Consider the following 55,901-nt stretch of genomic DNA (forward strand, 5'->3'; position numbering starts at 1 on the left):
AGCAGGGCGGGCCCCTGGCGCAGATCGTCGCCGTACGCGGAGTAGTCAGTCAGCTGGACGTCGTAGTAGCCGCTGCGCAGCAGTCCGTACGGATCGCCGAGCGGCACCTCGCACACCTCGACGGCGAGGGCGGGGCGGGCGGCGCGCAGCAGCTCGGCCGTCTTCAGCACGAGTTCCCCCGCCAGCGGGGTGGAGAAGCCGACGTGCAGGACGCCCTCCGAGGCACGCGCCGCGGCCACGGCGTGCGCCAGCGCGTCCTGGATGCCGCGGTAGTGCGGTTCCAGCTCCGCGCGCAGCCCGCTGCCCAGGTCGGTGAGGGCCACCCGCCGGCTCGTGCGCACGAACAGGGGCGCGCCGACGCGCCGTTCGAGCCGCTGGACGAGCTGGCTCACCCGGGCCCGGGACAGTCGCAGCCGGGCGGCGGTGCGGCCGAAGTGCAGTTCCTCGGCGAGGACGAGGAAGCAGGCGAGTTCGTTGTGGTCCACGTAGGTCTCCGGGGCCGCGGGCGGGGATCGGCGTCGATCGGTAAGCCTGGCTGAACGAACGTAGCGATCATCGCTGTTGTTCCCGCACGGCTCCCGGCGAAGGCTGGACGCACCGCCGAAACCCTTTGCTCCGGGAGGAGTTCATCGTGGTCACCACCCCCCGTGCCACGGCCGGGCCGGACGCCCGCCGCTGGGGCGTCCTGCTCGTGCTGTGCGGCGCGATCTTCCTCGAAGGCATCGACATCGCCATGCTCAACGTGGCCCTGCCGTCGATCCGTTCCGACCTCGGGATGTCCACGGGCGAGCTGCAATGGGTCATGAGCGCCTACGTCCTCGGCTACGGCGGCTTCATGCTGCTCGGCGGCCGGGCGGCCGACCTGTTCGGGCGGCGGCGGATGTTCGTGCTCTGGCTCACCGTGTTCCTGCTGTTCTCGGGGCTCGGCGGCCTGGCCGGGGAGGGCTGGACACTGATTCTCGCCCGGTTCGTCACGGGCGTCGCCGCGGCCTTCATGACCCCGGCGGGGCTGTCCCTGGTCACCACCGGCTTCGCCGAGGGCCCCGAGCGGGACAAGGCGCTGCTCGTCTACTCGGGCACCGCCGCGGGCGGTTTCACCGTCGGCCTGGTCGCCGGCGGGCTGCTGACCGCCGTGCACTGGCGGTGGGTGTTCTTCGCACCGGTCCTGCTCGCCGCCGTCATCCTGGCCGCGGCCGTCGTGTGCGTCCCCCGCCAGGCGCGCCCCGAGCGGTCCGGGCGGCGCGTGGACACGGCGGGCGCGCTCACCGTGACCGCCGCCCTGGTGCTGATCGTGCTGGGCGTCGAACGGGCCGCCCACACCGGCGCCGCCGTCACCGCGGGCACGCTGCTGGCCGGACTGGCGCTCCTCGGGGTCTTCGTCCTGATCGAACGGCGGTCCCCCGAACCCCTCGTGCGCCTCGGCCTCCTGCGCAGCGGCCCCCTGGTCCGGGCCAACCTCATGGCGCTGCTGTTCGCCGCCGCCTTCTTCGGCTTCCAGTTCCTCGTCGTGCTCTACCTCCAGGAACTGCGCGGCTGGTCCACGCTCCGGACCAGCCTGGCGATGCTGGTGGCCGGCATCGACGCGGTGCTGTCCCCGACCCTCACCCCGCGCCTCGTCAGGCGCTTCGGCAACGCCCGGGTGATCACCGGCGGCCTGCTCCTCGCGGCGCTCGCCTACGGACTGTTCCTGCCGGTGGGCGCGGACTGGACCTACGCGGCGATGTTCCCGAGCCTGCTGCTCGTCGGCCTGGCCTTCTCGCTGGCGTACGGGCCGCTGACGATCACGGCCACGGAGGGCGTCGCGGAGGACGAACAGGGAGTCGCGGGCGGGCTGCTCTACACCGCCTTCCAGTTCGGCGCCGCGCTCGGTCTGTCCGCCGTCACCGCGGTCGCCGCCCATGCCGGGGCCGGGCGCCTGGCCGGCTACCGGGCGGGGCTGCTGGTGCCGTTCGCGGCGGTCCTCGTGGCCGTCGCCGTCAGCGTCCTCGGCACCCGCACCCGCCGGGCCACCGTCTCCGCGGGAGAGCCGGAGGGGGAGCCCACGGGGAAACCGGACGCGTCCCGGGTGTAACGCGTGCGCTCCCCCACCGCGTGTAAGAGATGACGCCGGCCATGGGAGGAAAACACGGTGAGGGAAGCACCCGCGGACTACCTGGAGTTCGCCGTCGCCCGCAGCGGGCCGCTGTTCCGCACGGCCTGCCTGCTCACCGGCGACTGGCACCTCGCCGAGGACCTGGTCCAGGAGACCCTCGCCAAGATGTACCGCTCGTGGCGGCGGATCAACCGGGCGCAGTCCCCGGTGGCCTACGCCGACACCGTGCTGGTGCGCACCTTCGTCTCCCAGCGCCGGCGCCGCAGCTCCACCGAGCGGCCCAGTGACCGGATGCCCGATTCGGCCGGACCGGCGCCGGACGCCGAACTGCGGATGGCCCTGCTGGACGGGCTGGCGCGGCTGACGGCCCGGGACCGCGCGGTGCTGGTGCTGCGCTACTGGGAGGACCGCTCGGTGGAGGAGACCGCGCAGGCGCTGCGGCTGTCGCCGGGCGCCGTGCGGACCCGGAGCACGCGCGCCCTGCGCCGGCTGCGCGACGTGCTCGGCACCGAGCTGGCCGACCTGACCGCCTGACGAGCGCGGCCCGCCGGGCGCGCCGCGCCGGGGCCGACCGAAGAACGGAGACCCAGCATGTCCCGTGACGAGGACTTCGAGACCGGGCTGGCCCGCGCCCTGCGCCGGACCGCCGGCGAGTTCCCGCCCCCCTCCGCCGACCTGGTGCGGCGCTCCGTGGGCCGGGGCCGCCGCAAGCGGCTGTTCGCGGCCGCCCGCACCACCGCCGCGGCCGTCGCGGTGGTCGCCGTGGGCGGCGGAGCCCTGGCCATGGGCCCGCTCGGCGGCCACGGCGACGGCACCCCCGAGCGGCTGCGGACCGGCAGCCAGGCACCCGCCGCCGGACAGCCCCCGGCCCACCGGAGAGCGCTCGTCAGCGGCGCGGAGATGATCCGCACGCTCACCGGTCTGCTCCCGCCCGGCGGCACCGTCTCCGACACCGTCGGCCGGGACGCGGAGGCGGGCGACGCCGTCGTCTGGCCGATGGCCAAGCTCACCTACGCCACCGCGCGGGGCACCACCGCCCTCGACGTCACCCTCTCCCGGCCCACGCCCGGCATCCCGGCCGACCAGCAGGGCCAGGGCGGCTGCCTGCCGGTGCAGGTGCGCCCGTACGACCGGTGCGCCACCGAGAAGCTTCCCGGCGGGGCGGTGCTGACCACCACCGAGTCGTTCACCTACCCCAGCCGGGACACCGGCCAGAAACGCTGGTACGCCGTGCTGACCGCCGCCGACGGCACCGAGGTGACGGTGCAGGAGTTCGCCGGCGGCGGGGAGAAGGCGGCCTCCGGCGCGGCCGATCCGCTGCTGTCCCTCGACCAGCTGGCCGCCATCGCGCGCAGTCCCCGCTGGGAGAAGGCCCTCGCGGCGCTGCCCACCCCGCCCCGCGCCCCCGGCACCGGCACCGGCAGCCGGGCGGTGCCCGGGGCCCGGATGACCCGGGTGCTGAAGTCCCACCTGCCGCGCGGCGGCACCGTGACCGACCTGCACGCCGACGACGGGCTGGTCCAGCTGGTGTACGACGACGGGCACGGCCGGAACATGGTCGAGGCCGACGCCCAGTACGACATGGCCGACGCCCTGGCCGGACACATGGGCTGCGCCGGTGTGGCCGGTGACTGCCGGGCCGGGACGCTGGGCGACGGGACCCTGGTCAAGACGGTCCGGGGGCACTCGGAGAAGGGCGGCGCGGCCCAGGTGTGGCTGGTCGACGTGCTGTACCCGGACGGCCGGCGGGTGGTGGCCCGCGAGGTCAACTCCTACGCCGAGGCGGCGCCGGTGACCCGGCCCCGGCCCGCGCTCGGCCTGGAGCTGCTGCGGGAGATCGCGCTCGACAAGGGGTTCTTCAGGGACTGAGCGCCCGCGGCCGGGGGGCGGTCAGCCCGCCCAGTCGAGCAGGCGCTCGCCCGTCTCCGGCTCCCGGAGCCGGCCGAGCGACTCCTTCTCCAGCTGGCGTACGCGTTCCCGGGTCAGCCCGACCTGTTCGGCCACCTGCTGCAGGGTGCGCGGATGTCCGTCGTGCAGCCCGTAGCGCAGGCTGAGGATCATGGCCTCGCGCGGGGCCAGCACGCCCAGCGCGTCCCGGAGGTCCTCGGCCAGCGCCCGGTACTCGGCGACCTGGGGCGCCTGGAGGACGTCGGTGGCCGGGATGAGGTCGCCGACCACGGTCTCGCCGGTGTCGTCCACGGGCGTGTCCAGGCTGAGCGTGTGCCGTCCGACCCGGCGCAGCCAGGCGACCCGGTCCTCGGCGAGGCCGCTCTCCCGTGCCACCTCGTCGTCCGTCGGTTCGCGGTCGGCGCGCAGCTGGAGCCGGCGTTCGACCTTGGCCAGCTTCTGCAGCTGCTCCACGACGTGCATCGGCAGCCGGACGGTACGGGCGTGCTGGGCCAGGCCCCGCTCGATCGCCTGGCGGATCCACCAGGTGGCGTACGTGGAGAACTTGAAGCCCTTGGTGTGGTCGAACTTCTCCACGGCCCGCATCAGGCCGAGGTTGCCCTCCTGGATCAGGTCGAGCAGGGGCACACCGCGGTGGGCGTGCCGTTTGGCGATGGACACCACGAGCCGCAGATTGGCCCGGATCATGTGGTCCTTGGCGTGCCGGCCGTCCCGTACGGCCGCCTCCAGCTCGTGGCGCCGGTGCGGCGCGAGCCGGTCCGCGCCGTCCCGTTCCAGGTCCTCGGCGGCCTGCCGGCCGGCGTCGATGAGCCCGCCCAGCCGTACCTCGTCCTCGGCGTCGAGCAGGGGGGTCGCGGCGATCTGGTTCAGGTACTGGCCGAGCAGATCGGCCTCGTCGCCGGGTTCGGGGACCCGGCTGCGCGGGCGGGCGGCGCGGGCCGCGGCACGGCGGCGCTGCCGCGGGTCGGCCGTGGTGGTGCGTGCCGGACCAGGCATGGTCTCCGGCCTCCGACTCCTGTCGCTTCGGCTCTGTGCGCCAGAGCCCGGGCTTCCAGCGACGGCCGGGTACCCGCCCCGGCCCCCGGGATGCGCGCCGGGGACCGGGACGGCTCAGCGTTCCCAGGTGGCGCCGGCGAGGGCCAGCATGTGCGGGGCGGTCAGGGCGTTGCCCGGATCGGCGGCGGTGGTCAGCAGCCAGCGCGCCGCGTCGGCGGGCTCGCCGGGCGGTACGACCAGCAGTTCCCGGTGATCCCCGGTGCCGATGTCCAGGGTGATGGTGTGCGCCTCGGTGACGACGGCCGACAGGGAGACCCGGATGAACCGGCCGGGCGCCGGTACCCGGTGCGGCGCGTCGGGCCAGGCGGCGGTGTCCACGGTGACGTGCACGACCGCGCCGAGACCGGCGGCCAGGGCGCCGGCCAGGGCCGGCAGTTCCAGTTCCAGCGCGTCGCAGCGCGGCCACCAGGCCCCGTCCAGCGGACCGTGGCCGCCGTCCGGGGTCAGGGTGAGCCGGGGGAGGGGCATCCGGTAGGTGTGCGCCCCGGCCGGCGGGGGAGGGCCGGCGGGGCCTGCGTTCCTGTCCATGCGTACGATCCCGTCCCGGACGGACCCAGGCCGCCCGTCTGTGGCGTGGCGCGGTGCGGACGTCGTGGCGCGGTGCGGATCAGGCCAGCGGGTTGTCCGCCCAGGGAAGCGCGGAGGGCTCGCGGGGCTCCGCCGGGCGGGCCGCCGCGGCCTCGTGGCAGGTGAAGCCGAGCCGGGTCAGCGCCCGGCTCACCTCGGCGCCCGTGAAGTCGCGGCGGTCCTGTCCGGTGATGACCTGCCCGACCTGCTTGACCGGGTAGACCCGGCGGTCGACGGTCACGCAGAGGCCGACGGCGGGTTCGGGCGAGACGCCCTCCATCGACTGCTCGACCTCGGACTTGGTCAGGTCGAAGGGGAAACGGGCGATGACACAGCGCATGGTGCCTCCAGCGGAGCGGTCGGGGTGGGGATGAGACCGCCGAGGGCGGGGGCCGCTCGTCGGTCACGGGGTGCGGGGGTCAGCGGCTTCCCTCGGGAGCGGGCCGTCCGGACGGGGCGCGCCGGGGTCCCCGGGCCCGCCGGGACCGTCCGCCCCGGCCGCGTCCGGCGGATCCGGAGGCGCCGGCGCGCTGGGGGCGGTCGGCGGCCGGTACGGCGAGGGTGACGGGCACTCCGGAGGGCGTCCGGGCGCCGGTGATCCGGTTCAGCTCCGGCTCGCCCGGGCGCACCCGGGTGGTGCGGGCGGTGATGTCGGCGGCGGACATGAGGCGGTCCACCGCGCGCCGCTGGTGCGGCAGCACGAGGGTGACGACCGTGCCGGACTTGCCGGCCCGGGCGGTACGGCCGCCGCGGTGCAGGTAGTCCTTGTGGTCGGCGGGCGGATCGACGTTCACCACGAGGTCGATGTCGTCGATGTGCAGGCCGCGGGCGGCGACGTTGGTGGCCACCAGGACCGTGACCTTGCCGTCCTTGAACTGGGCGAGGGTGCGGGTGCGCTGCGGCTGGGACTTGCCGCCGTGCAGCGCCGAGGCCCGTACGCCGACCGACAGCAGGTGCTTGGCCAGGCGCTCCGCCGCGTGCTTGGTGTCCAGGAACATGATCACGCGGCCGTCGCGGGCGGCGATCTCGGTGGCGGTGGTGTGCTTGTCGTCGTCGTGGACGTGCAGCAGGTGGTGCTCCATCGTGGTGACCGCGCCCGCCGACGGGTCGACCGAGTGCACGACGGGGTCGTGCAGGTAACGGCGCACCAGGAGGTCGATGTTGCGGTCCAGGGTGGCCGAGAACAGCAGCCGCTGGCCGTCCGGGCGGACCTGGTCGAGCAGGGCGGTGACCTGGGGCAGGAAGCCCATGTCGGTCATCTGGTCCGCCTCGTCGAGGACGGTGACGGCGACCCGGTCCAGCCGGCAGCCGCCGCGGTCGATGAGGTCCTTGAGCCGCCCGGGGGTCGCCACCACGATCTCGGCGCCGGCGCGCAGCGCGGCCGTCTGGCGGCTGATCGACATGCCGCCGACCACGGTGACCGAGCGCAGGCGCAGCGCCCGGGCGTAGGGGGCGAGCGCGTCGGTGACCTGCTGGGCGAGTTCCCGGGTGGGGACGAGGATCAGGGCGAGCGGCTGGCGGGGCTCGGCCCGCTGTCCGGCCAGGCGGGCCAGCAGGGGGAGACCGAAGGCGAGGGTCTTGCCCGAGCCGGTGCGGCCGCGGCCCAGGACGTCCCGGCCGGCCAGCGTGTTCGGCAGGGTGGCCGCCTGGATGGGGAAGGGCGCGGTCACGCCTTCGGCGCGCAGCGCGTCCTGCAGGGGTGCGGGCAGGGCGAGTTCGGCGAAGGACTCGGCCGGCGGCAGCGCCTCGGTGAGGGTGACGGGCAGGGCGAACTCGCCGCGGGGTGCCCGACGGGCTCCCGGGTTGTTTCCCTGGGCGCCCTTTCCACGGCCATTGGTCCGCGTCGGCCGGAAAGGGGCGGAGTCGTTGCCGCTACGGCGACCGGTGCCACCGGATCCGGCGGCACCGCGGGTAGGTCGGGTGCGGTTCATGGGGAGGAACCTCCTCGATGTGCACGGCACGTGTCGAGGAATTCCTTTCGGCGGTGCGCAACCGCGGCAGAATTCACAAGAATGAGCCGAAGGGAAGGCCGAAAGGCGTGAGAGGGGCCGGACGGCGGGTAAACGGGGCGGGTCCGCGAAAGGAACGGAGCGGTCGCCCGAGGGCCGGAGCGCGGTCCGCCCGGGTGAGGCGGGCCGGGGTCCGCCGGGTAAAACGGACCGGGGCCCGCGCCCCAAGGGCGCGGGCCCCGGCCTCGCAGAACGCGTCAGCGTCAGGCGGGAACGATGTTCTCGGCCTGCGGGCCCTTCTGGCCCTGCGTGACGTCGAAGGTAACCTTCTGGCCTTCCTGAAGCTCGCGGAAGCCGGAGGTGGCGATGTTCGAGTAGTGGGCGAACACGTCGGCGCCGCCGCCGTCCTGCTCGATGAAGCCGAAGCCCTTTTCCGCGTTGAACCACTTCACGGTGCCAGATGCCATATTGAATCTCCCTAGGGGCAGTGCCGTGATCCGCACTGTGCGGATCCCGAGTCGCCGCGATGATCACCCCTTAGGGGGCCCGGAAAGTCCGGCAATCAAAACTGCAACTGTTATCACGGTAACACGGCCCGGCCCGGCACACCCAGCTTTTTTGTCATTCGGTTCCGTCGGGGGCGATGTTCTGGAGCGGCTCCGCCGGAAAATCTTTCGGTGCGCTGCGGGTAATTCTGCAGTGGCGACGACAGATATGCGCCCGGGCCCGGCGGGGTGACGCGGCGCGCGGCCTCGGCGGGGGTGGCCCGGCCGACGGGTTCGCGGGCGTGGGCGGCGGCGCGCAACTCGTGCTGGGAGAAGCGCCGGTGGCCGCTCTCCGGGCACAGGGGGGCGATCGGTCCCCCTGGTCGGGGGTGCCTGCGTCCTTGTGGTGCCGACGCGACAGATTCTCCCTGTGGGGCCCCTGGGCCGGGACACCGGGTGCCGAGCGGCGAGAGGGGGCGTGTGTCGTACCCGACCGGCGGACGTGTCCCCGCCGCGCGCCGTCCGGTGCGCCGTTCCGCGCCCCGGCCGCCGGCGTCGTCTCGGGCCCCTGAGTGGCGCTTTTCGGCCCCATGCTGTCTGTTTCCGGACGGAGCAAGATCAAACTCTTGGCAGATACACCCAATACCGCCCCACAATGCCTCCGAGCGCGAGGCTGATGTTACTGAGCGGTACGGCTGAGTACCCCACTCACGTTCACGACCTCGTGGCACCCCTGTGCCTGGCGTCCGGTCGCCGGAGTGCCGGGCTTCTCGCAGGTCACTTCGACGGTCACGGTGTCGTTCTCGGGGATCTTGATGGGGGTCACCCAGTGGTAGTCCTGGTTGCGGAAGGTCTCCAGCGCGATGGTGGTGATCTTCCGGTCCCCGAAGGTGATGGTCACCAGTCCCTCGTCGCCCTGGAAGTTGGCGATGACGAGGTCCGTGACCCCGAAGACACTCTTCTCGGGCACCGGATACGTGCCCGGCTTGGTCTGGCCGCGGGTCGTCTGCACATCGATGGTCTGCGAGATCTGCCCGCCGCCGACCCCGGTGCCGGCGTCGGCCGTCGTGCCGTCGCCGCCCGTTCCGCCCGGAGTGCCCGCGCCCTGGCCCCCGGAGCCGGTGCCGGGCGCGGTGCCCGTGCCCTTGCCCGTGCCGGGACCCGTGCCCGTGCCGGGACCGGTGCCCGGGGTCTGCCCGTCGCCGCCCTGTTCCCCGGCGGGCGTGGGCCGCGGCTGGACCGCCTCGGTGGCCGCCTCCTTCGCGGCACTGCGCACCGCGGGGCGGACCAGCATGAACCAGGCGAGCAGCAGCGCGAGCAGGGCCGCGAGCAGGGCGAGCAGCCACTTGGGGAAGACCGGTATCTGGACGAACTCGGCGTCCAGCGGCACCCGTACGGCGGCGTCGTCCCGCCGGTTCTCGTCCTGTTCGCCGGTCTCGGCGGTGTCCACGGTGAACGGCCACACCACCGGGGCGCCGAACCACACCGGCTTGCCCGTGCGGACCCTGAGGCCGGCCTCGGCCGACTCGCCGGGTTCCAGCGCCTGCCGCTCCGGGCTGAAGGCGAACGCCAGCTCCTCGCCCGCCTGTCCGGCGGTGAAGCCCACCGTCACCGGGGTGTTGCCCTGGTTGCGCACCGCCAGCCGGTACCGTCCGCGCAGCCAGCCGCGCCGCCGGCGCGGGGCCAGCTCGCTGTGCAGCTCGTGGAACGCCCCGATGTGCACGGTGGTCTCCAGCACCCGCACCGACTCGGGGTGCTCGGCCGGCAGCACGCGCACCCCGAGGGGCACTTCACCGGCCCGGACCTCCGGGGACCGCGGGGGCTCCAGCCGGATCGTCACCGTCTCCGAGGTGCCCGGGTAGAGGGAGACCCGCGCGGGCTCCACGGTGGACCAGGCGGCGCAGTCCCCGACGACCTCCAGGCTGTACGCCTCGACGATGTCGCTGTCGTTGCGCACGGTCAGGGTGGTCGTGGCGATGTCCCCCGGCTCCACGGTCACTTCCGGGATGTCGAGTCCAGGAGCGCCGGGGCTGGGAGAGGCTGCGGAAGGCGTCACGCCAGCACGCTAGACCGCGCCCGGAAGCGCCACGAGAAGCGCGAGGGCAATGCCCGGGCAGTCGTGGTGCCCGCACGGTCACCCATCAACTCCCCGAGGGCAGCGGACCGTTGACGCGGCCGTCGTCCCGGGTGCGCCGGACCACGGCGCTCGTCCCCGCCCCCACGTCCCACCGACCGGCACTCATCAGACAGGTAACCCCTCATGCTCAGCTCAAACAATGCCGGGTCGTCCGTGCCCGCCACCGAGGCGCATGGACCGGCCCCGGCCTGGTCCCCGCACCGGGCCTCTCCCGCCGACCGTCCCGACCGGGTCACCGTGGCGGTCTACGCCGCCGACCCCGTCCTGCGCCTGGGCGTCGTCCAGCAACTGCGGCAGCGCCCCGAGATCGACCTGCTCGCCGACGCCGACGCCGAAGGGGCCGCGGTGTCACTGGTGGTGGTGGACCACGTCGACGACGACGTGGCCGCGCTGCTGCACCGGCTGCGGCACAACACCGCCACCCGTACCGGCCTGGTCGTCGCCACCCTCGGTTCCGGTTCGCTGCAACGCGTCATCGAGTGCGGGGTGGCCGCGGTGCTGCGGCGCGCCGAGGCCGACCAGGACCAGCTGCTGCGGCTGGTCCTGGCCATAGCCAACGGCGAGGGCGTCCTGCCCGGCGACCTGCTCGGCAAGCTCCTCAGCCACGTGGGCAGCCTCCAGCGCTCGTCGCTCGATCCCCGCGGGCTGTCCCTGTCCACGCTGACCACCCGCGAGGCGGACATGCTGCGGATGGTGTCGGAGGGCCTGGACACCGCAGAGATCGCCCGCAAGACCTCGTACTCCGAACGGACCGTCAAGAACATCCTCCACGAGGTCATCACCCGGCTCCAGCTGCGCAACCGGGCCCACGCGGTCGGCTACGCGCTGCGCAACGGGCTGATCTGACCGGGCGGCCCGGCCGGGCAACGCGCGCTGCCCGAAAGCGCACCGCGCGTTTCCCCCGGGTATGGCCCCGCCGCCCTCCCGCACCGTGCGCGCGGGGGGACAGGGTGGCGGGGGCACACCCGGATTGCCGCACCACACTGCGAGGGGGACCTTGATGGGAACCGCTGGCCCCGGCGGGCGGTACCGCCTGGGGCGGCTCGGCGCGTCGGCGCTGCTGCTGATCCCCCTGCTCGGCGCGACCGCGGCCTCCGGCGAGAACGGCACCGCCGCCGCCTCGCCACGGGTGGCCACCACGGCCGCGGAGACCCGGATCGCGTTCGCCGGCACCCGGCACCGCAGTCTCGGCGTGCCCGCCTCCGACCCCAAGAAGAGCGCCCCGCTGTTCGCCGCCGACGGCCCGGCCCACAACGACATGCAGCCGTCCGCCCTGGGCGACCAGCTGGTCTTCGCCAGCCGCCGCGACGAGAAGGACCCGCAGATCTATCTGCGGGCCGCCGACGGTTCCGTGCGCCGTCTCACCTTCGGCATGGACGCGGCCCACCCCCGGCTGACGCCGGACGGCGCCGTGGTCTTCGACGCGGCCGCGCCCGGCGGCCCGGACGGCAAGAACCAGCGCGATCTGTGGCGGGTGGGCACCGACGGCTCCGGGCCGACCCAGCTCACCAAAACCCCCGCCGACGAGACCTACCCGACGGTCTCCCCGGACGGGAAGCACCTCGCGTACTCCAGCAACGAGGACGCGGCCGGCGCGCAGATCTACGTGCGGCCCCTGGCCGGGGGCATCCCCACCCAGGACCCTCCCACCCTGGTCACCGATTCCGAGAACGGCACGGCCACCGAACCGGTGTGGAACCCGGTGGACGACGACACCCACCGCGGCCTCATCGCGTACACCGCGACCAAGGGCGACCTGTCCCAGCTGAGGGAGACGAACGCGTTCGGCACCGCCGACGGGCCGCTGCTCGGCGGTGGCCGGGAGCAGTGGCGGGCGCACGCCCCCGCCTGGATGCCGGGCGGGGACGAGGTGCTGTTCCTCAGCCCCGAGACCACCTGCCAGTGCGAGGGCGACTACGACCACGTCTTCCGCGCCAAGCGGCACGGCACCGGGACGCCGGGACTGGTGCTGGACGAGGACCGGGAGGTCTCCTCGCCCACCTGGCTCGGCCCGCTGGACGGCGGCCGGGCGGTGGTGGAGCACATCACGGCCGAGGGCCCGCACGCGGTGACGCTCCAGGACATCCGGGCGGACGGGGCCGACCCCCGCGATCTGAACCTGCCGATCCTGAACGAGGACCCGGAGGCCGACACCAACACCGACGCGGCCAAGGACCCGCTCTTCCAGCCCCGGGCCGACTACGACCCGTGGACCGAACGGCAGAGCTACACACCGGACGGCCGCCGGATCGTGGTGACCCGTTTCCTGGGCGACCGCGGCAGCCGCGTCGAGGAGATCTGGCTGGCGGACGCCGACGGCCGGCACCCGGAGGCGCTGAAGCTCGACGGACGCGGACCGGGCGTCCGGGACACCGACCCGGCGTTCTCCCCGGACGGCAAGTACCTCGCCTTCACCCGGATCTCGCCGGGCACCGGCGGGGCCGCGCCGGCCAGCAAGGTGCTCATCGCGGAGGTCGCCTCCGGCAGGATCACCGGCACCGTCGTCGCGCCCGACGGAGAGCTCCAGGGCCAGGACGCCCAGCCCACCTGGTCCTCCGACGGCAGCATGCTGGCCTTCACCCGCAACGAGCTGGTCTACGGCGCCGGCGGCAACAAGCACATCTGGACCGTGCCCGTGCAGCACCTGGAGCAGCAGACCGACCTGAGCGAGAAGATCTGCCCGGGCACCTGCGCGGTCATCGACGACAGCCCCGCCTTCTCCCCGGACGGCCGCAGCATCGCCTTCAACCGCAAGAACGGCGGCGGCGTGGTCGACACCGGTGAGCACAACGGCATCATCGTGACCTCCGTGTCCGGCGCCGACTGCCGGGTGCTCCTGCCCGGCTCCGCCCGTGACGTGCCGAACGCCTGCCGCCGTGCACTGCCCGAGAACCCCGGGCCGTTCCAGCCCCGGGACGCCGCCTGGACGCCCGACGGCACCTCCCTGGTGCTCAGCTCCCGCCCGAGCCGGCCGGTCAACAGCCCGGAGAAGCTCAAGGTGCTGAACGTCGTGACCGGCGAGCTGACCAAGCTCACCAACGACCTGCCGGGCCGGCACAAGGAGCCCAGCGTCCAGCAGTCCGTGGACCTCGCCGTCCGGGCTCCCGGCACCGTCCCGGAGGTGACCGTCGGCCGCTCCACCACGGTCCGCGTCGAGGTGGTGAACAACGGCCCCGCCGCCTCTCCCGGCACGCGGCTGACCATCGACCCGCCCGCCGGGGTCACCGTCACCCGGATCACCCGGCCCGACGGCGCCTGCGTCCCCACGTCCCTCCAGTGCGACCTCGGCGTGGTGCCGCCCGGCACGACCGTCCCCGTGGACGTCACCCTCACCGGGGTCACCCCGGGGGACGCGCCGGTCGGCTGGTCGGTCGGCGGCGCGGTCCTCGACCCGCGGCCCAGCGACAACGCGGGCCGGACCGTGGTGCCGGTCCGCACGCCCCCGCCGCCGACCCCGACCCCCACGCCCACGCCCACCCCCACCCCGACACCGCCGCCCGCTCCCACCCCGGCCCCGACGCCGCCGCCCACCGTGCCGCCTCTGCCGCCGGTGCCGCCGCAGCCTCCGGCGCCGAAGGCCGGACCCGGCGTGCGCGCCACCGCCCAGCCGAACCCCGGCTACGTCGGCGGGCGGGTCGTGGTGACGTACACCGTCCGCAACGGCCGAGGCGCGCTGGCGACCGGGCTGCGGCTGCGCGTCGGGCTGCCCGCCGGCATCCCGGACAGCGGGCCGCCCCCGGGCTGCGACACCTCCTGGCTGTGCGCGCTGCCGGACCTCGAGCCGGGCGCGAGCACCGTCGTACGCGTGGTCCTCAGCCCCGAGAAGGCGATGACCGGCCAGGTCACCGGCGAGCTCACCACCACCGGCACGGACGCCGACCTCAGCGACAACACCGCCCGGCAGCGGCTGCGCATCCTCCAGCCGCGCATCATCGCCGTACCGGACATCGGCAAGCCCGGCTTCGTCACCTCCGTGCGCGGCAAGGACTTCCCGCCCGGTGTGCCGGTCCGGTTCACCTGGAAGCCGGGGATCACCGCGGCGGCGGCACCGACCGTGCCCAAGCCCGACGGCACGTTCATCGGGCAGCTGCTCATCCTCGCCAAGGACCAGACCGGACCGCGCGTCATCATCGCCAAGGGCCCCGGGTTCTCCCCGGTGAAGACCGACTTCCTGGTGGTCAGCGGCAGCATCCAGCCGCCCGACGAGGTGACCCGCCGGTGATCCACGAGGTCGACGAGGGGCTGCGCCGGCTGCTCGGCGAGTCCGGCCTGGAGGCGTCGGGCGTCGAGGTCGTCTTCGACGCCCCCACCCGGGACTGGGCCGCGCGCCGCAGCGCGCCGACGGTCTGCGTCTTCCTGTACGACATCCGCGAGGACGCCGCCCGGCGCGGCAGCGGCGCGGGGGAGGTGTACGACGCGGACGGGCAGCTCGTGGCGCGGCGCACCCCGCCCCGCTGGTTCGACCTGACCTACCTGGTCACGGCGTGGGCGAGCCGCCCGCAGGACGAACACCGGCTGCTGTCGCAGGTGCTCTCCAGCCTGGTGGCCGTCGACACGCTGCCCGCGCGGCTGCTCACCGGCACCCTCGCGGAACTGGGCCTGACCGTGGGCCTGGACGTCGCCGGGGCCGCCGCCGACGTACCGGCCGCCGCCGACGTGTGGTCGGCGCTCGGCGGCGAGCTGAAGGCGTCGCTGGGCGTACGGGTGCGGGCGCCGCTCGCCGGGGCGGTCACGGCCGTCGCGCCGCCGGTCACCGAGGGACTCGTCGTACGCTCCGCCGCCCGGCGCGCGGACGGCCAGGCGGACCCCGGGCGCCGGCTGCGCTACACGGAGGTGAGCGACCCGGGCCCGCAGGGTTTCGCCGGCCCCCGTGAACGGGGCCCGGCCCCCGCCCGCCGCCGCCACCGTGGAGACCGCCAGCCGTGACCCGCACGACCGGAACGACCGAGCCGCCCGAGACGATCGAACCACCCGGCCCGTCCGGCACATCCGTCATCCCCGTGACGCACCGCGCCGCTCCCGGGCCGTCCGGGGAGCCGGACGCCCGGGCCGGTGCTCTCTGGGACCGGCTGCGGGCCGTCGAGGAGCGGGTGCGAGGGGCGGTGGAGGCACGGCGGGCCGGGGACCCCGATCCCGACGATCCCTACCGGGGGCAGTACCTCACCCCGGAGGCGGCGGCCCGCATCCTGGACGAGCCGGGCGGGCTCGGCGTACCCGGTCCGGACCCCTGGCAGCCGCCGGCCGGTTCCGTACTCGCCGTGCTCGCCGCGCGGTTCGGGCTGTCCCCGCTGGACCTGGACCTGCTCCTGGTCGCGGTGGCGCCCGATCTTGACGCGCGCTTCGAGCGGCTCTACGGCTACCTCAACGACGACCTGACCCGCCGCCGGCCCACCGTCGGGCTCGCCCTGGAGCTGTGCGGGCTCGCCGGGGCGGCACCCGGTCGGTTCCGGCTCGCCCCCGGCGCCCCGCTGGTCGCGGGCGGCCTGCTGGAGGTCACCGAGCCGGACCGGCCGCCGCTGTCCCGCGTCCTGGTCGTGCCCGACCGGGTCACCGCCCACCTGCTGGGCAACGCGTGGCCCGACGCCCGGCTGGCCGGCGTGCTCGACGAGCCCCGCGAGGACCCCACCGCCGAACCCGGGCAGGTGCGCCGCGCGGCGGCCGCCGCCCGGACCGGCACCGGCCTGGTCCACCTGCGCGGCCGGGGCGACACCGGCGGCCTGGCCGTCGCGGCGCTCGGCGCTGCGGACCTGCGCCCGCTGGCGCTGGACGCGGCGGCCCTCGCCCGGCGCTCCGGGGACATCCCGGAGCTGGCCCGGGTGACCGCCCTCGAAGCCCGGCTGACCGGTGCCGGCGTGGTCCTCGGCCCGCTGGAGGCGCTGCCCGACGAGCCCGCCGAACGCACCCGCACCCTGCGGACGCTGTGCACGGCGCTGCGGGGCATCCCCCTGCTGACCCACGGCACCCCCGGCTGGGACCCGGCCTGGGCCCCCGACACCCCCGTCGTCCTGACCGTGCCGGCGCCCTCGCCCGAGCGGCAGGCCGAGCGCTGGCGGCACGCCCTGGAGCGGGCCGCCGGCGACGGCTCCGCCCCCGGCGACACCGAGGCGCTGGCCCGGGCGGTGGCCGCGCACCGCCTGGACTCCGGGCAGGTGCGCCGCGCCGCCGACGTGGCCGTGCGCACGGCCGCCCTCGCCGGCCGCCCGGTCGGCCCCGACGACCTGCGCACCGCCGTGCGCGCCCAGAACGGCGCGGGGCTGGACCGGCTGGCCCGCCGGGTGGAACCGGGGGTCGGCTGGGACGACCTGGTGCTCCCGCCGCCCACCCACCGCCGGCTGCGCGAACTCGCGCTGCGCGCCCGCCACCGCGAGCAGGTGCTCGGACAGTGGGGGATGCGGCCCGGCGGCGGGCGCGGGCGCGGGGTCATCGCGCTGTTCGCGGGCGAGTCGGGCACCGGCAAGACCATGTCCGCCGAGGTCGTCGCGGCGGACCTGGGCATGGACCTGTACGTGGTGGACCTGTCCACGGTGGTCGACAAGTACGTGGGCGAGACCGAGAAGAACCTGGAGCGCATCTTCACCGAGGCGTCGGCGGTCAACGCGGTGCTGCTGTTCGACGAGGCCGACGCGATCTTCGGCAAGCGCTCGGAGGTGAAGGACGCGCACGACCGGCACGCCAACATCGAGTCGGCGTACCTGCTCCAGCGCATGGAGTCGTTCGACGGGATCGCGGTGCTGACCACCAATCTGCGGGCCAACCTGGACGAGGCGTTCACCCGTCGGCTGGACGTGATCGCCGACTTCCCGGTGCCCGACGCGGCCCAGCGGCTCGCCCTGTGGGAACGCTGCCTGGGCGACCGGCTGCCCCGGGCCGGCGACCTGGACCTCGGGTTCTGCGCCGACCGCTTCGAACTGGCCGGCGGCTCGATCCGGGCCTGCGCGGTGACGGCGGCCTACCTCGCGGCGGAGTCCGGGACGCCGCTCACCATGCGCCAGGTGGTGACGGCGATCGCCCAGGAGTACCGCAAGCTGGGCCGCCTGGTCCTGGAGACGGAGTTCGGCCCCTACCTGGCGGAGGCCGTGGGCGCCTGAAAGGTCCGCCCACGGGTACGGAACCAGGGGGCGCGGGGAACCGCGCTCCCGTACCCGCCCCTGCGGTGAGACCCCGTACCCGCTCCGTCGGCGGCCCAGTGCACCGCCCGGGTGTCCGGGGTGTCCAGGGGCGGAGGGGCAGCGCGGGGGCAAGGGAGACGGGCCGGTGGGCGGCCGGGGCGGGCTGGGAGAGGCAGCGGCCCTGCCCCCGGTCGGGTCCGCACGTCCCTGTCCTCCCGGCGCATCCGCCCCGCAGACTCGGCCTGGACACAGGTGACCCACCCGCAAGGACCCGAAGGAGCGAGCATGCCGACGTACCTCACCCCGGGCGTGTACGTGGAGGAGGTGCAGTCCGGTGCCCGCCCGATCGAGGGGGTCGGCACCGCCGTCGCCGCGTTCGTCGGGTTCGCCGAGACGGGCCCGTTCCACACCCCGACGCTCGTCACCAGCTGGGACCAGTACACCCAGCTGTTCGGCGGCTTCACCGAGGGCACCTACCTGGCCCACTCGGTCTACGGCTACTTCGCCAACGGCGGCGGCGCCGCGTACGTGGTGCGCATCGGCGGATCCGCCGAGGACGCCTCCGCCCCGGCGGCCGAGACCGGCGGACGGCGCGAGACCCGGGCGGCCCAGCCCGCCGAGCTGGGCGGCTTCCTGGTCGCGGCCCGGCCGGGCGTCACCGGCGTGTCGGTGGAGATCGCCGACGCCGACGGCGAGAACCCGCCGGAGGACCGCTTCAAGCTCCTGGTCCGCCAGGGCGACCAGGTCGCGGAGACGTACGAGGCCTCCACCCGCAAGAACGTCAAGGGGTACCTGGTCACCCAGGCCCGCGGCTCCCGGCTGATCGAGGTCACCGAGCAGCAGGGCGCCACCCCGGCCCGGCCCGCCAACCAGACCGTGCCACTCGCCGACGCCCCGGCCGTGTCCGCCCCGGCCGGCTCCGGCGCGGTGGCCCGCCTCGACCCGGCGGAGTACGTCGGCGACGCCGCCGCCCGCACCGGGTTCGGCGGCCTGGAGACCATCGACGAGATCACCATGGTCGCGGTGCCCGACCTGATGAGCGCCTACCAGCGCGGCGACATCGACGCCGAGGGCGTGCGCACCGTGCAGCTCGCCGTGATCTCGCACTGCGAGCAGATGGGCGACCGGGTCGCGGTCCTGGACACCCCGCCCGGGCTCAACGCCCAGCAGGTGCGCACCTGGCGCAACGACGAGGCGGGCTACGACTCGCGGTACGCCACCCTCTACTACCCGTGGGTGCGGGTCTTCGACCCGGCCGCCGGACGCAACACCACCGTCCCGCCGAGCGGTCACATCGCCGGTGTGTGGGCGCGCAGCGACGCCGAGCGCGGTGTGCACAAGGCGCCCGCCAACGAGGTGATCCGCGGCGCGGTCGACCTGGAGCTGCGGCTCAGCAAGGGCGAGCAGGACCTGCTCAACCCGATCGGCGTGAACTGCGTACGGGCCTTCCCCGGCCGCGGCATCCGCATCTGGGGCGCCCGCACCCTCTCCTCCGACCCGGCCTGGCGCTACCTGAACGTGCGCCGGCTGTTCAACTACCTGGAGGAGTCGATCCTCCTGGGCACCCAGTGGGTGGTCTTCGAACCGAACGACGACCGGCTCTGGTCGAGCATCCGCCGCAACGTCACCGCGTTCCTCACCGAGGAGTGGCGCCGGGGCGCGCTGTTCGGCCGCACCGCCGACGAGGCGTTCTACGTCAAGTGCGACCGCGACAACAACCCGCAGGAGTCCATCGACCAGGGCCGGGTCGTCTGCGAGATCGGCGTGTCGCCGGTCAAGCCCGCGGAGTTCGTGGTGTTCCGGCTGGCCCAGTTCTCCGACAGCACCAGTCTCATCGACGAGTGAGACGAGCCAGACCAGTGACCCGCGGGTCAGCGAACGGAAGGTGACGGACAGTCATGGCAACGGGCGATGCTCTTTCCACCCACGTCTTCGGCGTGCAGCTCGGCGGCTACCTGGTCGAATCGATCCAGGAGATCAGCGGGCTGACCGTCGAGGAGGACGTCGTCGAGGTCAAGCAGGTCACCGCGGAGGGCAAGCAGATCATCCGCAAGCAGCCCGGTGGCCGGCAGGCGGGCGAGATCACGATCACCCGGGGACTCGACCAGAGCAGCGAGTTCACCAACTGGATCAAGGAGACCCTGAACAACGGGGCCGTCAACACCGCCCGGCAGAACCTCACCATCGAGATCAAGGACAGCGAGGGCAACACGGTCCGCCGCATCCAGCTGATGCAGGGCTGGGCCTCCAAGTGGGAGGGACCGTCCCTGAAGGCGGGCGAGTCGGCCGCGGCCACCGAGTCCGTCACCATCGTGTTCGAGGAGATCATCGTCGAATGAGGCGCCGTACCGTGACGGCGGGCAACCTGGAGGAGATCCTCCAGCTGACGACGCCCGCCCCGGCGGCCGAGCAGGCGGCGGCACCCCCCGCCGCCGCCCCGGCCGCGGCCCCGCCGCCCCGCGAGGAACCGCACGGGCTGCGCACCGAGTTCGAGTTCGTGCTGCCGCGCGGCTACGTCGACGAGGCGGGCACGGTGCACCGTGAGGGCGCGATGCGCCTGGCCACGGCCCGGGACGAACTACGGCCGCAGATCGATCTGCGGGTCAAGGAGAACCCGGCGTACCTGAGCGTGGTGCTGCTGAGCCAGGTGATCACCCGGATCGGCACCATCACCGACGTGCACGCCGGGATCGTGGAGCGGATGTACGCCACCGACGTCGCCTTCCTCCAGGACTTCTACCGCCGGGTGAACAGCGAGGGCCACACCCGGGCGGCGGTGACCTGCCCGCACTGCGAGGGCGGCTTCGAGGTCGACCTCTCGGGTGGGCGCCTGGGGGAATCGTGACGTACGCCCTTCCCCGGCTCCGGGAGGAGATCGCGTACATCGCCTATCACTTCCACTGGGCGCGCGAGGAGATCCTCGATCTGACGCATGACGAACGACGGCAGTGGGTGGCCGAGATCGCTCGTATCAACACCCGCGTGAACGAAGGCGGTTGAGCACATGGCATGGCGGGACAGGCTGCGCCGCCGGTCCGCCGGGACGGGGGGCGCGCGGGCCGCGCGGGGCGCGGAGCGCGCCGGCACCCCGGCTGCGTCCGGGCCCGGTGCCCCGGCCGCCTCCGCGCCGGACGCTCCGGCCGCTTCCGTCCCGGACGCTCCGGCCGCCTCCGTGCCCGCCGACTGGGACGGCGGCTGGCGCCGTGCCGCGCCACCGGAACTGACCGTGTCCCGCGCGCCGCTCGGCGTCAGCGACGGTCTCGCCTTCCGGTCGGGCCTCGCCGCCTGGCAGAACCCGTCCTTCGACTCCGGTCTCGCCCACGCCCTGCTGCCCACGGCCCCCACGGGCCTGGTCCACGGCGTCACCCACCGCCCGGCCGCCCCTCAGGCCGCCCGCGCCGAAGGGGGCCCGCTGCTGCTGCGTGCCCTGCGCCGGGAGGGGGGCCAGGACGAGGGCCGGGAGGCGGCGCGGCCGGGTGCGCCGGAAGCCGCCGCCCCGTCGTCCGGCCCGGTCTCCCCGGCCGTACGGCCTTCCCGCGGTTCCCGTGCCGCGGGGGCGGGACGTCCGGGTGACGCCCCGGCGAACCGTGCCCCCGCCTCCGGGGACTCCCCCGCCGTCCAGCGCGCGGCGGTTCCCGGCACCGGTCCGGTGGTGACTCCGGCCGGCCCCGGCCACCGGGCCGCCGCACCGGAGATTCCGGTGGTGCGGCGCGTGACGGCGGTGAGAGGTACGGCTGTCGGCCCGGCCGCGGCGCGGGAGCGGGCCGCCGGTACGGAAGGCGGGCAGCCGCGGGCGTCCCGTGCCTCCGGGGCCGACGCGCCCCGCCCGGCCGTCCGGCCCCGCCCGACAGCTCCCTCCCTCACCGTGGCCCGCCGCCCGGCCGGCCCCGTACGCCGCGTCCCCGCGCTGCGCCCCCGGACACCGGCTCCGACTCCGGACACGGGGACAACGGGGGCAACGGGCGTGACGGGTGCAACGGGCACGAAGACGTCGGCCGTCGCCAAGGACTCGGAGACACCCGTCAGCCCCTCCGCCACGGCCGCGCGGGCCGGGACGGGGGCGCGCCCGGCCGATTCCGCGCCGGGTACGGCGACGCGTGCGCCCCTGGGCGCGCCGCTCAGTGAACTTCCCTCGACCGCACGGCCGTTGGGCGACGACACCCCGGTCCAGCGCGCCACGTCCGGTAATGGTGCCGGTACCGGTACCGGTGCCGGTTCGGCGCCCGGCCTGGCGCTCCCGGTGGTGCAGCGCCAGGCCGACGGCACGTCCGGCACCCCGGGTGCGTCCGGCGGCGGGGCACGCGCACGGGGCGGTCTGGGCGCACCGCTGCCCGAGATGCCGCCGAGCGCCGCCGTCCCGGGTGCTCCCGGGCCCGGCGGCCGGCGTGCCCGGGTACGACCGGAGCGGGCGTCCGGAGCGCCCGGAGCCACGCCGGACCAGGGACGTACGCCGCCCACCGGGGCCGAGCCCCCCGCTCCTGGCGGCGGCTCCGACTCACCGTTGCTGGGCCAGGGTGCCGTGCAGCGGAGTGTGGCGGCGGAACCGGCCGACGGAGGCGCCCCGGAGGCCGGGGCCCGTCCCGGGAGCGGTCTGGACGCCCCGTTGGCGGAGAAGCCGGCCGTGCGGCGGAGCGTGGTGGCGGGGAACGCGCCGGAGGCCGGTGCCCGGTCCGGAAGCGGTACGGACACCCCGCCGGCGGCGGACACGAGGGCACCGGAGTCCGGCCGGCCGTCGCGCTCCGGCAGTGGTCCGGACGCGCCGCCGGCGGGGAAGCCCGCCGTACAGCGTCGTTCGGCGGCCGGCTCCGCCGAGGGGCGGGCCGCCGTCACCGGCGCGCCGGACTCCGGCAGTGGTCCGGTCGCGCCCCTGCTGGGGACGGGGGCCGTGCGGCGCGGCCTGGGGGCCGGCTCCGTCGACGGGAGCACCCCGCAGACCGGTACCCGTCCCGGGGACGGCCCCGCCACGCCGTTGGTGACACCGCCCCGGACCCCCGCGCCCCAGAGTCCGGCGGCGGGAGCGCAGGGCGCGACCCCGGCGGCGCCCGCAGGCCCGGCGGGAGACACGCGACGCCCCGGTGCGGTGCCCGGTGCCCGGCCGGATCCCGGCGGGCGCCGGCCGTCCGGCTCCGCGGGGACACCGGTCGTCGTCGCACGTGCCGTGGCCGAGGGCCCGACCGGTGCCCCGGGGGCTGCGGGCGCTCCGGGGGCTCCGGGGGCCCGGCGTCCCGGAACGGCCGGGCGGACCCCGCTCACCGTGACCCGTTCCGCGTCGGCGGCACCCCGTACCCTCTCCCTGCTCGCCGCGCGCCCGCTCACCCTGAACACCCGCCCCGTGGCAGGACCGGCGGCGCCGGCCGCGCCCCGCCCCGCCGGGCGTCCCGTGGTGCCGGTGCGCTGGCCCGGCAGCCCGGTTGTCGCGCACCACGGAAGTCCCGCCCCGCACGACGGGTCCGGCCGGCCGGCCCGGTCCGGGTCCGTCCCGGCGGTGCCGAGCGTCCAGCGGACCGCGACCGCGACCGCGGCCACCCGCCCCGGCCCGCAGGCCCCGGCCGCACCGCCTGTCGCCGGTGTGAACCCGGTTCACAGCGCAAGCACCCCGCACGTCGGCCTGCAGGGCCCGGCCGCACCGCCCGCCGCCCGTGTGAACCCGGCTCACAGCCCGATCGCACCGCACCCCGGCCAACAGCCCCCGGCCGTCCCCACCACCCCCCATGTGAACCCGGTTCACAGCGCCCCGGCCCCCGCCGCCGCTCACACCGGCGACCAGGCGGCGCCCACCGTCCAGCGCGTCCCCGTCGTCCGCCCCGCCCCGCCCCGCGCGGACTCACCCGGGCCCGGCACCTCCATCCCCTCCCTCCCTTCCGCCCCCTCCGCGTCCGCACCGGCCCCGTCCCTGCCGGTGACCGCCCCGCAGGCGCCGCCGCTCGCGGACCGTCCGGCGGGCACGGCGGGCCCCGCGCCGGTGCCGGCGGTGCCCGTCCCCGTGGTCCGGTGGCGGAGCCCGGCGCGGACCGGAGCCGCCTCGGGTGCGGCGCCCGTGGTGCAGCGCGCCGGTGATGCCGCGGCCCCGGCCACCCCGAAGCGCGGCCACCACCGCTCGGCCTCCGTGCCCGGTACGTCGTCCGCCTCGGCGTCCGGCACCGCCTCCGGCACGTCGACCGGCTCGGCTTCCGGTGCGTCGTCCGGCTCCCGGAAGAGCGCGGTCCACCGGTCCTCCGAGAACCCGCCCGATCCCGGTCTCGACCTGGACGACCTGGCGCGCCGGCTGCTCGACCCGGTGGCCCGGCTGCTCCGTGCCGAACTGCGGCGCGGCCGGGAACGTACGGGCCGGCCGCACGACGGACGCCGCTGAGACCACGGAACCGATGAGGCGACCCATGAACGACGCCACGGACAACGACGCCACGGATGAGGCTCGAGGCCACGGAACGAACGACGGACGAATGACGGACGGATGACGGACGGATGACGGACAGCATCTTCGCGACGAGCGTGTTCTTCCGGCTCGCGATCGGCGGCAACGACCTGGGCGCCTTCAACACCTGCTCCGGCATGGGCGCCGAGGTGGAGATCGAGAGCTATGCCGAGGGCGGCAACAACGGCTTCACCTGGCAGTTGCCCGGCCGCGTGACCTGGTCGAACATCACGCTCACCCGGCCGGTGACCGCCGACACGGCGAAGATCGGCCGCTGGCTGGACGAGACGCTGAAGCGGGTGGAGCCCAAGGACGGCGAGATCGTGGCGCTCAAGCCGGACCTGACCCGGATCATCAGCTGGCAGGTGTTCGGGATCGTCCCGGTGCGCTGGCAGGGGCCGTCCTTCGACCCCAGCAGCTCGGAGCCGGCCGTGGAGACCCTGGAGATCGCCCACGAGGGCCTGCGCCCGTCCTGACCCGTCCGCCCCGCCCCATGAGCATCCGCTCCCGCCCGTGCCCGTAGGAAAGGAAGTCCCGGCATGTCCCCAGCGGTCCGTTCCAGCCGGGCCAGGGCCCAGCTGACCCTGATGGAGCCCCCCGCCTCGGTCGGCGCGAAGCCCGGCGGCACGATCGCGCGGCTCAACCTCCAGTTCAACCCCTCCACCCTGGAGCTGCGCAAGACCACCGAGTGGCGGCGCACCCCGTCCCGGATGGCGGGGCAGTCGGCGCTGCCCGAGTTCGTCGGCAGCGGCCCGCGCGAGCTGAGCCTGGAGGTGTTCCTGGACGCCACCGCCACCCACGACAACTCGGTGGAGCAGGCGGTGGAGAAGCTGATGAAGGGGTGTGTGCCGACCCCGGCCAGCCTGGGCCGGAAGAAGCCGGCCAGCCCCTGGGTGCGGTTCGAGTGGGGCACCGCGCGGACCACCTCGTTCGACGGGGTGCTCTCCAGCCTCTCGGTGTCGTACACCCTCTTCGACGTCGACGGCAGGCCGCTCAGGGCCACCTGCGCGCTGTCGATCGAGGAGGCGAGCGTCGACCCGGCGGGCCAGAACCCGACGTCCGGCGCGCGTACCGCCCGCAGCACGCACACCGTGGTGGCGGGCGACAGCCTGGCGATGCTGGCCTGGCGGGAGTACGGCGACGCGACGGCCTGGCGGGTGATCGCGGAGGCGAACGGAATCGACGACCCGATGGCGCTCGTGCCCGGCACCGAACTGGTGGTGCCGGGGCTGCGGGACGCCGGCGGTGAGGAGGAGCGGTGACCACACCGGAGGCGCGGGGCGGCCGGTCGTTCGCGGCGGACCCCGTCATCGAGACGCCCGGCGAGCTGCCGCCGGTCTGGGCCGCCCAGCTGGTGAGCTGCGTGGTGGACGAGAACGTGGGGCTGCCGGACGCGGCCCAGCTCACCTTCCGCGACCCCGACCACGAGTTCCTGCGGGCGGCCGGCATCACCATCGGCACCCCCCTGCGGGTGTCGGTGGTGACCGTGAACGGGCAGGCCCGCGAGCGGCTGTTCAACGGCGAGGTCACCGCCCTGGAGGTGGACCGGGACCGTACCGGCTCGTTCACCGTGGTGCGCGCCTACTCCAAGGCGCACCGGCTCCAGCGCGGCCGGAAAGTGGTGGCGTACCGGAACATGACGGCGGCGGCGATCGTCCGCAAGGTGGCCGCCGGGGCCGGGCTGGCCTGCGGGAAGGTGGAGGCCGCGCCGGTCACCTACCAGCAGCTGTCGCAGGCGAACGTGTCCGACTGGGACTTCCTGCAGTACCTGGCGGCCGAGAGCGGCGCGCAGGTCCGCGTGGACGACCAGGGCGTGCTCCAGTTCACCAAGCCGAAGAAGGCATCCGGGGCGCCCGCGCCGTCCACCCCGGCCACCCGGGACCCGATGGTGCTGGAGTACGGGCGCAACCTGCTGGCGCTGCGCGCCTCGCTGTCGGCGGCGGACGGTGCCTCGCAGGTGGAGGTGCGCGGCTGGGACGTCACCACGAAGCGCCCGCTGGTGGCCCGGCAGCCGTCGGTGGACAGCGACACGGCGGTGCCGGGACTGAGCCCGGCGTTCGCCGCCCGGTTCGGCACGTCGTCCAAGCTGACCGTCACCGACACCCCGTACCGCACCCAGGCCGAGACGACGGCCGTCGCCGACGCCGTCGCCGGTCAGGTGAGCGCCGGATTCGCGGACCTGGAGGCCCTGGTCGAGGGCAACCCGCGGCTGCGGGCGGGCAAGCCGGTCGCGCTCGGCAACGTCGGGCCCGCGTTCTCCGGCAAGTACACGGCGACGGCCGTGCAGCACGTGCTGGAGCCGCACGGCGGGTACCGGACCACGGTGTGGGTGAGCGCCAGCCCGGACCGCTCCCTGACCGGGCTGGTGACCGGCGCCAACGCGCCGAGCCGCGGCCCGCGCATGCCGGGGCTGGCCATCGGCGTGGTCACGGACGTGCGCGAGCCGGGCGGCGCCGAGAGCGGCGCGGTGAAGCTGCGGTTCCCCTGGCTGGACGACACGTACACCACGGACTGGGTGCGCACCGTGCAGTGGGGCGGCAAGGGCGGCGGCGGCGTGGTGAGCCCCGAGGTCAACGACGAGGTCCTGGTCGGCTTCGAACAGGGCCTGCTGGACAGCCCGTACGTCATCGGCGGGCTGTACAACGGCGTGGACAAGCCCTCCCCGCACGATGTCCCGCTGATCGACGGCACCACCGGCAGGGTCAACCGGCGCTCCCTCGTCTCCCGTTCCGGGCACCGGGTGGAGCTGCTGGACGCCCGGGCCCCCGGCCCGTCCGGGGTGCGCCTGCGGACGGCCGACGAGCGCCTCGAAGTCTTCCTGGACGACCGGCGCGACCGGATCGAGCTGACGGTGTACGCCAGGGGCCGGCAGCCCCTCACCTCCGTCGTGCTCGACGGCAAGGGCATCACCCTGGACGCGGGCCGGGGCGACGTGAGCGTGTCGGGCCGCAACGTGGACATCCAGGGCCGGGTCGGGGTGAAGGTCGGCGGCCGGTCGGTGAGCGTCACCGGCAGCTCGGACGTCACCGTCGACGGCGGCCTGCTCGGCGTCCTGAAGGCCAAGCTCATCCGCATCAACTGACCCGTGTCCACCAGCAGTCACCCGAACCCTCCGAGGAGCAACGCATGCCGGCCGCAGCCCGTACCGGTGACCCCACCAGTCACGGCGGGGTGATCGCCACCCCGCCGCCCGGCGCCGCCGCGGCCGTGGCCCGCGTGCTGATCGGCGGCCGGCCCGCCGCCGTCGTCGGCAGCGTGCACACCTGCGTGATGCCGCCGCACGCGGTCATGGGCCCGGCCAACGTGATCATGCCCAACCCGCTCGCGGCCACCGTCCTGATCGGCGGGCTGCCGGCCGCGCGGGCGCGCGACAAGACCTCGTGCGGCGCCACCGTCCTGACCGGCGCCCCCAACGTCCTGATCGGGGGCCTGTGATGAGCGAGCGGTTCATCGGCCGCGGCTGGGCGTTCCCGCTGCGGGTCGGACCGACCGGCGGCATCGCCCTGGTCGAACGCGAGCGGGAGATCGAGGAGGCGATCCGCCTGGTGCTCGGCACCGCGCCCGGCGAGCGCCCCATGCGCCCCGAGTTCGGCTGCGGCATCCACGACTACGTCTTCGCCCCCGGCGACGGCGCCACCGCGGGCCGTATCGCGCAGCAGGTGCGCGAGGCCCTGGAACGCTGGGAGCCGCGCATCGCGGTGGACGACGTGGTCGTGGCCTTCGACGCCGTCGAGGACGGCACCCTCTACATCGACGTGCACTACACCGTGCGCTCCACCAACGACCGGCGCAACCTGGTCTTTCCCTTCTACACGATCCCCTCCGAGGAGGGGGCCGAGGACGGGGGCGCGCCCTGATGGCACTGCCTTCCCCGAACCTGGACGACCGGCGGTTCCAGCAACTCGTCGACGAGGCCAAGCGGTACGTGCAGCAGCGCGCCCCGGAGTGGACCGACCACAACGTGTCCGACCCGGGCGTCACGCTCATCGAGACGTTCGCCTACCTCGTGGACCAGCTGCTGTACCGGCTGAACCGGGTCCCGGACAAGAACTACACCGCCTTCCTAGACCTGCTCGGCATCCGCCTGTTCCCGCCGGCCGCCGCCGTGGCCGACGTCGACTTCTGGCTGTCGGCCCCGCAGCCCGACACGGTCGCGCTGCCCGCCGGCACCGAGGTGACCACCGCGCGCGGCGAGAGCGACGAGTCCGTGGTCTTCACCACCACCGACCACCTGGACATCCTGCCCAGCGAGCTGACGCGCCTGGTGACCGCGCACCGCACCGGCGAGCAGACCGACCGCACCGGGACCCTCTCCGAGGGCCGGGACATCCCCTGCTTCCAGGCCGCGCCCGAGCCGGGCGACGCCCTGCTGTTCGGCCTGCCGACGGCCGTGCCCCGGTGCATCGTCGCCGTACGCCTGGACAGCCGGGTGGAGGGCGTCGGCGTGGACCCGCGCCAGCCCCCGCTGGTGTGGGAGGCGTGGGACGGCGGCGGCTGGCGGGTGTGCGAGACCGGCGCGGACACCACCGGCGGGCTGAACCGGCCCGGCGAGGTCATCGTGTACGTCCCGGCCGGGCACACCGCCTCGGTGATCGGCGGCACCCGGGCCGGCTGGCTGCGCTGCCGGGTCACCGAGCCGGAGCCGGGCCAGCCGTTCTACTCGGAGTCCCCGACGGTGCGCGAGGCGGCGGTGTTCACCGTGGGCGGCACCATGACCGTGGAGCACGCCGAGACCGTCACCGACGTACCGCTCGGCACCTCCGAGGGGGTGCCCGGGCAGACGTTCCGGCTCGGCCGCCCGCCGGTGCTCCTCGACCGCGAGCCGCCCGTGGTGGAGGTGTCCACGGCCGACGGCTGGCAACGCTGGGAGGTGGTCGAGCACTTCGGCCGCTCCGGCCCCGCCGACCGGCACGTCCGGGTCGACGCCACCACCGGCGAGTTCGGCTTCCCGCCGGCGCTGCGCGAGCCGGACGGCACGCTGCGCCAGTGCGGTGCCGTGCCGCCCAAGGGCGCGCAGATCCGGGTGGCCCGCTACCGCACCGGCGGCGGCCCGGCCGGCAACGTCGCCCGCGGTGCCATCTCCGTGCTGCGCAGCTCCGTGCCGTACGTCGCCCGGATCACCAACCGGGAGGCGGCGCGCGGCGGGGTCGCCGGGGAGAGCGTCGAGAACGCCAAGCTGCGCGCCCCGCAGGCCCTGCGCATGCAGGAGCGCGCGGTGACCGCCGAGGACTACGAGATCATCAGCCGCCAGGCCGCGCCCTCGGTGCGCCGGGTGCGCTGTCTGTCCGCCGCTCAGGGCGCGGGCGCGGTACGGGTCCTGGTGGTGCCGGACGCGGTGGCCGACGAGGGCGACGACCGGCTCCGCTTCGAGCAGCTCATCCCCTCCGACCAGGTGCTCCGGGCGATCACCGCGGCGCTGGACGAGCGGCGCCTGATCGGCACCCGCCTGGTGGTCGAGCCGCCGGTCTACCAGGGCGTCACCGTGGTGACCCGGCTCGCCGCGGCCCCGGGCGACACCGACCGGGTGCGCGACGCGGCCCTGGACGCGCTGTACCGGCACCTCAACCCGCTGCACGGCGGCCTCGACGGCACCGGCTGGCCGTTCGGCCGTCCGGTGCAGTACGGCGAGCTGTTCGGCGTGCTGCAACGCGCCACCGGCAACGCCCTGGTGGAGGAGATCCGCCTCTTCCCCGCCGACCCGATCACCGGCCGCCGCGGCGCCCCGACGGACCGCATCGACCTGGACCAGGGCGCGCTGGTCTTCTCCTACCAGCACCAGGTCGTCGTCACGGCCGTGGACCCGGAGGGACGGCTGTGAGCCGCGCCGCCGTCCCCGGCCTGCCCAGCCGGTACCCGATCGGCGAACAGCTGCCGGCCCTGTACGCCGACGACGACTTCGCCCAGCGGTTCACCGCCGGCCTGGACACCGTCCTCGCCCCGGTCTTCCTGACCCTGGACACCCTCCCCGCCTACCTCGACCCCCGGGTGGCCCCGGCCGACTTCCTGACCTGGCTGGCGTCCTGGGTGGGCGCCACCGACGACCCCCAGTGGCCCGAGGAACAGCGCCGCGAGGCCGTCACCCGCGCCGTGGAACTGCACCGCCGGCGCGGCACCGCCCGGGGCCTGACGGAGGCGCTGCGACTCGCCCTGGGCGTGCGCGCGGAGGTGACCGGGGCGGGCGGGGCGACCTGGTCCGCGACCCCGGGCACGGACCTTCCGCCGGAGTCGCCCGAGGGGCCCCTGGTGCGGGTGTGGCCGGGGGAGGGGACCGCCGACGGCGCCGGCGGGCCGGGGGTGGACCCGGCCCGGGTCCGCGAGATCGTCCGGGTCATGTGCCCGGTGCACACCGACTGCCGGGTGGAGATCCTGCCCGGCCCGCCCACCGACGAAGGGAGGTGACGCCGTGCGCGCGTGTCCCTCGTGCGGGGCGTCGAACGGCCCCACGGACGACTTCTGCGGCAACTGCGGCACGTATCTGGGCTGGTCGGACACGGGCCCGGCGACGAGCACGCCCGCGCGGCCGACCTCCCCGGACCCGGACCCGGCCGCCGACCCCGCACCTGACCCCGCTCCCGCGCCGGACCCCGCTCCCGCGCCGGACCCCGCTCCCGTGGACGAGCCGCCGCGGACCGCGCCGCCGGCCCGCGGCTCGTCGCTGCGCTCCCGGCTGACGGGCCGGGCGCGCGGCGGGACGGAGGAGGAACAGCCGGGGGCCGGGAGCCCCCGCCCCGGGAGCGAGCCCCCCGCCGCCGCCTCCGGCCGGACCGAGCCCGCGAGCCCGCCTTCGGAAGAAGCCGACGCCAACAGCCTTACGAGTCTGCCCAGTTCGGGGGGAGCGGTAGCGGAACCGGCTGCCGACGCGCGCCGGTCGACTGCCCCGCCTGCCGATTCCCCGGCGCGCGACGGGGGTGCGGATCCCGCGGCTTCCGGGACCGAGTCCGACGGCTCCCGGGCGGACGCCCGAGGTGCGTCGGCCGCGTCTACCGGTTCCCGGGACGGCACCGCGGGTCCGTCCGCCGCACCGGCCGAGTCCCCTTCAGCGGCGCGCGGTTCGGCCGGAGCGCCCGCCGACTCCCGTTCCGGCAGCCGGCGTTCGCCGGCCACCCCCGCCGGACCCCCGCCCGCGCCCCGCCGTTCGGCAGCCGCACGCACCGAACCCCCCGCCCCCACCACCCCCACCAGCCCCGCCACTGCGGCCACGCCCCCGGACCGGCCCCGGCGCCCGGAGCCCCCGGCGGCGGCACAGCCCCCCGTCGGGCCCCGTGTCCCGTCGGCCCAGGACACGCCGGGGCCGCGCTCTCCGGCCGCGCCGAGCCCACAGGGGCCGGCGCCGGACGCCGTGGTCCCCGTGCGCCCGGCGAAGCCGGTGGCACCGCGTCCCGTCGTACGGCCCGTGGAGGCGCCGGACGAGGTGGCGGGGACGCCCTGTCCGTCCTGCGGCACACCCAACGCGTCCGGCCGCCGCTTCTGCCGGCGCTGCGCGGCCGAGCTGCGTCCGGCGGCGAAGCCGGCCCCGCTGCCGTGGTGGCGGACGGTGTGGCCGCTGCGCCGCCGGGTGCGGGCGAACTCGGGCCGCGGGGTGCGGTTCCTCGTGATCCTGGCGGTGCTGGTGGCGCTGTGCGCGGCCGGCCTGTTCCTGCTGCCGGCCGGCCGCGCCCTGTTCGAGGACACCCGGGACAAGCTGGGCAAGCCCAAGCCCGTCACCCCGGTGGGCGTCGAGGCGAGCGCCGAGCTGCCCGGGCACCCGGCGAAGAACACCACGGACGGAGTCAGCAACCACTACTGGGGCGTGCCCGCGCCGGGCGCGTCGGTGACGTACACCTTCCGCGAGCCGTTCCGGCTGGTCGACGTGATCATCACCAACGGCGCGTCCAAGTCTCCGGAGGCCTACGCCGACGAGGCCCGCGCGCTCGGGGTGGACATGGAGATCACCACACGGGACGGCGAGCGGCACCGCAAGCAGGTCACCCTCGCCGACAAGCCGGGTCCGCAGACGATCCCCACCGGGTTCAGCGACGTCACCTCGGTACGCCTGGTCCTGAATTCTCCGGCGGGCCTGACCCGGGGCCGCCACCTGGCCCTGGCGGAGGTGGAGTTCTTCGCCCGGAGCTGACCCGTCCCCCGTCCGTCCCCCGTCCGTCCGCCGGCCCGGAGCCCGGCAAGGGAGTTGCAAGGAGCCTGCAAGGAAAGTGCCGTCCGGGCCGGGCAGTCCCCTGTCGACCGCTGAACGCGGCGACGAGCGATGGGGGATCGCATGTCCGTCAGCACCACGAAACCAGCACTGATCGAGCAGGGGCACTGGCTGACCGTACGGGACTGCAAAAGGGTATTGGTGGTCGTCCACACCGTGACGTTCGCCCAACGCCTGGAGGAGGTCTTCGGTCTGCTGGAGTCCGACCTGCGCGTCCAGCTGGTCTTCACCGCCGCCCCGCACGCCTTCGGCAGCGGGGTCACGCAGTACCTGCACGAGCTGGGCATCACCACGGTGCCCTGGGAGGAGGCCCTGCGGACCGAGTTCGACCTGGCGCTGGCCGCGGGGTCCCGCGGCGTGCACGAGCTGCGGGCCCCGGTCGTCCGCGTCTCGCACGGGGCCGGGCACATCAAACTGCTGACCGACGTCAGCACGCTCGCCCCGGGGGAGCGCCGGTCGCCGGGGGAGGCCGAGTTTCATGGCCGGGCGCGTCCTGCCCGGGGATTCGCGGTCGGTTCAGTCCGCCGGGCGCCCCCGCAGGCCCGCCCCCGTGATCAGCGCCCCGAGCAGCAGGGTCAGTCCGCCGACGACGAGTGCCCACTTGGTGCCGTCGGCGTCGGTGGGGGAGAGGTCGAGCACCGCGCCGAGGACGGCGACACCGAGCAACGCGCCCGTCTGGCGGGCGGAGTTGAGCGCGCCGGCTCCGATGCCGGCCAGCTCGGGCGGTACGGAGCCCGCCATGCCGGCCACCAGCGCGGGCAGGGCGAAGGAGACGCCGAAGCCGAAGGCGAGCAGACCGGCCACGGTGGCGGTCAGCGCCAGGGCGGAGTCGCCGGTGAACGGGGCCTGGAGCAGCGCGCCGGCGGCCATCAGGACGAACCCGGCGGTGGCGGGGCGGCGCGGGCCGACCCGGCCGACGAGACGGCCGGTGTAGACCGGGTTGACGGCGGTGGGCAGGGTCAGCGGCAGGAAGGCCAGTCCGGCGCCGAAGGAGGAGTAGCCGCGGCTCTCCTGGAAGAACAGCGACAGCACGAACAGCAGGCCGGACAGGCCGAAGTTGGCGAGCAGGCCGGAGACGAGCGCGGCGGTGAAGCCACGGCTGCGGAACATGCGCAGCGGCAGCATCGCCGCGTCCCCGGCCCGCGACTCGGCGCCCAGGAACACCGCGGCGGCCACGGCGGCCAGCGCGAACGCACCGACGACCGCTCCCGTCCCCCAGCCCTTGGCCGGGCCCTCGATCAGCGCGTACGACAGGGCGCCGAGGGCGACGACCGCGGCGGCCTGGCCGGTGCCGTCGAGGCCGCCGCGCTGCTTGACCGGGGTCTGCGGGGCCAGACGCAGTGTGATCACGAAACTGACCAGCGCCAGCGGCACGTTGACGAGGAAGATCGCGCGCCAGCCGACGGTGTCGGTGAGCGCGCCGCCGACCGGTGGACCGGCGGCCAGGGCGAGCCCGGTGAGGGCGGCCCAGTTGCCGACGGCACGGGCGCGGTCGGCGGGGTCGCGGTAGGCGTGGGTGATCACCGCCAGGGAGGCGGGCAGCAGCAGCGCCCCCGCCGCGCCGAGCGCGAGGCGCAGGGCGACCAGGGCGCCGAGGGTGTCGGCGGCGGCACAGACGCCGGAGAGGACGCCGAAGGCCGCCAGCCCCCAGAGGAAGACCCGCCGGCCGCCGAACCGGTCGGACAGCCAGCCGGCCGTCAGCAGCAGGGCGGCGAAGGTGACGGTGTAGCCGTTGGTGACCCACTGCAGACCGCTCAGCCCGGCGTCGAGGCCGCTGGAGATGGCGGGCAGCGCCACCGAGACGATCGTCATGTCCAGCAGGACCATGAAGTAGCCGAGCGCTAGCCCGGCCAGCAGGACCCGCGAGGGCTTGCCGGTCCGGGCCGGTGCGGCGGCGGCCCGCCGCGGTTCCGCCTGCGTCGACATGGAGTTCTCCTTCGTACGGGTACGCGAATGACCGCCGCGACAGCGGGAGTTGGGGGCGGTGCCCACCATTCAAGCGGACCGGGAGGGAGAAACGCGGCTGGTGACGAGGGGAATTGCCGATGGGTAGCATCGGCCCCGCCGATGGAACGACCGAGGGGGAGCCAGGACGTGGAGCTGCGGCATCTTCGGACGTTCGAGGCGGTCGCCCGGACGCTCAGCGTCACCCAGGCGGCCAGGGAACTGCATTACGCGCAGTCCAGCGTCAGCGACCAGATCCAGGCCCTGGAGCGCGAGCTGGGGGTGGAGCTGCTCGACCGTTCCCAGCGGCGGCTGCGGCTGACCCCGCGGGGCGTGACGCTGGCGGAGTACACCGGGCGGATCCTCAAGCTGCTGGAGGAGGCGCGCTGGGCGGTGTCCCGGCCCGGCGCGGAGGTGGCCGTGGGCGCGCTGGAGACGGTGAGCCTGCACCTGCTGCCCGCGGTGCTCGCGCGGCACCGCTCGCTGTACCCGCAGGCGCGCGTGCGGGTCACCCAGGGCAACCGCGGGGAGCTGTACCAGGCCGTGCGCCGCGGTGACCTGGACCTGTGCCTGACCTTCGGCGCCCCGCCGCCGGACGCGGGGCTGCTGGCCGAGACGCTGGCCGAGGAGCCGCTCGTGGTGATCGCCCCGCCGGACCATCCGCTGGCCGGGCGCGGCCGGGCACCGCTGGCCGAGCTGGCCGAGGAGCCGTTCCTGGCGACCGAGCGGGGCTGCGGCTTCCGGGAGATGTACGACGGCGCCTTCTCGGGCCCGGCCGCCAAGGAGCCGGTCGCGGAGGTGTCCAGCATCGGCACCCTCGGCGCGTGCGTGGCCGCGGGGATGGGCTGCGCCCTGCTGCCGTACGTCGCGGTGCGGGACCGGGCGGACCGGCGCGAGGTCGCCGTGATCGAGGTGGAGGACGCCCGGTTGCGGACGACGGTCACGATGACCTGGCTGGACCGCAACTCGGCCAACCCCGGCCTGACCGGCCTCCAGACGGTGCTGCGCGGCCAGCTGGCCGGCTGAGGCGGAAGCCGGGAGGACGCGACGGAGCCGGAAGGACGCGCCGGAGCCGGAAGGACGCGCCGGAGCCGGAAGGACGCGGCGGCCGGCGGCCCGGCGGCGCGGCGGGTCCGCAGCCGCGCCTCGCCGGCGCGGTCACGGGCCCCGCGTCCCGCTGTCCCGCCCGGGGGAGAGGGGTACGGGCCCGCGGTGGGCGCCGGCGTACGGGACGGCGGAGGGGATCCTGCCGCCGCGCACCGCGCGGACGCCGGTGCGACGGGGATCGTGGGTTCTGGCGGGGATCGTGGGTTCTGGCGGTCCCTTCGGCCGCCTCCCTGGTTCCCTCGGTGATCGCGCCGGACCGGGACGCCCGGACTTCCTGCGCCGCTTCGCCGGGGCGTTCCGGATCACGCCGTACGCCTGGTCACCGGCCGGACGGGAGTCGTCCCGTCACCCGCGGCCCGGTACCTTGCCACGTGACTTCGCCCGGCACCGGCCGCACCCCGCGCCGGCTGGAGCAGGAGTACGGCCCGCGGCGCGACTGGCTGCCGGACACGGACGCCGTCCGCTCCGGAGAGCCGTCCGCGCGTTCAGGCGGAGGCGGAACCGCCCGCCGACTCCCCGGCGGCACGGCGGTACTCGGCGTTGATGCGCTGTGCCTCCTCGAGCTGGTCCTCCAGGATGACGATGCGGCACGCGGCCTCGATCGGGGTCCCTCTGTCGACGAGCTCGCGGGCGCGGGCGGCGATCCGCAGTTGGTAGCGGGAGTACCGGCGGTGTCCTCCCTCCGAGCGCAGCGGAGTGATCAGACGAGCCTCGCCGATGGCCCGCAGGAAGGCCGGAGTGGTGCCGAGCATCTCGGCCGCCCGGCCCATCGTGTACGCGGGATAGTCGTCGTCGTCCAGACGATCGTTCAGAGGGTTGTCCGATGTCATGTCACCTCGCTGTGCAACGCGTCGAGGGGCCCTGGCGCCGTACGGCACCAGGGCCCCGCAGGAAATTCAACACCATCCGCCGTCCCGGCCGCTGTCCCGACCTCCTCTTCCCGCTACCCGGCCCGGGCGGTCCCGATGGCGTGCACTGCTCCGTGCTTACCCGCCAGGTGACAAAAGTCTACTGCCGCAAAGGTATATTTCACCCTTTTACCGGACGAGGAAACCTGCTTCGCCGGGTCCCCGGCGGTGGACCGCAGCCCCGCGGGCGGTGCGCGGGCGGCCGGGCCGCATAAGCTCTGCTGTCATGTCGAACCCTGATGAGCTGCTCGTCGCCATCTCCGCCGCGGTGGAGTCCGAGCGAAGCAATCAGATGTCGCTGACCGTGGTCGTCGGCGGTGCCGTCATCACCGGCCGGCTGGCTCCCGAGGCCGTGTGGCGGGAGCGGGTGGCGGAAGTCCTGAAGGACTCGGACCGTCTCGGCCCGTTCGCGAACGTCTTCACCGGCGACCCGCGAGGAACCCGGCCCGGCCGCGGCGAGGCGCCCACGCATCTGCACTTCCATCTCGCCCGCATCCTGCAGGGCAGCCTCGGCATCCCGGAGACGGGAGGCATGTACCGCGTCGCGATCAAGGACGTCAGCGCCTGGACCGTGGGCGACCTCAGTTACACCGACCGATAGCACAGGGCCCCCGCCGACGGGTGTCGGCAGGGGCCCAGGAGCGGGGACCGGGTCGGATCAGCGCGCGAGGACGGGTACGCCCGGAGCCCGGCCGTACCCGCCGGGGTCACCGGCGCGGGCGCCGGCCGGGGCCGGCGACCCGTCGAGGACGTCCCGCAGCCGGATCCGGTCCGTGTCCGCGGAGCCGTCCCGGAGCCCGGCGAGCCGGACCAGGGTGATCACGCCCGTGCTCCGGTCGTCCCCGTCGCACACGGTCAGGTACTCGACCCGGGCCCCCGCCATGACGGCCAGAGCCACCTCGACGGTCATGTCGTCCCACACCCGGGGGCCGTGCCCTTCGGTGTCCCGGTCCCCGTCCACGGGGGCGGGGACCGGCGCGCGGTGCTGCGTCCATGTCGGCGTCAAGAGGTGTCTCCTTCGGTAGGCCTTCGGTGGGGCCGGTCCGGGGCCTGCGCGGCCCCGGGGATCACTGCGCGGCCGGGCCGGTGCCGGGACGGCGCTGAGCCCTGCGGCGCGGCGCCGGGCCGCCGGGCCGGCCCTGGCCGGTGCCGCGGCGGTTCCGGGACGGGGAGGAAGCGCGGCGCGGGCGTTCCACGGCGGGCGCGGTGATGACCACCGGGACGCCGGAGGGCGCCTGGGCGCCGGTGATGCGGCTCAGCTCCGCCTCGCCCGAGCGGACCGGCGTGACGCGCGGAGTGATGCCGGCCGAGGCCATCAGCCGGGTCATGTCGCGGCGCTGGCCGGGGGTCACCAGGGTGACGACGCTGCCGGACTCCCCGGCGCGGGCCGTACGGCCGCCGCGGTGCAGGTAGTCCTTGTGGTCGCTGGGCGGGTCCACGTTGACGACCAGGTCGAGGCTGTCGACGTGGATGCCCCGGGCCGCGACGTTGGTGGCCACCAGGACGGTGACGTGGCCGTCCTTGAACTGCGCCAGGGTGCGGGTGCGCTGCGGCTGGGACCGGCCGCCGTGCAGGGCCGCGGCGCGGACACCGCTGTTCAGCAGGTGCTTGGTCAGCCGGTCCACCGCGTGCTTGGTGTCCAGGAACATGATGACCCGGCCGTCGCGGGCCGCGATCTCGGTGGTCGTGCGGTGCTTGTCCGCCTCGTGCACATGGAGGACGTGGTGCTCCATCGTGGTCACGGCACCGGCCGACGGATCGACGGAGTGCACCACCGGGTCGGTCAGATAGCGGCGGACCAGAAGGTCGACGTTGCGGTCCAGGGTGGCCGAGAACAACAGCCGCTGGCCCCCGGGGCGCACCTGGTCGAGCAGGGCGGTGACCTGGGGCATGAAGCCCATGTCGGTCATCTGGTCGGCCTCGTCGAGCACCGTGATCCCGACGTCGTCGAGCCGGCAGTCGCCCCGGTCGATGAGGTCCTTGAGCCGGCCGGGCGTCGCGACGACCACCTCCGCGCCGGCCCGCAGCGCCCCGGCCTGCCGGCCGATGGACATGCCGCCGACGACGGTGGCGAGCCGCAGGCGCACGGCGCGGGCGTAGGGCGTGAGCGCGTCGGTGACCTGCTGGGCCAGCTCACGGGTGGGGACGAGGACCAGCGCCAGGGGCCGGCGCGGCTCGGCCCGCCGGCCCGCCGTGCGGGCCAGCGCCGCGAGCCCGAAGGCGAGGGTCTTGCCCGATCCGGTCCGGCCGCGGCCCAGGACGTCCCGGCCGGCCAGGGAGTTCGGCAGGGTCGCCGCCTGGATCGGGAACGGTACGGTCACGCCTTCCTTGGCGAGCGTGGCCAGCAGCGGTGCCGGCATGGCGAGATCGGCGAACGTCTCGACGGCGGGCAGCGCGGGCGTGACGGTCTTCGGCAGCGCGAACTCGCCCCGACCGGGCTGTCGCTGCTTTCCGTGACCGGCGGAGCGGGGGCGGGTGCTGCGTGTGCGGTTCATGGGGAACCTTCCTCGATGCGGGCGCGTATCAAGGAATTCCCACGGCAGGACGAGCGGCGCAGAGAATCGCGAGAACGGGCCGGAAACGACAGGGCCGAATCGCCCTGGGAAATAAAGCGAGCCGGGGCCCGCACCCCAAGGTGCGGGCCCCAGCTGCGAAGTACGCGTCAGTTCTGCGCGCGTCAGGCGGGAACGATGTTCTCGGCCGTCAGGCCCTTCTGGCCCTGCGCGATGTCGAACGACACCTTCTGGCCTTCCAGCAGCTCACGGAAGCCCTGGGAAGCGATGTTGGAGTAGTGGGCGAAGACGTCGGCGCCGCCGCCGTCCTGCTCGATGAAGCCGAAGCCCTTTTCCGCGTTGAACCACTTCACGGTGCCAGTAGCCATTGTGTTTCTCCTTCGGAGACGGTGTCGGGAATACACCCTGTGCGTATTCCGTGTCGCCGTGTTGATCAACCGTCGGAAAAACCTTCTGGCAACCACACCTGCAACTGATGACGACACTAGCACGTCGGCGCGGGCCCGGTGCGGTGCTTAATTTCCGCATCACCGGAGCGTGCGGGAATACGCATCACGTGCCGCAGCCATTTCTCATGTCGCCACCACAGATATGGGTGACCGGGGGTGCGGTATTACCGTGGGCCGCTCCGTCCGCACCGCCGTGACCTCCCGCGACGGTCCGTGTCCCGTCGGCCGCCGCCGACGGGACCCGGGACACCGGGGAGCGTCCCGGGGCCGGAGGGGAGACGAAGGACACATGACCGCTTCCGGGGCCGCCCGGCCGTCGCCGTGGGGCGTCACCCGGAGTTTCCCGGGCATAAGCGGTGGTGTGAACTGGGGTGTGAACGCGGCCGTCGCCGGAGCGGCGCTCGTGAAAGAGGACGTGACGGTGCCGGGCGGCCGGGCGCCGCAGGCCGGCATGGCGCTGGACGGCGACGGTTCCGGCATCGGCGCGGCCCGCGATCTGGCGGCCGGCTTCCTCGCCCGCGCGCGGGACGGCTACGGGGTGCCGGTCTCCCGGCGCGCCCTGGACCTGACGCAGCTGGTGGTGAGCGAGCTGGTCACCAACGCGCACAAGTACGCGCCGGGGCCGGTCCTGCTCGATCTGCGGATCGTCGGTGACCTGGTCGAGGTGGCGGTGTGGGACTCCGAACCGGTGCTGCCGGTGGCCAGCGCCGCCGACGTCGGGCGGGTGGGCCAGCACGGACTGGAGATCGTCATGGCTGTCGCTCACACGTTCGAGGTGCGGCGCGAACCGGTCGGCAAGCGCGTCACCGTCCGCATCGCCCTCACGGACGCCCCGGAGGGCTCGCCGGCCGCACTCCGCCCCCGGTAACGGCGCTCGCTCCCCCCTGGTCGCCGGCCGCGGCGCGTCCGATCCGCCGGGTGCCGGCCCGCCGCGCTGCCCGGGTCCCGCGCCCGTGCCCCGGCGTCACCGCCCGGCGGTTTCCCGCGATGGCTCCGGACATGCCTCGTACCCCACCTTCGGAGACATGGCGCACAACCACCGGCAGAACGGGCCGCCACGGGGTATCCGAGTCGGAGAGGACGGGGCCGCACGGCGAACTGTTGCCGTTTGACAACAATAGCCGTGAGGCAACAAAGTAACCGTGTCGGACGTGCACGGGGAAGGACCTGGAATGCTCCGGTGGACGGAGGTCGCTCCGTGTGCCGGCCACCCTCGCCGGGAGGCAACGGTGGCCCCGGTGCCGCGAACGGTGGCTCAGGCGGTCTGGCTGCCGGAGTCCGAGGCGTCGCCGAGTATCTGCGTCGCCGCGGTGGCGCAGAACGCCTCCAGCCCCTCCAGCAGTGCGACGCGCTTGCCGGCGGGCATATCCGCCAGCACCTTCCGCAACTCCCGCTCCCTGCGGGCCCGCAGGTCGGCGAGGAAGGCGCGGCCCCGGCCGCTGAGGTGCAGGCGCACCTCCCGCCGGTCCGCCGGGCTCGTCACCCGCTCGACGAAACCCGCGGCCTGCAGCCGGTCGCACAGCCTGCTGGTGGACGGCGGGGTGGACGCCAGGGTCTCGGCGAGCGTGCGCAGGTTGATGCCGTCGTGGTGCTCGAGGATGTGCAGCACGCGCAGTTGGGACGCGGAGGTGGGCGCAGTCGAGGCGCGACCCCACACGACTTCCAGCAGCTCGACGGCCGTGGTGGTCACGCGCGCGACCTCGTCGGGCTCTGGGCGGCGGCGGAAGGCAGTCACGGTCACACTCTCGCAGGCACTGGGGCGCCTGTCAGCGTACTAGGCACGCACGCTGACCACAGAGGACGCGGGATGACCGACGCGGCCCGTCCAGGAGACCGGCCTCGCGGATGAGGAACGTACGTTGTCCGGCGAAAGATAGGTGAATACCCCCTTATGAAGAGATTCGTGGCCGCTGAACGCGCTCTGCGCACAGCGGCTCCCCACGCCTTGCTCGACGCCACCCGCGCCGTACTGATGGAGCAGTACGGCGCGGAGGACGTCGAGCTGTACCTGGCCGACTACGGCGTGAGCGTGCTCCAGCCGGTGTCGGTCCTGCCGCACACCCTGGAACCGGTGCCGGTGCACAACAGCCCGGCCGGCCGCGCCTTCGGCTCCCAGCGGCCGTACTGCGAGGACGGGCTCGGCGGACGGCCCCGCCTCCACCTCCCGGTCAGTGTGCGCGGCGACCGGCTAGGGGTGCTCACCGTGACCCTGCCCGACGCCGAGGCCGTACGCCGCTGGGAGGCGGAGCTGGCCGACATCGCCGGCGTACTGGGGCACGAGGTGATCGTGGCCGAGCGGGACACCGACCTGTATCTGCAGGCGCGCCGCAAGGACCGGCTCACCCTGGCCGCCGAGATGCAGTGGCAGCTGCTGCCCGGCCGCTCCTGCTCCCGCCCCGAGTACGAGCTGGGGGCGCAGCTGGAACCGGCGTACGCCATCTTCGGCGACAACTTCGACTGGTCCGCCACCGCCGACCGCCTCACGCTGTACGTCACCAACGGCATGGGCGAGGGCATAGAGGCGTCGCTGCTGACGAACCTGGCCATCAACGCGCTGCGCAACGCCCGGCGCGCCGGTATCCCCATCGCCGACCAGGCGGCCCTCGCGGACCAGGCGGTGTACGCCCACTACCAGGGCCGGTGCTACCTGTCGGTCCTGATGTTCGACTTCGACCTGGCCACCGGCCGGGCCGGCGTCGTGGACGCGGGGTCGCCCCGGCTGCTGCGGCTGCGGGACGGCACCGTGGAGCACGTGACCTTCGACGCCCAGCTGCCGCTGGGCATGTTCGAGGAGACCGACTACGTCGCCCAGGAGTTCCAGGTCCGGCCCGGTGACCGGCTGGTCTTCGTCAGCGACGGGGTGCACGACGTGGCCTCCCCGAAGGGGGAGACGTACGGGGACGCGGCCCTGGCCCGGGCGATCCACTCCACCCGGCTGCTGCCCGCCGCCGACGTTCCGCGCGCGATCCTGCGGGAGCTGTCCGGTCACCGCGGGAAGTCCCTGCCCGACGACGACGCCCTCGTCGTGTGCCTGGACTGGCACGGCCGGCCGGCCGGTGCGTGAGCGGCGGGGCCGCCCGGATGTGACGATCGCGTGTTGGCCTCCGCCCGCCTTCCCCCCGATGCTTGCCGCGTGGCAATAATTGCCGGACGGCTCGCGGGCGGACCGGCCATGGACACACCACACAGCAGGGAGACGATGCAGATGGCGGAGCACGACACGACCCCCGAGGCGGCGCGCGAGCTGGCCGCCTTCATAGAGCGGCGACGTGAGCAGATCGCCCAGCGGTGGGCGGACACCGCGCTGTTCCGTACGGTCTTCACCGTATCCCGGGACGAGGCGGTCGAGGCGTCCAAGGCGGTACTGGACGCCCTGGCCGAGGTGGCCCGCACCGGGCGGCTCGAGGATGTCGCCGCCCCGGGCTTCGCGGCCGTCAGGGAGCAGCTCGGCCGCATGGCCGCCGCCCGTGGCCACGCGGGGTCCAACCCGTCGCAGATCGCGGGCGAGGTCGCCGGCCTGCGCGAGCCGGCCGTCGCGCTGCTGCGCGCCGAGTACGGGGACGACGCCGACGGGCGGGCCCACGCGGGCGCGCTCGCGCTGACGGTCCTGATGGGCACGCTCCGGCTGGTGGTCATGGAGACCACCGTCAGCGCCGGTGAGGACCTGATCGCCCGGCAGCGGGAACAGCTGCTGGAGGTGGCCACGCCCGTCATCAAGCTGTGGGAGGGCGTCGTCGCCGTACCGCTGATCGGCACCCTGGACAGTGCCCGCAGCCAGGTGGTGATGGAGTCGCTGCTGGAGGCGATCGTCGACCAGCGGGCCCGGTACGCCATCCTCGACATCACCGGCGTCCCCACCGTCGACACGCTCGTGGCCCAGCATCTGATGAAGACGGTCGCCGCCGCCCGGCTGATGGGCGCCGAGTGCATCGTCTCCGGCATCCGCCCCGCCATCGCGCAGACCATCGTGCATCTCGGGATCGACCTCGGGACGGTCGTCACCCGGGCCGGGCTCGCCGACGCCCTGGAGTACGCGCTCACCCGGCAGGGCATCGTCGTCTCCCCGGGCCCGGTCGCGGGAGCGGGCCCGCGGTGACCGGCCCGCCCGCCGTCCGTCCGGGCCCGGTGCCGGTGCTGACGCTGGGAGACGTCCTGCTGGTCAGCCTGCGCGGAGAGCTGCACGACGGGGCGGCCGAGCGACTCCGGCACGACATCGCCGGGCGCGTCGCCGCCGGCCCGGCGCCGGTCGGCGGGGTCGTGATCGACATCTCCGGTGTGGAGATCGTCGACTCCTTCCTCGGCCGCGTGCTGGCCGAGATCGCCGCGAGCGCGCGCCTGTCGGCCACCCGTACCGTCCTGGCCGGGATGCGTCCCGCCGTGGCCATCACCCTGGTCGAGCTGGGCCTCGCCCTGCCCGGCCTGGACACGGCCCTGGACGTCGACAGGGCCCTGTCCCTCCTGGGCCGCGGTCCCTCGGCCATTCCCTCCGCCCACCCGGAAGAGGGTGCGTGATGCATGCCCCACTCGCCTCCACCACCTGCCTGCCCATCGGCTCGGACGCCGACCTGGCCGAGGTGCGCCAGCATGTGCGCCGGGTCGCCGCCGATCTCGGGTTCGGACTCGTCCAGCAGACCAAGCTGGTCACCGCCGTCAGCGAACTGGCCCGCAACACCCTGGTCCACGGGGGCGGCGGGCACCTGGAGATCACCCGGCTGGGGGAGGACGGCGGCCGGCGCGGACTGCGGCTGTCCTTCGTCGACGCCGGCCCCGGCATCCGGGACGTCGACCTGGCGATGACCGACGGCTACACCTCCGGCGGCGGCCTCGGCCTGGGCCTGAGCGGCGCCCGGCGGCTCGTCCAGGAGTTCACCCTCGACAGCCACCCCGGCCAGGGCACCACCGTCACCATCACCGACTGGGCCACCACCGCCGTCCCCGCCCCCCGCACCGGAGCCCCCTGAGCGCCCCCGGCCACCCCGTCCCCGACAGCACCCTGGGCCCGGCCCCCCGCCCATGCGCTCCGTTCCAGGAGATCCGGCACCTCCGGGCAGGCCCCGCCCGTCTTCCCGCGACGCGCCGCACGCGGATCACCTGGCACCCGACGGCCCCGTCAGCGGACCCTGCCCCTCACCGCGGACCCCGGCCCGCCCGGTGACGCCGCCCCGAGGCCCGCCTCGGCCGGGCCCGCCATGGCCGACCCGCGCCCTGCACACGCCCGTCCCCGGCACGCCCTGTGCCCGCTCGCCTTCCGTCCAGGCCGCCAGGGTCGATCCGCTTTGGTCGAGCTGGGCCTCGTGTACCGTCCCGTCCCCGCTCGCCTCGCCCGGTGACGCCGCCCCGAGGCCCGCCTCGGCCGGGCGCGCCATGGCCATCCCGCGCACCGTACACACCCGTCCCGGTCGGACCAGCCACGGCCATGTGCACCTGGGTGAAGGCCGTCCCCGTCAGATCCGCCCCGCACAAGTCCGTCCCCGGCAGGTACGCCCTGTACTCGCCGGCCCCCGGTCAGGCCCGCCAAGCCCGACCCCACCCCGGTCAAGGCCCCCGCGTACGGTCGTCCGGCCGGGGCCGCCACGGCCGACCCCCTCGGTCACGCCGCGCCCCACCCCGTGGCGCCGCCCCTCAGGCACCCGCCCCCCCGGCTTGCTCCCCCAGACCGGTCCGGGCGGTCAGGAAGGCGCGCATTCCGTGGCTCAGGGCTTCCCGCTCGGCGGGTTCCATGCCGGCGAGGACCACGGCGAGCGCGCGCGATCTGCGCTCGGCCACTTCGCTCAGCACCTGCCGGCCGCGCCCCGTGAGCACGAGCTGCACCTCACGCCGCTTGTGCGGATGCAGCAGCCGTTCCAGGAGGCCCGCCGCCTCCAGCCGGTCGCACAGCCGGCTGGCGGTCGGCGGGCCTATCTCCATGCCCTCCGCCAGCGCGGTGAGATTGAGCCCCGGCTCGGCCTCCAGGATCCGCAGTGCCCGCAACTGGTGCGGCGACAGCCGCAGGCTCGCGCCGTGGGCGGCCACCGTCCACAGAGTCGCCAGACCGTCCACGGCATCCGCGATCTCCCGCGCGACGGACAGGAGATCGTCCCCCGGCCCGTCCGGCCCGTCCGGCCCGTCGCCCCCGAAGCCGCTGAGACGAGTCACGAACACATCGCTTTCAGTGATGACCTGCCCATACCGATACCACCCTCATCCCAACGCGGTACCCGACGAGCCGCCGGACAAGCACACCCGGCCGGGACATCGTAGGAACCCGGGCGGGCCCGCCCGGAAGAGATCGGCCGCCCCGGCGCTCCCCTGCCACCGTGCCCGGTCAACTGTAGGGACAGGCGGCACGGTTCGAGGAGGGCTTCCGCGGCGGGGGAGCCGTCGCCCCCGCGCCCCGCGAAGGCATGGCCGGAAAGCGTCCCCGGCGCCGCCCGGGCCCACCCGCGCGGGACAGTGCGCTCCGCTACCAGTACGCTTCGTTCGTTGCCCTATGGCAACGAGGGGCTCCGAGAAGCTCGGCCGAGGCGTTGGAGGGGAAGCGGGGACGGATGCTCCCAACACAGTACGGGCTCGCCGGCGTACGCGTCTCCTCCGATCCCGCCACGACGGCGGGCACGGCCTGGGACTGGCACGAGCCGTCGGTCCTCCTGGTCGAGGACGACGAGGCGGACGCCCTCCTCGTGGAGGAGCTGATCGCCGACTGCTCCCCGGGCATGCGCCTGACCTGGGTACGCTCCCTCACCGAGGCGGGGGCCGCCCTGGCGGCACAGCCGCCGGACTGCGTCCTGCTGGACCTGCACCTGCCCGACTCCCACGGCCTGGAGGGCGTGGCCCGGGTACGGCGGCACGCGGACGTGGCGGTCGTGGTGCTGACCGGCCTGGCCGAGGAGAGCACCGGGCTCGCCGCGGTCGCCGCGGGCGCACAGGACTACCTGGTCAAGGGACGCGTCGACGCCGAGCTGTTCGGCCGGGCCGTCAGATACGCCATCCAGCGCAAGCTGGCGGAACAGGCGGCCGCCGCCCTCCAGGCGGGCCAGCTGCGGGCCGAGGAGAACCGGCGGCTGGAGCGCGGGCTGCTGCCCACCCCGCTGCTGCGCGACGCGGCCGGTCCGGACGTCGTCGCCCGTTATCTGCCCGGCCGGGAACAGGCGCTGCTCGGCGGCGACTTCTACGACGTCGTGCAGACCCCGGACGGCCGCGTGCACGTACTGGTCGGCGACGTCTCGGGACACGGCCCCGACGAGGCGGCGCTCGGCGTGGGGCTGCGCATCGCCTGGCGCACGCTCGTGGTCAGCGGTGCCACCGGGTCCCGGCAGCTGAGCACCCTGGAGGAGATCCTCGTCGCCGAACGCACCGGCGAGCAGATCTTCGCCACGCTGACCAGCCTCGACCTGGCGCCGGACGGCCGTTCGGCGCGGGTGATGCGGGCCGGCCACCCCGGGATGCTGCTGCGGACCGGCGACCGGGTGGAGTGGGTCGAGGTGCCCGGGGGACCGGCGCTCGGGGTGCTGCCCGGCGGCGCGGCCCACTGGCCGGTGACGGACCTCGACCTGCCGGCCGGCGCGGGCGTCGTCCTCTTCACCGACGGCCTGTTCGAGGGACGGACCGGACCCGGGCGCGAACGCCTCGGCGAGCAGGGGCTGCTGGACCTGGCCCGCTCGATCGCACCGCTGCCCCCGGAGGCGTTCGTGGACGAACTGATCGCCCGTGCCGAGGCACTGGCCGAGGACTACGGCGGTCTCGCCGACGACGTGGCCGTGCTGCACCTGCGGTGGCACCGGCAGCCCGAGTGAACGAGGAACCGTGACGGAGACGACACCCCCCACCCCGCCCAGCCCCCGCCGACGCGGCCGGATGACCGTACAGGGCTGGTTCCTGCTGACCCTCGCCGTGATGATCACCCTGGTGGTGTCCGGCTCGGTGGTCGGCGCGGAGCTGCTGGCCCGCACCTCGCGCGTCTCCGACCAGCTGACCGATCACATCCAGCCGGCCCGCCTGGAGGCGCTCCGCCTGCAGAACGCGCTGCTGAACCAGGAGACCGGCGCCCGCGGTTACGTCATCGGCGCGGACCGCCGGTTCCTCGCCCCGTACACCGAGGGCCGGCGGGCCGAACGCGACTCCGCGGCCCGGCTGCGCGAGCTCGTCGGCGACCGGACGGTCCTGCGGGACGACCTGGACGCCATCGAGCGCGCGGCGGCCGACTGGCGCCGCAGGTACGCCGACCCGCTGATCGCCGGCGTCACCCCGGGCGCGCCCCGGCCCGCCGGCCAGACCACCACCGAGGGCGGCAAGGCCGCCTTCGACCACATCCGCGCGCTGTTCGGCACGCAGGACCGGCACCTGGCCGAGGCCCGGGAGCACAGCAGGAACGAGCTGTCCCACATCCGCACCGTGCGGAACTGGGTGCTGGGCGGCATGGTCGCCGCCTTCCTGCTCACCGCCGTGATCCTGGCCGTACTGGTCCACACCCTGGTCGCCCGGCCGCTGGGCCGCCTGCGCACCGCCTCGCGCCGGGTGGCCCAGGGCGAGTTCCAGCACCGCCTCCCCGCCGAGGGCCCCGCCGACATCCGGGCCGTGTCCGACGACGTCGAGGCCATGCGCCGGCGCCTGGTCGCCGAACTCGACGCCTCCCGCGTCCAGCACGAGCACCTCACCCGGCAGGCCGCCGACCTGGACGCCCAGGCGGTGGAGCTGCGCCGGTCCAACGCCGAGCTGGAACAGTTCGCCTACGTCGCCTCCCACGACCTCCAGGAGCCGCTGCGCAAGGTCGCCTCCTTCTGCCAGCTGCTCGAGAAGCGGTACGGCGACAAGCTCGACGAACGCGGCACGCAGTACATCGCGTTCGCCGTGGACGGCGCCAAGCGCATGCAGATCCTCATCAACGACCTGCTCACCTTCTCCCGGGTCGGCCGCGTCAACGACGCCCACGTCCCCGTGGCCCTGGACAAGACCCTGGACAAGGCGGTGGCCAACCTCGCGGCGGCGGCCGAGGAGTCCGGCGCCGTGATCGAGCGGCCCGACGCGCTGCCCGGCGTCACCGGCGACCCGACGCTGCTGGTCATGCTCTGGCAGAACCTGATCGGCAACGCCATCAAGTTCCGCCACCCCGACCGCGCCCCTCGCATCCGCGTCACCTGCGCACCCGACCCCGAGGCCGGCGGGAACGGCGGGTCGGTGCTGCTGAGCGTGGCGGACAACGGCATCGGCATCCCCGAGGAGTTCGCCGAGAAGGTCTTCGTCATCTTCCAGCGCCTGCACGGCCGGGACGCCTACAGCGGCACCGGCATCGGCCTCGCCGTCTGCAAGAAGATCGTGGAGTTCCACGGCGGACGCATCTGGATCGACACCGCCCACACCGGCGGGACCCGCTTCTGCCTCACGCTGCCCACCGCCCCGGACGGCGAGTCCGCCTCATCCGGTGCGACGGCACCCGCCCGCACCACTCCGGAAGGACAACCCGCATGACCGCGCCCGCCGCACAGCCCGTCGAGGTCCTCCTCGTCGAGGACGACCCCGGTGACGAGCTGATGACCCGGGAGGCGTTCGAGGACAACAAGATCGGCAACACCCTGCACGTCGTCCGCGACGGCGAGGAGGCCCTGGACTTCCTCTACCGCCGTGGCGCCCACGCCGGGGCCCCGACCCCCGATCTGATCCTGCTCGACCTCAACCTGCCCAAGTACGACGGCCGGCAGGTCCTCGAACGCATCAAGTCCGACCCGGACCTCGCGCACATCCCCGTCGTCGTCCTGACGACGTCCTCGGCCGAGGAGGACATCCTGCGCAGCTACAAGCTGCACGCCAACGCCTACGTCACCAAGCCGGTCGACCTCGACCAGTTCATCGCCGCGGTCCGGCAGATCGACGAGTTCTTCGTGACGGTCGTCCGCCTGCCCACACAGAGGTGAGCAGGGCCGGCCGGTAGCCGACGCCTGCCCACCCGGAAGCCGGCCGGGTCAGCCGGTGGCCAGCATCCCCGAGCGCAGCCGGGCCACGATGCGGGAGATCAGCCGGGAGACGTGCATCTGCGAGACGCCCAGCTCCTTGCCGATCTCCGCCTGCGTCCGCTCCTCGACGAACCTCAGGTGCAGGATCCGCCGCTCCCGCTCGTCCAGACCGGCGACGAGCGGGGCCAGGGCGTGGAAGTCCTCCACGAGTTCCAGCGCGGCGTCCTCCTCCCCGATGAACTCGGAGAGGGCGGCCTCGCCCTCCTCGGTGTCGCCGGTGATCGCGGCGTCGAGAGAGGCGGAGTTGTAGCCGTTCGCCGCGATCTGGACCTCGACGACCTCTTCCTCCGTGAGGTTCATCAGGGCGGCCAGCTCGGACACCTTGGGGGCGCGCCCCAGCCGGCTGCGCAGCTCCTCGCTCGCCTTGGCGAGTTCGGTACGCGCCTCCTGCAGCCGCCGCGGCACATGGACGGACCAGGAGGTGTCCCGGAAGAACCGCTTGATCTCCCCGACGATGTACGGCACCGCGAAGCTGGTGAACTGCACCTCACGGGAGACCTCGAAGCGGTCGATCGCCTTGATCAGGCCGATCGTGCCGACCTGGACGACGTCCTCCATGTCCTGACCGCTGTTGCGGAACCGGCGGGCGGCGAAGCGCACCAGGGACATGTTCATCTCGATGAGCGTGTTGCGCGCGTACTGGTACTCGTGCGTGCCTTCCTCCAGCACGGCGAGCCGGTCCAGGAACGTCTTGGTCAGCTCACGGGCGTCCTGGGGCGCGACCTTCTGCGGATCCGCGATCTCCGGCAACTCCGTACCGGAGGCGATCGTCGTACCGACGAGTGCCGTCGTCATCCCAGGCCCTCCCTGTCGTCCGCGCCCGCCCCGGTGAGCAGGTCATCATGGCCCCGCCTACCCCGTCGCAGCCACCTCATGTCACCTCGGTTCGCACCGCCTCCCGGCGGCGGAGCGGAGCCCTCCGGAACCGGTCGGCCGCGGCGGCGGCCTCCTCCTGGTGATCAGGCGGCGCCGGCACGTCCCAGTCCTCCACCCGCACCAGCACCGTCCCGGCTCTCTCGCCGGTCGCCGCGAGCCGCCCGGCCACCAGTGCGAGACCGAAGGCCATCCACCTTTCGCCGGCCGGCTCCCCCCGGCGGCCCGTTCACCCGCCGGCTGCTCAGGAGAAGACGACGGAGCGCAGCAGCAGGCGGTCGGACGCCCCCGCGCCCGGCCGCAGGCTGTAGTAGACGTCGCCCTCGCAGTCGGCGTCGAGGAAGACGGTGGCGGTGGCGTCCGTACGGTTCTTCGGCGCCCGCGACACCGTCCCGGGCGCGGCGGCCGGCGTCGGAAGGTTGACGCACCGGCCGCCGGCGGGGTTGTTCAGGAAGCCGACGGCCTCGTACCCCTCGTCGGTGGTGTAGGTGTAGCGGAACTGGCCGGTCGCCGCGGAGGCCGGGCCCGGAGAGGCCAGAAGCAGGACGAAGGCACTGCAGGCGGCGCCGACGGCCGCGGTGACGGAACGAAGAGACACGGGGTTTCCTTCTGCCGGGTGCCGGTACGGTCAGTCCCAGCGATGCCCCGACGCCCGCCGGATAGACGCGTTGTCCCCCGAACGAGGAGGCCCGCGGCGTAAGGAGGGGAAAGCCGTGACGGTGATCGAACGGTTTTGGCAGCCACACGGACCCCCGCGGTGGACGGTCTCCGCCTCGCCGACCGAGCCGTCAGCGCGGATGACGGAGCCTTCGGCCGCCCGCCGGGTCCGCCGGACGTTCCTTCGGACCGGTCAGGCCGTCGCGGGCTGCCGGCTGACCTGGTCGCTGCGGTCGGCCTCGTCCTGGACGAGGAGGGAGAGGAGCGCCGCCACCGTCAGACCCTGGTCCGCCTCGGCGGGATGCCGCAGGACCTGCGTGGGATCGATCCGGTACGTGTTTCCGCGCCCCTCCCGCCGGTGCGAGAGGTAACCGTCCCGTTCGAGATCGGAAATGATCTTCTGTACGGCGCGCTCGGTGAGCCGGCAGTACGCGGCGATGTCCCGGATGCGCGCGTTCTGGTTGTCCGCGATGGCAGCGAGTACGCGGGCGTGGTTCGTCAGGAAGGTCCAGCCAGTGTGTGTCTCGGGCACTCCGTCCATGCCCCGAGTTTACCCAACCGGACTTTCACGCATCCGAAAACACGTATTACAGTTCATGTATCTGCGATCGTGTCACCCGGCTCCCGGGGGGCGCTGCCGTGGACACCGGTACATCGGCGACCAGACGCGCGGGAGTGAACCATGCATGGCCATGCCCACGGCGGCGTCCCCGGTGCGGCACCCGGCCTCACCGGCCCCGGCCGCCGCACCCCGCCGCCCAGCCTGGGGGCCGCCGCCTACACGCCGTGCGGAAGCCGGACCCGGGTGTCCGTCCTCGGCGAACTCGACCTCGACTCCGCCCGTGCCCTGTGGCCCGGCCTCGTCGACGCCCTCGCCGCCTCGGCCTCCGGACTCGACCTCGATCTCGGCGGAGTCGCCTTCTGCGACTGCGCCGGCCTGAACCTCCTGCTGGAGCTGCGCCGGCGCGCCCTGGACCAGGGCAAGACCATCGCCGTCCACGCCGTCGGTCCCGCGGTCGACAGAGTGCTCACCCTGATCGGGGCCCGCGCACTGCTCGTACCGGACGCCGGCCCCGCCGGGCTTCCCGCACCCGCCGTGCGCGCCACCCCGGAACCGGTCGCGGCCGACACCGCCGGCACCGGTGCCTGAGGGGCCCGCAAGCGGCCGGCTTCCCCCGCCGCGCGGCCGTCTCGGCGCCGGTGAGCCGTTCGGCAGCGTGGGGTCGGTCAAGGCCGTGTGAAGACCCCTACCGCGATGGCTGGATGATCGAACCCCTCGGGATCCTCAGAGCCGGTCGGGAGCGGTGAACACCGCGACGCAGTTCTGGCCGCCGAAGCCGAAGGCGTTCGCCATGGCGGTGCGCACGGGCAACCGCCGCGCGACATGAGGCACGTAATCCAGGTCGCACTCCGGGTCCGGGGTGTCCAGGTTGGTGGTGGGCGGCACGATGCCGTCGCGTATGGCCAGGGCGCACACCATCGCGCTCAGCGCGCCGGCGCCGGCGAGCAGGTGGCCGGTGGTCGACTTGGGGCTGCTCACCGGGATCCGGTCCACCGCCGCGCCGAGCGCCGTACGAAGGGCCTTGGTCTCGGTGGAGTCGTTGGCCTTGGTGGACGTGCCGTGGGCACAGACGTAGTCGATGTCCTCCGGTGCGGTGCCGGCCCGCCGGACCGCGGTCCGGATCGCCGCGGTGGTGTGCTCGCCGGTCGGAGAGGGAGCGCTCACGTGGAAGGCGTCGCAGGTCAGCGCGCCACCGCTGACGGTGGCATAGGGGGTGGCGCCGCGCCGGCGGGCGTGCGCCGCCGACTCCAGGACCATGACCACCGATCCCTCGCCGAGCACGAAGCCGTCCCGGCCGGCGTCGAAGGGCCGGCTGGCCCCGGCGGGGTCGTCGTTGCGCTGGGACAGCGCGCCCATCGACGCCAGTCCGTTCATGAACACCGGTGCTATCGCCGAGTCGGTGCCGCCGCAGACCACCACGTCCGCCTCCCCGGTGAGGATCAGGCGTCGCGCGTCCAGCAGCGCGTACAGGCCGCTGGCACAGGCCAGCACGTTGGCGTTCACGGGCCCGTGCACGCCGAGGTCGATGGCGACCTCACAGCTGGCCATGTTCGCCAGCGAGTACGGCACGAAGTAGGAGCTCGGTTCGCTGTCGGCGACCACCCGCCGCGTGGCGGCCTCGATGGTGTCGAAGCCCGCGACCGCGGCGTTCACCACGACCCCGACCCGGTCCCGGTTGTCCCGGTCGACGCGCAGCTTCGCATCCGTCACCGCTTCACGGGCAGCCACGACAGCAAACGCGGTGAACCGGGAGATGCGCTTGGCGCGCTTGGCGTCGAAATGTTCGGACGGTTGGAAACCGCGCACTTCACCGGCGAATTGAGTGGCCATTCCGGTGGGATCGAAAGCAGTGACACGGGCGATACCGGACCGGCCCGCCACTATTGCGTCCCAACTGCTCTCCCGGTCGTTTCCGACCGGTGTCACGGCCCCTATGCCTGTTATCACGACTTCGTCATGCACCACGTGACAGTACCCCCGTGAAGTTGGCGTGAACAATACTGTCCGTCCCTCTTTTTCGATACCCGCCGAGGGCTGGACGCAGTGGCGAACCGCTGCCATAGTGAGGACGCGTGGGGGCTGCTGACGAAAAACGCGTGGCAATTGTCGGAACGAGCCTGCGTGCGCCCGGCGGGATAACCGGGACCGGCGCCTACTGGGCGGCGGTCAGGGACGGCAGGGACCTCGTCACCGAGCTGCCGGCGGAGCGCAGGGCCGTCTTCGGCGGCGAGTGGGACGCGACGGTGACCCGCGGCGGATACCTGTCCGGCGTGTTCGACTTCGATGCCCGGTTCTTCGGTCTCTCCCCGCGCGAGGCGCGCGTGGTCGACCCGCAGCAGCGGCTGTTGCTGGAGGTCGTGTGGGAGGCCTTCGAGGACGCGGCGATCGTGCCGGCCGGCGTCGCGCGGGGCGCCGGCGTGTTCGTCGGTGTCACCGGCCAGGACTACCGGCGCTGGTTCCAGGGCGAACCGACCGCGCACTGGACGGCCGGCAACGGTCACAGTTTCGCAGCCGGCCGTATTTCCCACGCGCTCGGACTCCAGGGGCCGGCATTCGCGGTCGACACCGCCTGTTCGTCGTCCCTGGTGGCTGTTCACACCGCTTGCCGATCGCTGACCGCGGGGGACTGCGACATCGCCGTCGCGGCCGGCGTGAATCTCATTCTCGCCCCGTGGACGACACTGGCCCTGGAGAAAACCGGTGCGCTTTCGCCGGACGGGACGTCCCGGCCGTTCGACGCGAAGGCGAACGGTTTTGTGCGGGGCGAGGGCTGCGGTGCGCTCATATTGAAGAGGCTGACGGACGCGGTACGCGACGAGGACCGCATCCTCGCGGTCGTCGACGGCAGCGCGATCAACCACGACGGTTCCTCCAGCACATTCGCCGCCCCGAATCCGGAAGCACAGACCAGGCTCATCTCCTCCCTTCTCACGGCCCTCGGTCTGGAGCGGAGCGACATCGGCTACCACGAGGCGCACGGCACCGGCACCCAGCTCGGCGACCGGATCGAGCTGGAGGCGATCAGGACCGCGCTCGGGGGCGGGCATCCGCTGTACGTGGGGTCGGTCAAGGCGTGTACCGGACACACCGAGGCGGCGGCCGGAGTGCTCGGCGTGATCAAAGCGGCGTTGTGCCTGCGCCACCGCCGCATCCCCCGGCAGCCGCACTTCGAGGAGCTCAACCCGGGCGCCGACCTGGCCGGCACCGGAGTCACCATCGCCATGCGGGAGGAACCATGGGCGCCGGGGGCGGGCGGCCGGGCCTCGGTCAGCTCCTACGGGATGAGCGGGACCAACGCGTACCTCGTGCTGTCCCCGCCCCCGCCGGCGGACGCCCGGCCGGCCACCCCGGTGTCCGGCTTCGCCGTGTCCGCCCGGACACCCGCCGCCCTGCGCGAGCTGGCGGCCCGCTACGCCGCCCACCTGGCCGGGGCCGGCTCCGCCGGTTATCCGGCCTTCGCCTGCACCGCGACCCATGGCCGCACCCGGCACGAGCACACCGTGTGGGTCGGCGCGGACCGGGTCGGCACCGCGGTCCGGGCCCTCCGGGCGCTGGCGGCCGGGGAGCGGCATCCGGCGGTGGCCGCGGTCGACGACGGGCACCCGCTGCCCTCCCCGCCGGCCGCGGTGCGCGCGGTCGCGACGCTGCCCTCCTATCCGTGGCAGCACAGCAGCTATGCCGTCCGGCCCATCGGCGACGGCGGCTGACCGGTGGCGTCCCGCGCCGCGGCCGTCCGCCGGGTCCCGCGGGCCGGCAGCGAGAAGTGCAGCGAGGCCATCGCGACCAGCCAGTCGCGGCCGTCGGTCACCCGGGCGTCGGCGACCGCCGTACGCATGCCGCGTTGCACGAGGTCGACCGTGATCCGCAGCGGGCCCGGCTCGGCCGCTTCCAGGAAGCTGATGCTGCTCTGCGCGAGGACCGCCGAGCGCATCACGCCGACGCAGGCGTTGACGGTCAGGAAGGCGGCGTAGTCGACCAGTTTGAAGAGCGTCGGCCCGGACACCGACCCGCCGAGCGCGTACTCCAGGCCGTCCGGCCCGGCCGTGCACACCAGCCGGCCCGGCGGGTGCACCTCGGTGACCCGCAGCCCGTGATCGCCCGGGATCAGCTCGGCGAGCAGCGCGGCCGCCTCATGCACGGTGGGTACCAAATCCGCCGCCCGCTCGCTCACCGGTCACCGCCATTCAAAAAGGGGAAGAAGACGAACCGGTTTCCCGGGGCGCATTCGCAGCGTATCCACGCCGCTCGTGGAGTGTCCAGCATCGAGACATCAAAGAGTCGGTGTCCGTTAATCGGAAACCCTTGTCCGGGGCCCGGCAAATTGGGCGTTGACGCTTCCGGAATGGCTGAAGTAGCGTCACCGTCGCGTTGACCGAGCAAGGTGACGCCGCATCGGCACTTCACTGCTGCTCCTTGACGATCCATCAGTATCGCCCGCTGTAACAGCTAGGCCAGTTCCGTGCCTGCCTCAGGGGGCCTACTTGACTCTGTTACAGATTCGGAAGGGGCGAGTATGGCGGTTACGGTATTTGCTGATGAAGAAGTAGTGGTCCGCACTCCGGACGAGTTCAAGCGGATGCCGAAGGACTACCAGAAAATCCTCATCAGCCAGGTGGTGATCAACACCGAGGGTGAGATCTCCGGCGGCGACGACTACGTCCAGATGTTCCTGCCGCTGGCGCCGAACGCCGAGGAGATGCAGGTCTGCTGCGAGCGGGCGGCCGAGGAGTACGACCACTACAAGATCGGCAAGCGGGTCCTCGCCGACATCGGCGTCGACACCAGCCACATGGAGTCCCAGACGCTGGCGGAGCGCCGGCTCTTCGCGGACGACCGGCTGCACACGTGCACCACCTGGGCCGAGCGCGGAATCTTCTCCTACTTCGGTGAGGCGGCCGTGCTGCTGATGCTGCGGGAGTTCGCGGAAAGCAGTTACACGCCGTGGGCCGAAGCCGTCCGGACCATCATCCTCGACGAGAAGATCCACATCGCG

At 74.2% G+C, this 55,901-nt stretch carries 53 protein-coding genes (2 of these 53 cut by a window edge); 33 read left to right on the forward strand and 20 right to left on the reverse strand.

The window, feature by feature from the left end:
• On the reverse strand, positions 1-485 hold the 5' portion of the coding sequence (locus tag AB0E62_RS04315; protein ID WP_362187793.1) for a LysR family transcriptional regulator. The gene continues 445 nt to the left of window position 1, outside the view; the window shows 485 of its 930 coding nt (coding positions 1-485); the start codon lies at positions 483-485; the stop codon falls past the left edge of the window.
• Positions 486-631: 146 nt separating this feature from the next.
• Here AB0E62_RS04315 and AB0E62_RS04320 point away from each other — a divergent pair, with 146 nt between their 5' ends.
• From AB0E62_RS04320 to AB0E62_RS04330, 3 genes are read left to right on the forward strand one after another with little or no spacing between them, the layout of a single operon-like run.
• Positions 632-2,071, forward strand: coding sequence for an MFS transporter (locus tag AB0E62_RS04320; protein WP_362187795.1), 1,440 nt, complete (start codon positions 632-634; stop codon positions 2,069-2,071).
• 57 nt (positions 2,072-2,128) lie between these two features.
• Entirely contained in the window at positions 2,129-2,626 is a 498-nt protein-coding gene (locus AB0E62_RS04325; RefSeq protein WP_362187797.1) for a SigE family RNA polymerase sigma factor, read from the forward strand.
• A 57-nt stretch (positions 2,627-2,683) separates the two neighbouring features.
• The gene (locus AB0E62_RS04330) at positions 2,684-3,961 is read left to right on the forward strand and encodes a hypothetical protein (RefSeq protein ID WP_362187798.1); all 1,278 of its coding nucleotides are present in this window, start codon (positions 2,684-2,686) and stop codon (positions 3,959-3,961) included.
• 21 nt (positions 3,962-3,982) lie between these two features.
• Here AB0E62_RS04330 and AB0E62_RS04335 read toward each other — a convergent pair whose 3' ends face one another.
• The 6 genes from AB0E62_RS04335 to AB0E62_RS04360 all read right to left on the reverse strand — a co-directional run bounded on the left by AB0E62_RS04335 (position 3,983) and on the right by AB0E62_RS04360 (position 10,113).
• Positions 3,983-4,996 (reverse strand): sigma-70 family RNA polymerase sigma factor, encoded by a 1,014-nt coding sequence (locus AB0E62_RS04335; RefSeq protein ID WP_362187801.1) that lies wholly within the window; start codon positions 4,994-4,996, stop codon positions 3,983-3,985.
• Between the two features lie 114 nt (positions 4,997-5,110).
• On the reverse strand, positions 5,111-5,584 hold the full coding sequence (locus tag AB0E62_RS04340) for a DUF5994 family protein (RefSeq protein WP_362187804.1): 474 nt from the start codon (positions 5,582-5,584) through the stop codon (positions 5,111-5,113).
• Positions 5,585-5,663: 79 nt separating this feature from the next.
• On the reverse strand, positions 5,664-5,963 hold the full coding sequence (locus tag AB0E62_RS04345) for an SCO5918 family protein (protein ID WP_362187807.1): 300 nt from the start codon (positions 5,961-5,963) through the stop codon (positions 5,664-5,666).
• A 79-nt stretch (positions 5,964-6,042) separates the two neighbouring features.
• Positions 6,043-7,554 carry a DEAD/DEAH box helicase gene (locus tag AB0E62_RS04350; protein WP_362187810.1) on the reverse strand — a complete coding sequence of 504 codons (1,512 nt, stop codon included), beginning with the start codon at positions 7,552-7,554 and terminating at the stop codon, positions 6,043-6,045.
• 281 nt (positions 7,555-7,835) lie between these two features.
• The gene (locus AB0E62_RS04355) at positions 7,836-8,039 is read right to left on the reverse strand and encodes a cold-shock protein (protein WP_007383480.1); all 204 of its coding nucleotides are present in this window, start codon (positions 8,037-8,039) and stop codon (positions 7,836-7,838) included.
• Positions 8,040-8,736: 697 nt separating this feature from the next.
• Positions 8,737-10,113 carry a hydrolytic protein gene (locus tag AB0E62_RS04360; RefSeq protein ID WP_362187812.1) on the reverse strand — a complete coding sequence of 459 codons (1,377 nt, stop codon included), beginning with the start codon at positions 10,111-10,113 and terminating at the stop codon, positions 8,737-8,739.
• Between the two features lie 204 nt (positions 10,114-10,317).
• On the opposite strand from AB0E62_RS04360, the gene AB0E62_RS04365 reads away from it, so the two are divergent.
• The 17 genes from AB0E62_RS04365 to AB0E62_RS04445 all read left to right on the forward strand — a co-directional run bounded on the left by AB0E62_RS04365 (position 10,318) and on the right by AB0E62_RS04445 (position 31,831).
• Positions 10,318-11,040 (forward strand): response regulator transcription factor, encoded by a 723-nt coding sequence (locus AB0E62_RS04365; protein ID WP_362187815.1) that lies wholly within the window; start codon positions 10,318-10,320, stop codon positions 11,038-11,040.
• A 154-nt stretch (positions 11,041-11,194) separates the two neighbouring features.
• On the forward strand, positions 11,195-14,416 hold the full coding sequence (locus AB0E62_RS04370; RefSeq protein WP_362187818.1) for a hypothetical protein: 3,222 nt from the start codon (positions 11,195-11,197) through the stop codon (positions 14,414-14,416).
• Positions 14,413-15,120: a DUF4255 domain-containing protein gene (locus tag AB0E62_RS04375; protein ID WP_362187821.1), complete on the forward strand. Its 708-nt coding sequence runs from the start codon at positions 14,413-14,415 to the stop codon at positions 15,118-15,120. The genes AB0E62_RS04370 and AB0E62_RS04375 overlap by 4 nt, the downstream gene beginning before the upstream one ends.
• Positions 15,121-15,194: 74 nt before the next feature.
• The gene (locus AB0E62_RS04380) at positions 15,195-17,282 is read left to right on the forward strand and encodes an ATP-binding protein (RefSeq protein ID WP_362188104.1); all 2,088 of its coding nucleotides are present in this window, start codon (positions 15,195-15,197) and stop codon (positions 17,280-17,282) included.
• A 306-nt stretch (positions 17,283-17,588) separates the two neighbouring features.
• Positions 17,589-19,148 (forward strand): phage tail sheath family protein, encoded by a 1,560-nt coding sequence (locus AB0E62_RS04385; protein ID WP_362187824.1) that lies wholly within the window; start codon positions 17,589-17,591, stop codon positions 19,146-19,148.
• 53 nt (positions 19,149-19,201) lie between these two features.
• Complete coding sequence (locus tag AB0E62_RS04390; RefSeq protein WP_030609652.1) at positions 19,202-19,642, forward strand: phage tail protein; 441 nt, start codon at positions 19,202-19,204, stop codon at positions 19,640-19,642.
• A complete protein-coding gene (locus AB0E62_RS04395) occupies positions 19,639-20,148 on the forward strand; it encodes a hypothetical protein (protein ID WP_362187827.1) in 510 nt (169 codons plus the stop codon). The genes AB0E62_RS04390 and AB0E62_RS04395 overlap by 4 nt, the downstream gene beginning before the upstream one ends.
• Entirely contained in the window at positions 20,145-20,303 is a 159-nt protein-coding gene (locus tag AB0E62_RS04400) for a DUF6760 family protein (RefSeq protein ID WP_318202312.1), read from the forward strand. The genes AB0E62_RS04395 and AB0E62_RS04400 overlap by 4 nt, the downstream gene beginning before the upstream one ends.
• A 2,713-nt stretch (positions 20,304-23,016) precedes the next feature.
• Positions 23,017-23,655, forward strand: a complete 639-nt coding sequence (locus tag AB0E62_RS04405; protein ID WP_362187830.1) for a hypothetical protein — start codon at positions 23,017-23,019, stop codon at positions 23,653-23,655.
• A gap of 113 nt (positions 23,656-23,768) precedes the next feature.
• Positions 23,769-24,194 carry a phage tail protein gene (locus tag AB0E62_RS04410; protein ID WP_362187833.1) on the forward strand — a complete coding sequence of 142 codons (426 nt, stop codon included), beginning with the start codon at positions 23,769-23,771 and terminating at the stop codon, positions 24,192-24,194.
• A gap of 63 nt (positions 24,195-24,257) precedes the next feature.
• Positions 24,258-24,980 carry a LysM peptidoglycan-binding domain-containing protein gene (locus AB0E62_RS04415; RefSeq protein ID WP_362187836.1) on the forward strand — a complete coding sequence of 241 codons (723 nt, stop codon included), beginning with the start codon at positions 24,258-24,260 and terminating at the stop codon, positions 24,978-24,980.
• A complete protein-coding gene (locus AB0E62_RS04420) occupies positions 24,977-26,800 on the forward strand; it encodes a VgrG-related protein (protein ID WP_362187839.1) in 1,824 nt (607 codons plus the stop codon). The genes AB0E62_RS04415 and AB0E62_RS04420 overlap by 4 nt, the downstream gene beginning before the upstream one ends.
• A 44-nt stretch (positions 26,801-26,844) precedes the next feature.
• Positions 26,845-27,153 (forward strand): PAAR domain-containing protein, encoded by a 309-nt coding sequence (locus tag AB0E62_RS04425; RefSeq protein ID WP_362187842.1) that lies wholly within the window; start codon positions 26,845-26,847, stop codon positions 27,151-27,153.
• Positions 27,153-27,575: a GPW/gp25 family protein gene (locus AB0E62_RS04430; RefSeq protein ID WP_362187845.1), complete on the forward strand. Its 423-nt coding sequence runs from the start codon at positions 27,153-27,155 to the stop codon at positions 27,573-27,575. Before AB0E62_RS04425 ends, AB0E62_RS04430 begins: the two co-directional genes overlap by 1 nt.
• The gene (locus AB0E62_RS04435) at positions 27,575-29,536 is read left to right on the forward strand and encodes a putative baseplate assembly protein (protein WP_362187847.1); all 1,962 of its coding nucleotides are present in this window, start codon (positions 27,575-27,577) and stop codon (positions 29,534-29,536) included. The genes AB0E62_RS04430 and AB0E62_RS04435 overlap by 1 nt, the downstream gene beginning before the upstream one ends.
• Positions 29,533-30,117, forward strand: coding sequence for a phage tail protein (locus tag AB0E62_RS04440; protein WP_362187850.1), 585 nt, complete (start codon positions 29,533-29,535; stop codon positions 30,115-30,117). The genes AB0E62_RS04435 and AB0E62_RS04440 overlap by 4 nt, the downstream gene beginning before the upstream one ends.
• A gap of 967 nt (positions 30,118-31,084) precedes the next feature.
• Positions 31,085-31,831 (forward strand): zinc ribbon domain-containing protein, encoded by a 747-nt coding sequence (locus tag AB0E62_RS04445; protein WP_362187852.1) that lies wholly within the window; start codon positions 31,085-31,087, stop codon positions 31,829-31,831.
• A gap of 594 nt (positions 31,832-32,425) precedes the next feature.
• Here AB0E62_RS04445 and AB0E62_RS04450 read toward each other — a convergent pair.
• Positions 32,426-33,835 carry an MFS transporter gene (locus AB0E62_RS04450; RefSeq protein WP_362187855.1) on the reverse strand — a complete coding sequence of 470 codons (1,410 nt, stop codon included), beginning with the start codon at positions 33,833-33,835 and terminating at the stop codon, positions 32,426-32,428.
• A 168-nt stretch (positions 33,836-34,003) separates the two neighbouring features.
• Here AB0E62_RS04450 and AB0E62_RS04455 point away from each other — a divergent pair, with 168 nt between their 5' ends.
• Positions 34,004-34,879 (forward strand): LysR family transcriptional regulator, encoded by an 876-nt coding sequence (locus AB0E62_RS04455; protein WP_362187856.1) that lies wholly within the window; start codon positions 34,004-34,006, stop codon positions 34,877-34,879.
• 566 nt (positions 34,880-35,445) lie between these two features.
• Here the strand turns inward: AB0E62_RS04455 and AB0E62_RS04460 are convergent.
• Complete coding sequence (locus AB0E62_RS04460; RefSeq protein WP_362187859.1) at positions 35,446-35,790, reverse strand: MerR family transcriptional regulator; 345 nt, start codon at positions 35,788-35,790, stop codon at positions 35,446-35,448.
• Positions 35,791-36,094: 304 nt separating this feature from the next.
• Between AB0E62_RS04460 and AB0E62_RS04465 the strand changes: the two genes are divergently transcribed.
• Positions 36,095-36,469, forward strand: coding sequence for a hypothetical protein (locus AB0E62_RS04465; RefSeq protein ID WP_362187862.1), 375 nt, complete (start codon positions 36,095-36,097; stop codon positions 36,467-36,469).
• Between the two features lie 57 nt (positions 36,470-36,526).
• On the opposite strand, the gene AB0E62_RS04470 is transcribed toward AB0E62_RS04465, so the two are convergent.
• The 3 genes from AB0E62_RS04470 to AB0E62_RS04480 form a co-directional block, all read right to left on the reverse strand.
• Positions 36,527-36,778, reverse strand: coding sequence for a CBS domain-containing protein (locus AB0E62_RS04470; protein ID WP_362188107.1), 252 nt, complete (start codon positions 36,776-36,778; stop codon positions 36,527-36,529).
• Positions 36,779-36,935: 157 nt separating this feature from the next.
• On the reverse strand, positions 36,936-38,363 hold the full coding sequence (locus AB0E62_RS04475) for a DEAD/DEAH box helicase (protein ID WP_362187865.1): 1,428 nt from the start codon (positions 38,361-38,363) through the stop codon (positions 36,936-36,938).
• Between the two features lie 182 nt (positions 38,364-38,545).
• A complete protein-coding gene (locus AB0E62_RS04480) occupies positions 38,546-38,749 on the reverse strand; it encodes a cold-shock protein (RefSeq protein WP_073941483.1) in 204 nt (67 codons plus the stop codon).
• 532 nt (positions 38,750-39,281) lie between these two features.
• Here AB0E62_RS04480 and AB0E62_RS04485 point away from each other — a divergent pair.
• The gene (locus tag AB0E62_RS04485; RefSeq protein WP_362188110.1) at positions 39,282-39,698 is read left to right on the forward strand and encodes an ATP-binding protein; all 417 of its coding nucleotides are present in this window, start codon (positions 39,282-39,284) and stop codon (positions 39,696-39,698) included.
• 387 nt (positions 39,699-40,085) lie between these two features.
• Here the strand turns inward: AB0E62_RS04485 and AB0E62_RS04490 are convergent, their stop codons facing one another.
• Positions 40,086-40,520, reverse strand: a complete 435-nt coding sequence (locus AB0E62_RS04490) for a MarR family transcriptional regulator (RefSeq protein WP_362188113.1) — start codon at positions 40,518-40,520, stop codon at positions 40,086-40,088.
• 201 nt (positions 40,521-40,721) lie between these two features.
• On the opposite strand from AB0E62_RS04490, the gene AB0E62_RS04495 reads away from it, so the two are divergent.
• The 4 genes from AB0E62_RS04495 to AB0E62_RS04510 all read left to right on the forward strand — a co-directional run bounded on the left by AB0E62_RS04495 (position 40,722) and on the right by AB0E62_RS04510 (position 43,791).
• On the forward strand, positions 40,722-41,894 hold the full coding sequence (locus AB0E62_RS04495; RefSeq protein WP_362187868.1) for a PP2C family protein-serine/threonine phosphatase: 1,173 nt from the start codon (positions 40,722-40,724) through the stop codon (positions 41,892-41,894).
• A gap of 135 nt (positions 41,895-42,029) precedes the next feature.
• Positions 42,030-42,926, forward strand: a complete 897-nt coding sequence (locus AB0E62_RS04500; protein ID WP_362188116.1) for an STAS domain-containing protein — start codon at positions 42,030-42,032, stop codon at positions 42,924-42,926.
• Positions 42,923-43,342 (forward strand): STAS domain-containing protein, encoded by a 420-nt coding sequence (locus tag AB0E62_RS04505; RefSeq protein ID WP_362187871.1) that lies wholly within the window; start codon positions 42,923-42,925, stop codon positions 43,340-43,342. The genes AB0E62_RS04500 and AB0E62_RS04505 overlap by 4 nt, the downstream gene beginning before the upstream one ends.
• Positions 43,342-43,791: an anti-sigma regulatory factor gene (locus AB0E62_RS04510; protein WP_362187874.1), complete on the forward strand. Its 450-nt coding sequence runs from the start codon at positions 43,342-43,344 to the stop codon at positions 43,789-43,791. The genes AB0E62_RS04505 and AB0E62_RS04510 overlap by 1 nt, the downstream gene beginning before the upstream one ends.
• Positions 43,792-44,452: 661 nt before the next feature.
• On the opposite strand, the gene AB0E62_RS04515 is transcribed toward AB0E62_RS04510, so the two are convergent.
• Complete coding sequence (locus AB0E62_RS04515; RefSeq protein WP_362187876.1) at positions 44,453-44,965, reverse strand: MarR family transcriptional regulator; 513 nt, start codon at positions 44,963-44,965, stop codon at positions 44,453-44,455.
• Between the two features lie 392 nt (positions 44,966-45,357).
• On the opposite strand from AB0E62_RS04515, the gene AB0E62_RS04520 reads away from it, so the two are divergent.
• The 3 genes from AB0E62_RS04520 to AB0E62_RS04530 all read left to right on the forward strand — a co-directional run bounded on the left by AB0E62_RS04520 (position 45,358) and on the right by AB0E62_RS04530 (position 48,717).
• On the forward strand, positions 45,358-46,602 hold the full coding sequence (locus AB0E62_RS04520) for a fused response regulator/phosphatase (RefSeq protein WP_362187879.1): 1,245 nt from the start codon (positions 45,358-45,360) through the stop codon (positions 46,600-46,602).
• A 61-nt stretch (positions 46,603-46,663) separates the two neighbouring features.
• Positions 46,664-48,274 (forward strand): CHASE3 domain-containing protein, encoded by a 1,611-nt coding sequence (locus AB0E62_RS04525; RefSeq protein ID WP_362188118.1) that lies wholly within the window; start codon positions 46,664-46,666, stop codon positions 48,272-48,274.
• The gene (locus tag AB0E62_RS04530) at positions 48,271-48,717 is read left to right on the forward strand and encodes a response regulator (protein WP_362187881.1); all 447 of its coding nucleotides are present in this window, start codon (positions 48,271-48,273) and stop codon (positions 48,715-48,717) included. Before AB0E62_RS04525 ends, AB0E62_RS04530 begins: the two co-directional genes overlap by 4 nt.
• A gap of 48 nt (positions 48,718-48,765) precedes the next feature.
• Here the strand turns inward: AB0E62_RS04530 and AB0E62_RS04535 are convergent, their stop codons facing one another.
• The 4 genes from AB0E62_RS04535 to AB0E62_RS04550 all read right to left on the reverse strand — a co-directional run bounded on the left by AB0E62_RS04535 (position 48,766) and on the right by AB0E62_RS04550 (position 50,887).
• Positions 48,766-49,611 (reverse strand): RNA polymerase sigma factor SigF, encoded by an 846-nt coding sequence (locus AB0E62_RS04535; RefSeq protein WP_362187884.1) that lies wholly within the window; start codon positions 49,609-49,611, stop codon positions 48,766-48,768.
• A gap of 76 nt (positions 49,612-49,687) precedes the next feature.
• Positions 49,688-49,882 (reverse strand): hypothetical protein, encoded by a 195-nt coding sequence (locus AB0E62_RS04540; RefSeq protein WP_362187887.1) that lies wholly within the window; start codon positions 49,880-49,882, stop codon positions 49,688-49,690.
• 51 nt (positions 49,883-49,933) lie between these two features.
• Positions 49,934-50,287: a hypothetical protein gene (locus AB0E62_RS04545; RefSeq protein ID WP_362187890.1), complete on the reverse strand. Its 354-nt coding sequence runs from the start codon at positions 50,285-50,287 to the stop codon at positions 49,934-49,936.
• 252 nt (positions 50,288-50,539) lie between these two features.
• Positions 50,540-50,887: a helix-turn-helix domain-containing protein gene (locus tag AB0E62_RS04550; protein WP_362187892.1), complete on the reverse strand. Its 348-nt coding sequence runs from the start codon at positions 50,885-50,887 to the stop codon at positions 50,540-50,542.
• Positions 50,888-51,028: 141 nt separating this feature from the next.
• Between AB0E62_RS04550 and AB0E62_RS04555 the strand changes: the two genes are divergently transcribed.
• Complete coding sequence (locus tag AB0E62_RS04555) at positions 51,029-51,496, forward strand: STAS domain-containing protein (RefSeq protein WP_362187895.1); 468 nt, start codon at positions 51,029-51,031, stop codon at positions 51,494-51,496.
• 135 nt (positions 51,497-51,631) lie between these two features.
• On the opposite strand, the gene AB0E62_RS04560 is transcribed toward AB0E62_RS04555, so the two are convergent.
• Positions 51,632-52,855 carry a beta-ketoacyl-ACP synthase II gene (locus AB0E62_RS04560; protein ID WP_362187898.1) on the reverse strand — a complete coding sequence of 408 codons (1,224 nt, stop codon included), beginning with the start codon at positions 52,853-52,855 and terminating at the stop codon, positions 51,632-51,634.
• Positions 52,856-53,004: 149 nt separating this feature from the next.
• Between AB0E62_RS04560 and AB0E62_RS04565 the strand changes: the two genes are divergently transcribed.
• Positions 53,005-54,615 carry a beta-ketoacyl synthase N-terminal-like domain-containing protein gene (locus AB0E62_RS04565; protein ID WP_362187900.1) on the forward strand — a complete coding sequence of 537 codons (1,611 nt, stop codon included), beginning with the start codon at positions 53,005-53,007 and terminating at the stop codon, positions 54,613-54,615.
• Here AB0E62_RS04565 and AB0E62_RS04570 read toward each other — a convergent pair.
• The gene (locus tag AB0E62_RS04570) at positions 54,582-55,046 is read right to left on the reverse strand and encodes a PaaI family thioesterase (RefSeq protein ID WP_362187903.1); all 465 of its coding nucleotides are present in this window, start codon (positions 55,044-55,046) and stop codon (positions 54,582-54,584) included. The two genes, AB0E62_RS04565 and AB0E62_RS04570, sit on opposite strands and share 34 nt — an antisense overlap.
• Before the next feature lie 375 nt (positions 55,047-55,421).
• On the opposite strand from AB0E62_RS04570, the gene AB0E62_RS04575 reads away from it, so the two are divergent.
• Positions 55,422-55,901, forward strand: the 5' portion of a protein-coding gene (locus tag AB0E62_RS04575) for a Phenylacetic acid catabolic protein (RefSeq protein ID WP_362187905.1). It continues 243 nt past the right edge of the window; 480 of the gene's 723 nt are visible here — the first part of the coding sequence; its start codon is at positions 55,422-55,424; its stop codon lies off the right edge, out of view.

Origin of the sequence: Streptomyces sp. NPDC038707 (assembly GCF_040636485.1) — a bacterium.
Lineage (GTDB): Bacteria > Actinomycetota > Actinomycetes > Streptomycetales > Streptomycetaceae > Streptomyces.

Bases quoted from the DNA above. Each gene is read 5' to 3' on its own strand.
- AB0E62_RS04530 (WP_362187881.1), top strand. From the start codon at position 48,271: ATGACCGCGCCCGCCGCACAGCCCGTCGAGGTCCTCCTCGTCGAGGAC.
- AB0E62_RS04540 (WP_362187887.1), bottom strand. From the start codon at position 49,882: ATGGCCTTCGGTCTCGCACTGGTGGCCGGGCGGCTCGCGGCGACCGGC.
- AB0E62_RS04365 (WP_362187815.1), top strand. From the start codon at position 10,318: ATGCTCAGCTCAAACAATGCCGGGTCGTCCGTGCCCGCCACCGAGGCG.
- AB0E62_RS04475 (WP_362187865.1), bottom strand. From the start codon at position 38,363: ATGAACCGCACACGCAGCACCCGCCCCCGCTCCGCCGGTCACGGAAAG.
- AB0E62_RS04470 (WP_362188107.1), bottom strand. From the start codon at position 36,778: ATGACCGTCGAGGTGGCTCTGGCCGTCATGGCGGGGGCCCGGGTCGAG.
- AB0E62_RS04520 (WP_362187879.1), top strand. From the start codon at position 45,358: ATGCTCCCAACACAGTACGGGCTCGCCGGCGTACGCGTCTCCTCCGAT.
- AB0E62_RS04435 (WP_362187847.1), top strand. From the start codon at position 27,575: ATGGCACTGCCTTCCCCGAACCTGGACGACCGGCGGTTCCAGCAACTC.
- AB0E62_RS04335 (WP_362187801.1), bottom strand. From the start codon at position 4,996: ATGCCTGGTCCGGCACGCACCACCACGGCCGACCCGCGGCAGCGCCGC.
- AB0E62_RS04355 (WP_007383480.1), bottom strand. From the start codon at position 8,039: ATGGCATCTGGCACCGTGAAGTGGTTCAACGCGGAAAAGGGCTTCGGC.
- AB0E62_RS04465 (WP_362187862.1), top strand. From the start codon at position 36,095: ATGTCGAACCCTGATGAGCTGCTCGTCGCCATCTCCGCCGCGGTGGAG.
- AB0E62_RS04510 (WP_362187874.1), top strand. From the start codon at position 43,342: ATGCATGCCCCACTCGCCTCCACCACCTGCCTGCCCATCGGCTCGGAC.
- AB0E62_RS04500 (WP_362188116.1), top strand. From the start codon at position 42,030: ATGCAGATGGCGGAGCACGACACGACCCCCGAGGCGGCGCGCGAGCTG.
- AB0E62_RS04395 (WP_362187827.1), top strand. From the start codon at position 19,639: ATGAGGCGCCGTACCGTGACGGCGGGCAACCTGGAGGAGATCCTCCAG.
- AB0E62_RS04410 (WP_362187833.1), top strand. From the start codon at position 23,769: ATGACGGACAGCATCTTCGCGACGAGCGTGTTCTTCCGGCTCGCGATC.
- AB0E62_RS04535 (WP_362187884.1), bottom strand. From the start codon at position 49,611: ATGACGACGGCACTCGTCGGTACGACGATCGCCTCCGGTACGGAGTTG.
- AB0E62_RS04385 (WP_362187824.1), top strand. From the start codon at position 17,589: ATGCCGACGTACCTCACCCCGGGCGTGTACGTGGAGGAGGTGCAGTCC.
- AB0E62_RS04450 (WP_362187855.1), bottom strand. From the start codon at position 33,835: ATGTCGACGCAGGCGGAACCGCGGCGGGCCGCCGCCGCACCGGCCCGG.
- AB0E62_RS04485 (WP_362188110.1), top strand. From the start codon at position 39,282: ATGGCGCTGGACGGCGACGGTTCCGGCATCGGCGCGGCCCGCGATCTG.
- AB0E62_RS04350 (WP_362187810.1), bottom strand. From the start codon at position 7,554: ATGAACCGCACCCGACCTACCCGCGGTGCCGCCGGATCCGGTGGCACC.
- AB0E62_RS04425 (WP_362187842.1), top strand. From the start codon at position 26,845: ATGCCGGCCGCAGCCCGTACCGGTGACCCCACCAGTCACGGCGGGGTG.
- AB0E62_RS04330 (WP_362187798.1), top strand. From the start codon at position 2,684: ATGTCCCGTGACGAGGACTTCGAGACCGGGCTGGCCCGCGCCCTGCGC.
- AB0E62_RS04415 (WP_362187836.1), top strand. From the start codon at position 24,258: ATGTCCCCAGCGGTCCGTTCCAGCCGGGCCAGGGCCCAGCTGACCCTG.
- AB0E62_RS04550 (WP_362187892.1), bottom strand. From the start codon at position 50,887: ATGGACGGAGTGCCCGAGACACACACTGGCTGGACCTTCCTGACGAAC.
- AB0E62_RS04340 (WP_362187804.1), bottom strand. From the start codon at position 5,584: ATGGACAGGAACGCAGGCCCCGCCGGCCCTCCCCCGCCGGCCGGGGCG.
- AB0E62_RS04480 (WP_073941483.1), bottom strand. From the start codon at position 38,749: ATGGCTACTGGCACCGTGAAGTGGTTCAACGCGGAAAAGGGCTTCGGC.
- AB0E62_RS04555 (WP_362187895.1), top strand. From the start codon at position 51,029: ATGCATGGCCATGCCCACGGCGGCGTCCCCGGTGCGGCACCCGGCCTC.
- AB0E62_RS04525 (WP_362188118.1), top strand. From the start codon at position 46,664: ATGACCGTACAGGGCTGGTTCCTGCTGACCCTCGCCGTGATGATCACC.
- AB0E62_RS04495 (WP_362187868.1), top strand. From the start codon at position 40,722: ATGAAGAGATTCGTGGCCGCTGAACGCGCTCTGCGCACAGCGGCTCCC.
- AB0E62_RS04390 (WP_030609652.1), top strand. From the start codon at position 19,202: ATGGCAACGGGCGATGCTCTTTCCACCCACGTCTTCGGCGTGCAGCTC.
- AB0E62_RS04345 (WP_362187807.1), bottom strand. From the start codon at position 5,963: ATGCGCTGTGTCATCGCCCGTTTCCCCTTCGACCTGACCAAGTCCGAG.
- AB0E62_RS04370 (WP_362187818.1), top strand. From the start codon at position 11,195: ATGGGAACCGCTGGCCCCGGCGGGCGGTACCGCCTGGGGCGGCTCGGC.
- AB0E62_RS04460 (WP_362187859.1), bottom strand. From the start codon at position 35,790: ATGACATCGGACAACCCTCTGAACGATCGTCTGGACGACGACGACTAT.
- AB0E62_RS04430 (WP_362187845.1), top strand. From the start codon at position 27,153: ATGAGCGAGCGGTTCATCGGCCGCGGCTGGGCGTTCCCGCTGCGGGTC.